This window comes from Massiliimicrobium timonense (genome assembly GCF_002160865.1).
Taxonomy (GTDB): Bacteria; Bacillota_I; Bacilli_A; order Erysipelotrichales; family Coprobacillaceae; genus Allocoprobacillus.
Genome location: NZ_NFLJ01000019.1, coordinates 1 through 54,696 on the forward strand (window position 1 = coordinate 1; position 54,696 = coordinate 54,696).

The window sequence follows — 54,696 nt, forward strand, 5'->3', positions numbered from 1 at the left end:
CAGGAGAAATGAAGAAGCGTTATGGATTTATCTATGTCGATAGAGATAATGAAGGACATGGAACGTTAGAAAGAAGCAAAAAAGATTCTTATGACTGGTATAAGAAAGTGATTGCTTCTAATGGTGAAGATTTAGATTAAAACATGAAGAAGGAATGAATTTCCTTCTTTTTTTGTTTTGATAAATTTAAAAAAATTTGAAATAAAAAAAGAAAAATGAAGTCTTTTTTGCGTATATATAAATTAGGGAGGGAAATAAAAATTTACAAATATTTACTTATAGCAAATATAATGATATAATTTTTATAGACCTTCCTAAGGGAGGAACATGAATAATGTCTGTTTTAAAGAAAGATCATGTTATGAGGGATTTTTTTGGACATCCGGGTCATTTTGCTGATTTTTTAAATGTTTTATTTTTTGATGGACAAAAGGTCGTTGATGCTTCATACCTGTTTCCATACCAAAATGATAAAACTTATGCAGATTATCATTTTTCAATCGAAAAAAGAAATGATATCACAATGAAATGGGATACAGGATTCTGGCAGATTCTTATTAACATGGAAGCACAAAGTCAATCAGATTATACAATGACTTCGAGAATTTTATTGTATGATGCTCTTAATTATGCTTTGCAGGATAAGCATCAAAAAGGTTGTCGTTTCATGCTTGTTATAAGTTTAGTGTTGTATCATGGTGAAGGAAAATGGAAAGCTTTGACATCATTAATGGATCGTATTGAAGCACCAGAATATCTTAAAAGACTTGGTAATGATTGGAAAATAAGAGTTGTTGATCTTAAAGAATTGGATTATCGTCTTTTTAGAAATCAGGAGAACAGGCAGCTGATCAAGGGATTACAATTGATCTGGAAAAAGAATGTAGCAGGGCTTCAAAACATGGTTGTTACAAAGGGAGTTGCTAAGGTATTGGCAACTTTAACGGGACAGGAAGAATTGGTTGAAATTATTGAAAAGGAAGGTGAAGAAAAAGTGGAAATGTATTCATTGTGGAAGGATGCCATTCATATAGGAATGGAAGATGGTAGAAAAAAAGGGAAAGAAGAAGGAATTAAAACAGGACGTGAAGCAGGAATTAAAGAAGGAATGAAAGAAGGAATTAAAACAGGGCGTAGAGAAGGACAACAGATGTTGATTCTTAATTTACTGCAAAATGTACTTGGACAGTTGACACCAGAAATCAAAAAACGTATTCAACAATGTGATGAACATATGTTGCAGGTTATAGGTATGCATATTCATCAAATACATAATGAACAAGATGTTTTAAAACTTTTGATGTGAGTTGTTGCATAGTGATTTTATCTGATATGGATAAAGGAAATGATGTTTAAGTATTCTTTACTTGCAAGAAGATGGGGTATTTTGGATAATGAGTTGTTAAAAGGAAGATGAAAAATGGAAATGTATTCATTATGGAAAGATGCCATTCATATAGGAATGGAAGATGGTAGAAAAAAGGGGAAAGAAGAAGGAATTAAAACAGGACGTAGAGAAGGACAACAGATGTTGATTCTTCATTTACTGCAAAATGTACTTGGACAGTTGACACCGGAAATCAAAAAACGTATTCAACAATGTGATGAACATATGTTACAGGTTATAGGTATGCATATTCATCAAATACATAATGAACAAGATGTCTTTAAGTTGCTTATAACATGCTATAAAAACAATAAAGAAAGGGTTTAAAAAATCCTTTCTTTATTGATGCTGATTCTCTAACCAATTTTCTTTTTTTATACCATAAATAATGCCAATAGCATCAGCTAAGAACCAGCCAATAGGGATGGCCCACCAAATTGCCACCGTTCCCCATAATGGTGCAAAAGCATAAGCTAAAACAACACGTGTTCCTAAAGAAGCAATTGTCAAAACAACAGAAATACCCGGTTTTCCAATACCACGATAATAACCATAAAGTAAAAATAAACATCCAATACCTAAATAACACATACCTTCAATTTGCAAATATTGTACACCTTGACGAATAATTTCTACTTCTTCTGGATGAATAAAAATAAGCATCAATGTTGGAGCGAATATATAGACAATCAATGAAATCAACAAACAAAAAATTCCTGAAATAATAACAGCGGATTTTAATCCTTTTTGAATACGTTGTTGTTGATGAGCACCTTGATTTTGAGCGATAAAAGTAGAAAAAGCATTACCAAAATCTTGTACAGGCATATATGCAAAAGAGTCAATTTTTACAGCTGCAGCAAAAGCAGACATAGTGATGACACCAAAACTATTGACTAATCCCTGAATCATTAAAATACCAAAATTCATAACAGATTGTTGAATACATGTGAGGAGAGAGTAATCTTTAATTTTCATAAAAATATCATAGTCAAAATAACAATGCTGACGTGCTGGTAAAAGATCTTTTTGTTTTATAAAAACATAAATCATAATACCAAAGCCACTGACACCTTGAGCAATAATGGTGGCTAGAGCTGCACCACCAACACCCATATGAAATGATACAATCAAATAAACATCTAAAAAGATATTAATTAAAGTTGCCACAGCAAGAAAATAAAGAGGAACTCTTGAATTACCTAAAGCTCTTAATAAAGATGCAAAATAGTTATAAAGAAAAGTAAAAAAGAAACCAATGAAAATAATAAAAAGATAATCATAGCTTTGTTGATAAATATCCTGAGGAATATTCATGAAATGAAGAATAGGGTGGATACAAAGTAGACAAAGTATTTCTAATAAAATAGAAAACACAGCAATACCAATAAAAGAAATAAAAAAAGATGTTTTCATTTTATCTATTTGTTGACCACCATAGTACATTGAAAATAAAATACCACTTCCCATACATAATCCTAAAATAATAGATGTTAAAAAAGTCATTAAAGTAAAAGAAGATCCAACTGCGGCTAAAGCATCAGAACCTAAAAATTGTCCTACAATAAATGTATCAGCAACATTATAGAACTGTTGTAATAAATTTCCTATAATCATAGGAATAGAAAATAAAATTAATGATTTTGTAATAGAACCCTGTGTTAATTGATTATTCATAAAAAAACTCCTACAAATTCTCTGTAATCAATGTAGACAATGTTTGTGCATACTCATCCATAGATTCAAAATTCCCTTTTTGCAGCCATTCCCTTAATAACATCATAAAGCCACCAATGAATATATGAAGTCTTCTTTTGGTTTCTGGAGAAAGAGAAAACTCCTGTTGTAATTCTTGAATCATTGCATCTCTCATTTCATTATAAAATTCAAATGTAAAATCCTGATTAGATAAAATACAGTATGTTTCATAGTCATTCTTTAAAATATCTAAAATTTTCATTAATAATGTATTGAGCTGTTCAACTAATGTCAGCTTATGATTTTTACGTGTAAAATATAAAATCTGTTCAATGAATTCACGTTGAAAACTCTCTAGTAAATCCTTTGTATCTAAATAATGGGCATAGAATGTCCCACGACTAATATTGGCTTCATGAACAATATCAGTGACTGTCACTTTGCTGGCAGGTTTTTCTTTTAAAAGATCAATAAAAGCTTTTTTTATTAATAATTTTGAACGTGTTGCGTTACGATATTCAGTTCTCATTCAAATCCCCTCCTTCAATATTGGACAGTTTGAACCAATGTGTCTAATATTGTATAAATCATGAATATGTGTACATTGTATACATATTTTAAATCTATTATAATATATTTAAATAAGAAAAGTATATAAGAATTTTGTAATATACGTCAAAAGGAGGAATGCTTATGATGAATTTTTATCGCTTGAACCATCGTCTACAACAGATGACTTTAAAGATTTTAAAGAATCTTTGTCATCGTCATGATATTGTGATTGAAGATGGTGATTTAAAGATTATTTTACATTTAATCAAAGATAATCCTCATACTGTCTTAAATGATGAGTATACTCCTATTTTGTTATCAGAGATTTCACAAAAAACAAGTCAAAAAACATGTTTAAGTTTTAAACCTCTGTTAGATCAAAGTTATTTACTTAAGGAGATTGAATAGCCACGTTTGGTGGCTTTTTTTGTTGTTTCATGAAAAAGAAAATGCTAAAATGTGCAATGGGTGAAGGAAATATGAAAACAATTGCAATTGTAGCAACAGGAGGAACAATTGCTGGTAGGGGACAGATAGGAAAAGCTGTTGCCTATCATGCAGGTGAAATGGATGTCAATGAAATTATTCAATCCATTCCCATGTTGAATCAAGTTGCACATATTAAAGAATATCAGTTAATGAATGTTGATAGTAATGAAATGACACCACAGCGATGGCTTGTTTTATCTCAAAAAATTAATGAACTTGTAAGACAAGATGATATTGATGGTATCGTTGTCACTCATGGAACAGATACTTTAGATGAAACAGCTTATTTTTTAACCTTAACTTTACATACATCTAAACCTGTTGTTGTTACAGGGGCGATGCGACCAGCTACAGCGACTAGTGCAGATGGACCTTATAATTTATATCAGGCTGTTTGTCTGGCTGCTCATGATGAAGCAAGAAATCAAGGTGTTATGGGACTTTTTTCAAGTACAATATTTTCTGGTAGAGATATCCAAAAGGTGAATAACTATAAAGTCGATGCTTTTGAACAAAAAGCTTTCGGATGTTTAGGCTATATGCAAGATCATGAGGTTCATTTCTTTTCTAAAACATTTAAAAAGCACACCATACATTCCTTATTCTCATCATTTGATTATCATGATTTACCAGCAGTAGGAATTGCTTACTTTTATGCTGGAGCAAGTCATGAAATTCTTTATTCTTTGGCTTTGAATCATCAGGGAATCATTTTAACGGGTTCAGGAAGTGGAAATTACAGTCAAGACTGGTTACATGCTATTGAGGACTTATCAAAGCAAGGTATTATATTTGTACGTTGTTCACGAGTTTCACAAGGAATTGTTTTTGATGATGAAGTTTTTGATCCCCATCATCTTTGTATTCCAGGTAATACATTAACACCACAAAAAGCGAGAGTCTTATTGATGTTAGCTCTCACATATACTCATGATTTAGATAAAATAAAGGAGTTATTTAATGAATACTAAACAGAAAGGAATCATTTTTACAATGATTGCGACGATTTTATTTGGTATCACACCAGCAGTTGGAAAATTAACTTATGCAATGGGTAATAATGGTGTTCAATTGGCTTTTTTAAGACATCTTTTTGTATTGCCACTCTTTTTTATTATTGTGGTTTATCAAGGGCAATCTTTTCGATTAAATAAATCACAATGGCTGGATGTTTTTAAAGTAGGTTTTTTTGGTAATACATTAACAATTGTGATGTTATATTCTTCTTATGAATATATTGGTGTAGGAAGTGCTACGGTTTTACATTTTTTATATCCACTTTTTGTTGTTTGTATGAATTTTGTTTTGTATCATCAAAAATTAAATAAACAACAATTATGTTGTCTGGTCTTAGCTATTATTGGAATCTTTTGTTTTATGGACTCATCTTCATCATCCTTGATGGGCGCTTTATTAGCAATTTTATCCGGTGTCTTTTTTGCATACTATATGGTAGGAATGGACCATTCTTCGATTCGTTATATGAGTCCGTATGTTTTTAATTTTTATCTTGTTTTGATGAATTCCATTGTTATTTTTATTTTGGCTTTCTTACTTGGACGTATAACAATATTACCCATCCAAGCGTATATTCTTTCGGGAGTTGTGGCAGTTTTAACATCTTTAGTTGGTGTTGTTTTACTTCAAAAAGGTATTTATTGTTTAGGGGCTTCTTTGACAGCTATTTTATCGACATTAGAACCTATCACAAGCATTGTTGTGGGGGTTGTCTGGTTGAATGAAAGTTTAACATTATTAAAGATTATTGGTTGTATTCTTGTTTTATTCTCTACTTTTATATTAGTTAAAGCTCAAAATCAAAAGGAGGATATTTAATGACATTAGAAGAACTTATTCATGATTTATCTCAACAATCGTCATTTCTACTAGCTATTGATGGCATGAGTGGAAGTGGGAAAACAACTTTAGCTCATCATCTGGCACAGAAATTTCATGCGCAAGTTTTTCATATGGATGATTTCTTTTTGCCATTAGAAATGCGTACACCTGAAAGATTACAGCAATCGGGCGGAAATGTTCATTATGAGCGTTTTTTAGAAACTGTTTTAAAGCCTCTTTCTTGTCAGCAGGATGTTGATTATCAGCCCTTTGATTGTCAAGCGATGACTTTGAAAAAGAGTGAACATAAATCTTATTGCCCTTTTTGTATTGTTGAGGGTAGCTATGCTTTGCATCCCAGTCTGCAGTCTTATTATACTCATGCAGTTGTGTTAAAAATATCAGCCGATACACAAAAAGAACGTTTGTTAAAGCGAAATCCAGAAAAAATAGAGATGTTTATCAATAAGTGGATACCACTTGAAAATCAATATTTTCAAGCTTTTGATCTTTTTGGTCAGTATCCTGTTTTAGATGCAACACATATTTTTTAATTCCCTGCATAGAATGTAGGGGTGATAAAGTGATTTTAAATGAAGAAGAAGTACAAACAGGGTTATCGTTTGTTTTAAAAGATGTTTTTAAAAAATATGATATTGTGATGCAGGAAATGCATATCAAATTAGCTGATGAAAAACTATTGATGAATGCTGTTTTATTGTATAATCAATATCATGTAGATGTTGTTTGTGATTTTCAAATACAATATGAAAATCAAAGTTTTATTTTTAAAAATATTCATGGCAAAATAGAATACCTGTTTTTACAATTTCCAATAATAAGTTTTTTGAAATCATTTTTGAAAGATTCACATATAATCTTTCAAGACAATCAAATTCAGTATCAAATAGCTTTACCTATTCAACAAATGCATATGGGAGAAGGATATTTATCTATTCTATTAAAAAACAATCAAAGTGTTTCACTTTGATTGTTTTTTAAAACTTCATCAATCAAACCGTATTCTAAAGCATCATAAGCATTCATGAAATAATCACGATCAGTATCTTTTTTGATACGACGTAAGGATTGAGATGTCATTTGCGATAGCAGACGGTTTAATTTGTCTTTTTGTTTTAAGATATGACGTGTAGAAATTTCTATATCACTGGCTTGACCTTGTGCACCACCTAGTGGTTGATGAATCATGATTTCACTATTTTCTAAAGCATAACGTTTTCCTTTTTTTCCAGCTGCCAATAAAAAAGCACCCATACTTGCTGCTAAACCAATACTAATTGTTGACACATCACATTTGATAAAGTTCATTGTATCAAAAATGGCTAATCCAGCCGATACACTACCACCTGGTGAATGAATATACATATCAATATCAGCCTGTTGATCAAGGGATTCTAAATATAACAGCTGACTAACAATAGAACTGGCCATTTCATCATTGATTTCACCGCAAAGCATAATAATACGATCTTCCAGCAATCTGGAAAAAATATCATAGGCATACTCCTTAGAATTCTTTTTTAATATCACTGTGGGTATAAAATGCATAAAGTTACCTCCATAATTCATTATAGAGAAATTTGTGTGGATTATTCATAGAAAATTGATTTTTTCTTGGGTTAATATTGAGTTAAGCAAAGTTAAAAAACAAGAAAAGATTTTCGCTCTTGTGAAAAAATTTATATAAAGCGCACAACTTTTATTGATTTATTTGGGTTTGTGGACTATAATATAGACATAAATTATTAGTAAGGAGGATGTCATAAAAATGGCAGTAAAAGTAGCAATTAACGGTTTTGGACGTATTGGACGTCTAGCATTCAGACAAATGTTTGGAGCTGAAGGATATGAAGTAGTTGCAATCAACGACTTAACAGATCCTAAAATGTTAGCACATTTATTAAAATATGATTCAGCTCAAGGTAAATATGCTTTAGCTGATACAGTAGAAGCTAAAGAATCTTCAATCGTAGTAGATGGAAAAGAAATCGAAATCTACAAAGAAGCAGATGCTTCTAAATTACCTTGGGGAGAATTAGGAGTAGATGTAGTATTAGAATGTACAGGTTTCTATACTTCTAAAGCTAAATCTCAAGCTCATATTGATGCAGGAGCTAAAAAAGTTGTTATTTCTGCACCAGCTGGAAATGATTTACCAACTGTTGTATTCGGAGTAAACGAAGGAACATTAACTGCTGATGATACAATCATTTCAGCTGCATCTTGTACAACTAACTGTTTAGCACCTATGGCTAACGCATTAAACAAATTAGCACCAATCAAATCTGGTATCATGTTAACAGTACATGCTTATACTGGTGACCAAATGGTATTAGATGGACCTCATAGAAAAGGTGACTTAAGAAGAGCACGTGCTGCTGCAGTTAATATCGTGCCTAACTCAACTGGAGCTGCTAAAGCTATCGGTTTAGTTATCCCTGAATTAAATGGAAAATTAATCGGTTCTGCTCAACGTGTACCTGTTCCTACAGGATCTACAACTATCTTAACTTCAGTTGTTGAAGGTGAAGTTACTGTAGAACAAGTTAACGAAGCTATGAAAGCAGCTGTAACTCCATCATTTGGATACACTGAAGAACCATTAGTATCTTCAGATATTATTGGAATGACTTATGGTTCATTATTTGATGCAACTCAAACTATGGTTAAAGCATTAGATAACGGAACTACTGAAGTTCAAACTGTTGCTTGGTATGACAACGAAAATTCTTATACTTCTAACATGGTTAGAACTATTAAATATTTCGCTGAATTAACTAAATAATTTAGAAACTTCTTGGGAGTACATTGTATTCCCAAGATTTTTTTATGTCAAAAGATGATTTGAGTCTTTTAACAAATGTATGTCAGATATTTTTTATCATATATTTTGAAAGATAAAATGATATATAGTAAGATAATGCCTAAAGAAAAGAGGTGTTAAAACATGAATACATCTGTTTTGATTGGTATTATGATACCATTTATTGGGACAACATTAGGTGCGGCCTGTGTTTTCTTTATGAAACAAAAAATGGATAATCGTGTTCAAAAAGTTCTGCTGGGATTTGCTTCTGGAGTGATGATTGCTGCTTCAGTCTGGTCACTTTTGATTCCAGCTTTAGATATGTCAGCAAGTTTAGGAAAATTATCTTTTATACCTGCGGCAGTTGGTTTTTTATTGGGAATTTTCTTTCTATTATTTTTAGATCGTACTATTCCACATATGCATTTGGATCATCAGGTAGAAGGAAAGAAATCTCACTTGCAACGTACAACAATGTTAATTTTAGCAGTCACAATGCATAATTTTCCTGAAGGGATGGCAGTTGGAGTTGTTTTTGCAGGAGCCTTGATGGGAAATAGTGATGTTTCTATTGCTGGAGCAATTGCCTTATCATTGGGTATTGCGATACAGAATTTTCCAGAAGGGGCTATTATTTCTATGCCGTTAAAAAGTGAAGGAGTGTCTAAAGGAAAAGCCTTTATGTATGGTACTTTATCAGGTATTGTTGAACCTATGGGTGCTATATTAACGATTGTCCTGTCACAGTTTTTTGTGCCGATCTTGCCTTATCTGTTATCTTTTTCCGCTGGCGCAATGGCATATGTCGTTGTAGAAGAGCTGATTCCTGAAGGTTCACAAGGTACACATTCAAATATTGCGACGATTGGCTTTGCGATTGGATTTGTTATCATGATGATATTAGATGTAGCATTAGGCTGATGAGTTGTGCTATAATGATATAAATTGATATGAGGTGACAAAAATGGACTTGCATGAATCAGGTGAAATGTATTTAGAAACGATTTTAATTTTAAAGAATCAAAATGAATATGTCCGTTCTATTGATATTGCACATACCATGGATTTTTCTAAACCAAGCGTATCACGTGCAATCAAACTTTTAAAAGAATCTCAATTGATTGTTGTAGATGATAAGGGATATATTGATTTTACTGATGAAGGACGTCGTATTGCAGAAAAAGTATATAATCGTCATCAGATTTTAACGGCTTTTTTGATTTCTATTGGTGTAAGCGATAAACAAGCTGAAGATGATGCTTGTCGTATTGAACATATTATTAGTGATGAAACACAACAATGTATTCAAAATTTTTTAAAGAAGCAGTCTTAGGATTGCTTTTCTTTGTTTCAAGAAAATAGTGGCTTGTGAGTTAAAAAAATGATGAATCTATGGTAGAATAAGAAAATGAGGTGGAAATATGGATGATTTTCAGTTTGAGTATGATCAAAAAAAGAAAACAAGATTAAAAAAAGGACCTATATGTGTTCTTATGTGTATCATATGTTTAATGATAGGTGGAGTTGCTGGCTATTTTATACATGGCTTTCAAATGAGTTATCATCACGATGAGAGTGATATTTATAATGAAATTGCTCAAATTATTGAAAGTGATTTTTTGGATACCAGTGATTCCAAAATGAGTTTGCAGGAACGTATGCTAAGTGGTATGGTTTTAGCTTTAGGAGATCCTTATTCTTCTTATTTATCATTAGAACAATCACAATCTTTAAATGCATCTATTAATGGGACATTTGAAGGTATTGGTATTACTTTTACAATGGTTGATGATGGGGCTATTGTTTTAGATGTTTATCAAGATACACCTGCTAAAAAAGCAGGAATTTTAAGTGGTGATATCATCACTCATATTGAAGGAACATCTATTGCAGGATATAGTTCTGATAAAGTCAAAGAAATGATTCAAGGGGAAAAGCAGAGTCAAGTCAAGTTACGTTTGTTGAGAGATGGAAAAGTTCATGAAGTGACAGCAGTTCGTCAAAATGTGGATACTTCTGTTACTTCTTCCATTATGACAATCAATCATCAATCAGTTGGTTATTTGCGTATTGTGACTTTTGGTGAGAATATAAGTGAAAATATAGAAAAGATTTTGCAGGAGATGAAGGCACAGAATGTTGAAAAAATCATTATTGATTTAAGAGATAATAGTGGTGGTTATTTAAATGCGGCACAAGAAATTTTAGACTTGTTTATACCTAAAGGGCAGATTCTTTTCTCTTTGGAAGATAAGGATGGAGAGAGTGAAGAATATAAAGCGACAAGTCGGGAAAAATATGTTTTTGAACAGGGTTATATATTTGTCAATGATCAAACAGCAAGTGCATCAGAAGTATTGAGTGCTGGATTAAAGGAAAATTTGGGTTATCTTTTGGTTGGGGAAACAACTTATGGAAAAGGGGTTGCGCAAACACAGGTGACTCTCTCTCAATCAGCAGTTTTAAAATATACTCATGAAAAATGGTTGACACCACATGGGACATGGATTAATGGAACAGGGTTAAAACCGGATTATGAGGTTAGTACAACAAGTATTCAAGATTTTCATTTTGGTGAAATGACAACATCTTATCAATATGATGATGTTGATGATAATATTCAATATATGCAAGAAATGTTGAAAGCATTAGGGTATCCTGTAGAACGGCAGGATGGATATTTTTCAAAACAAACAACAAAAGCCTTACAGGCATTTGAAAAAGATTATCATTTAACACAGGATGGTGTGTATTCTACCAATGACCGATTTATTTTATTGAGTGCTTTAACTTATCATTTATATCAAGAAAAAGAGGATGCTTATTTACAAAAAATGAATCAATTGATTCAATAGGAGGTGATAAGAATGGAAAAATTTAAATTGGTTTCGCAGTACTCTCCAATGGGAGATCAGCCTACAGCTATTAAGCAACTTGTCGAAGGTATACGAGCTGGTAAAAAAGAACAGGTTTTATTAGGGGGAACAGGAACGGGAAAAACTTTTACCGTTTCTAATGTGATTGCACAGGTGAATAAACCGACACTGGTTCTGGCTCATAATAAAACTTTGGCAGGGCAGCTGTATTCGGAATTGAAAGAGTTTTTTCCAGAAAATCGTGTAGAGTATTTTGTTTCTAATTTCGATTTTTATCAGCCAGAGGCTTATATTCCTAAAAGTGATACTTATATTGATAAAAATGCAAAGACAAATTATGAAATTGAAATGTTACGTTCCGCAGCAATGAATTCTTTGTTAGAAAGAAGGGATACCATTGTTGTGGCTTCAGTGGCTTCAATTTATGGATTGGGAAATCCAGAACAATATCGTGAAATGATTTTTTCTTTACGTGTAGGACAAGAGATTGATCGTCGTGAACTGTTGACTTATCTTGTTGATCGTCAATATCAAAGAAATGATATTGAACAGTCTAAAGGAACTTTCAGAGTACGTGGAGATGTTATTGAAATTGTACCCGGACATACAGAAAGCTGGTTGATTCGTATTGAACTGTTTGGGGATGAAGTAGAAGGAATCAGTGAGGTTGATCCTTTAACAGGAAAGGTTTTAGGACGTTATAAAACATATACGATTTATCCAGCATATGGTTATGTGACGAAAAAAGAACAGATGTTACGCGCCTGTGACACGATTTCAGAGGAATTAAAGGAGCGTCTACAATATTTTAAAGATGCGATGAAACCTTTGGAATATGAACGTCTTGATCAACGTACCAGACATGATATTGAGATGTTAAGAGAAGTAGGAATGTGTCCCGGTATTGAAAACTATTCTCGTCATATTGATGGACGTCTGGCAGGACAGCGACCTTATACACTGATTGATTATTTTCCAGATGATTTCTTGATGATTATTGATGAGAGTCATGTGATGTTACCACAGGTGAGAGGGATGTTTAATGGGGATCGCAGTCGAAAAGAAACGTTGGTTGAATATGGTTTTCGTTTACCAAGTGCTTTGGATAATCGACCATTGCGCTTTGAAGAATTTGAAGATATTATTCATCAAGTCATCTATGTTTCAGCAACACCGGGTGATTATGAATTAGAAAAAACTCATGGAGAATATGCTGAACAGATTATTCGACCAACAGGATTATTAGATCCAATTATTGATGTTCGTCCAACAAAAAATCAGATTGATGATTTGATTGATGAAATTCATGAACGTATTGAAAAAAATGAACGTGTGCTTATTACAACACTGACAAAACGTATGGCCGAGGATTTAAGTGCCTATTTAAAAGAAGTAGGGTTAAAGGTGGCTTATTTACATTCAGATACGAAGACTTTAGAAAGAACGGAAATTCTAAGAGATTTAAGACTTGGTAAATATGATGTTTTAGTAGGTATCAACTTATTAAGAGAAGGTTTAGATTTGCCAGAAGTTTCACTTGTCTGTATTTTGGATGCTGATAAAGAAGGGTTTTTAAGAAGTGAACGTTCTTTGATTCAGACGATTGGTCGTGCGGCTAGAAATGCGAATGGAAAGGTTATTATGTATGGAGATCATATAACAGAATCTATGCAAAAAGCAATTGATGAAACCAATCGTCGTCGTCAGATTCAAGAAGCTTATAATAAGGAACATCATATTATTCCACAAACAATTCATAAGGAAATTCATGATTTGATTCAAGGAAAGGAAACAATGGAGGAAGCTTCATCGTTGCTTCAAAAAGGTAAGAAAGCGACAAAACAGGCGAAAAAGAAATTGATTGATGATTTAGAAAAAGAAATGAAAGAAGCGGCGAAAGTTCTTGACTTTGAACGTGCAATGGAATTAAGAGATATTATTTTAGAACTTAAAGGTGAAAAATCATGAAAATAGATGTTCTCGCAAAAACTGTTTTTGATGATATTATAAGTCATGGTGGTCAAGTTTATATTGTAGGCGGATCAGTGCGTGATGATGTCCTGGGATGTCAGGATCTTCATGATATAGATGTAGAAGTTTATCATATTTCATATCAACAACTTTGTGATATTTTACAAAAATATGGGCAAGTCAATACTTTTGGTCAGTCTTTTGCGATTGTTCAATTGGATACTTTACCTCATTATGATTTTGCTTTACCACGTCAAGAAAAGAAAACAGGTGTCAAACATCAAGATTTTGAAACAATGATTGATCAAAATTTACCAATAGAAAAAGCCATTTTAAGACGTGATTTAACGATTAATGCTTTAATGTATGATTATCAACAAAAAAAGATTATTGATTTATGTCATGGTTTAGATGATATCAAACATCATATCATCCGTTGTGTTGATGCTTCACGTTTTATTGAAGATCCATTACGTGTTTTAAGAGTGGCTCGTTTTGTCGCAAAGCTACAATTTCAAGTCGATAGCCAAACTAAAGAGCTTTGTCGACAAATGGTTTCTCAACATATGTTAGATCATTTGTCTGTTGAAAGAATTTATCAAGAATATTGTCAAATCCTTATGACAGACATGCCTTCACTTGGATTTCAGTTTTTAAAAGAAATCGGTGCCTTACCACCTTATTTACAAGCCCTCACAACAACGCATCAACGCTTAGATTATCATCCTGAAGGTGATGTCTTTACGCATACCATGCTAGTCATTGATGTAGCTAGTCATGTCAAGCAAAAAACTGATCATCCTTTATGGTTTATGTGGGCATGTTTATTACATGATATTGGTAAGCCACTTGTCACAACAAGTGATGGTCATGCGCCATTACATAATGAAGCAGGTGTTCAAGTTTTTCATGGTGTGCCTTTGATTACTTCTAAAAAAGAAAGACAATATATTTCAACAATGATTATGTATCATATGCATTTAATGAATATGTCACGTCATCAAGCCAGAGATATATCTTATTTAAGGTTATTAAAGAAAATTGATGGAAAAGTTTCAATGAATGATTTGATTTATATCAGCTGTTGTGATAAGTTAGGTAGAGGAAAAGTTGCCCAAGAACAATATGATGCTTTTTGGACTTTTATTCAGGATAAACAACAGCGCTTAGGGTGCCAGGCGATGCCTGCTTTGATAGATGGTCATGATTTGATTGAATATGGTTTCCATAATCATCAATGTTTTAAAGATATGCTGGAAGAAGCTTATGATTTACAGTTACAGGGTTATAGTAAGGAAAAGATATTAAGGAGTTTGAAAAAGTATGAACAAAGATAAAATTATTATCAAAGGTGCAAGAGTAAATAATTTAAAAAATATAAATGTTGAAATTCCACGTGATCAATTGGTAATTATGACGGGATTATCAGGGAGTGGAAAAACCTCTTTAGCCTTTGATACGATTTATGCCGAAGGACAAAGACGCTATGTAGAATCTTTAAGTGCCTATGCCAGACAATTTTTAGGTGGAATTGAAAAACCGGATGTCGATAGTATTGATGGTTTATCTCCTGCCATTGCGATTGATCAGAAAACAACTTCTAACAATCCACGTTCAACAGTTGGAACAGTAACAGAGATTTTTGATTATTTAAGACTCCTTTATGCCAGAGTTGGTCATGCTTATTGTCCAACTCATCATGTTTTGATTGAATCACAGACGATTAAGCAGATGGTAGATACCATTGATCAGTATGAAGATGGTACAAAATTACAAGTTCTGGCAAGAATGTGTCGCAATCAAAAAGGAACGCATAAGGATTTATTTGAACAGCTTGTTAAAGATGGATTTTTGCGTGTCAAAGTGGATGGAGAAATGCGTCTTTTAGATGAAGATATTGTTTTGGATAAAAATAAAAAACATAATATTGATGTTGTGGTGGATCGTATTATTAAAAAAGAAGGATATCGTTCACGTTTGGCTGATTCTTTAGAAACAGGATTAAAATTAACAGGGGGAGAAGTGATTGTTGAAAACTTGAATGAAAAAACAGAAAAGCTTTTTTCTCAACATTTGGCTTGTCCTTATTGTGGATTTAGTGTTCCTAAATTAGAACCACGTTTATTTTCTTTTAATAACCCTTTAGGTGCTTGTCCAGATTGTAAAGGAATTGGTGTGAAAAATGAAGTTGATAATGATTTATTGATTCTAGACTGGTCATTAAGTATTAATCAAGGTGGTATTCGTTATTTTAAGACATCAGTAGGAACTGATCGTATTGAATGGCAGAGATTTCTGGTTTTATGTCGAGAATATCATATTGATTTAGATAAACCACTTAAAGATTTTAGTAAGAAAGAATTAGATATTATTTTATATGGTTCTGATAAACCTATTACATATACATTACAATCAAGTTCAGGTAATGTTTCTAAAACAACCAAACCTATTGAAGGTGTGAAAACATTGATTCAAAGACGTTATGAAGAAACAACATCGTCATGGTCTAAAGAATGGTATGCGTCATTTATGGCTGAACATACTTGTCCGACATGTCAAGGTAAACGTTTAAATGAACAGGTTTTAAGTGTTCAGGTAGGTGGTTTAAACATCAGTGAATTTACAGATATGTCCATTGAAAAAGCTTTGGACTTTGTACAGAACTTAAAACTGAATGAAACGGAAACAAATATTGCCAGATTAATCATCAAAGAAATCAAAGATCGCTTGACTTTCTTAAATGATGTCGGTTTAGGATATTTGACTTTATCCAGACGAGCAGGTGGTTTGTCTGGAGGAGAAGCGCAACGTATTCGTTTAGCAACACAGATTGGTTCACGTTTAACAGGTGTTCTTTATGTTTTAGATGAACCATCAATTGGTTTACATCAAAGGGATAATGAAAAGTTAATTAAAACGCTTTGCAATATGCGTGATTTAGGTAACAGTGTGATTGTTGTTGAACATGATGAAGATACGATGCGTGCTTCTGATTATATTATTGATATTGGTCCGGGAGCAGGTGTTCATGGTGGAGAAGTTGTGGCTGCTGGAACCCCAGAAGAAGTGATGAAGAATCCCAATTCTATTACTGGAAAATATCTTTCTGGTGAATATAAGATTCCAGTTCCTAAAAAACGTCGTAAAGGAAATGGCTTATTTGTAGAAGTCAAAGGGGCTAAGGAAAATAATTTGAAGAATATCAATGTGAAATTTCCATTAGGAAAATTTGTTTGTGTGACAGGTGTTTCAGGAAGTGGAAAGTCAACATTGGTTAATGAGATTTTATGTAAAGCGATGCGTGCCAAATTGTATCATTCTAAAGAAAAGCCCGGTAAACATAGAGAAATATTAGGACTGGAAAATGTTGATAAAGTGATTGAAGTGTCACAAGATCCTATTGGACGTACACCACGTTCCAATCCAGTCACTTATACAGGGGTCTTTGATGATATTCGTGAATTATTTGCGAAGACACCGGAAGCCAAAATGCGTGGATATGATAAAGGACGTTTTTCTTTCAATGTGAAAGGTGGGCGTTGTGAAGCTTGTCAAGGTGACGGGGTCAAACGTATCAGTATGCACTTTTTACCAGATGTCTATGTTCCATGTGAGGAATGTGGTGGTAAGCGTTATAATGAAGAAACTTTACAAGTGACATATAAGGATAAAACAATCTACGATGTTTTGGAAATGACGATTGAGGATTCATTGTCTTTCTTTGATAATTTACCTCGTATTCGTTCTAAATTACAAACAATCTATGATGTAGGGTTAGGTTATATTAAATTAGGACAAAGTGCAACAACATTGTCCGGTGGTGAAGCACAGCGTGTCAAACTGGCTAGTGAATTACAAAAGAAAGCTACAGGAAAAACGGTCTATATTTTAGATGAACCAACGACTGGTTTACATAGTCATGATGTGGCACGTTTAATTGAAGTTTTAAATCGTATTGTTGATCAGGGCGATACTGTGATTGTGATTGAACATAATCTGGATGTGATTAAAGTTGCTGATCATATTATTGATTTAGGATTGGAAGGTGGCGATAATGGTGGTACAATTGTTGTATCAGGTACACCAGAAAAAGTTGCTGCCTGCCAAAAAAGTCATACAGGACGTTTTTTGAAAATGGTTCTGGAATAGGAGGAAAATCATGGGAAAGTCAGTCAAAATCAAAGATCTATTAAAACCGACTTTGTTTCATCAAGTATCAGGGGATGAAACAGCGTTGGAAAGAGAGGTTTTTGTGCCAGAAATGAATCGTCCTGGTTTTGAATTAGCAGGATTTTTCAAGCACACTGATTTTAGAAGAATTATATTATTTGGTGAAAAAGAGATTTCTTTCGTGAAAGAAATGAGTAAAGAATCACAGTTAGCTTGTTTTTCTAAACTGGCTAATGATGAAACACCTTGTATCATTATTGCGAAAGGGTATGAATGTCCAGAAATATTAAAAAATATAGCCATCAAAAGAAATTTTCCAATTTTTGAAACAACACAGGCGACAGGACGTGTTTCCATTGATTTAACAGGAACATTGGATGAAGCTTTAGCTGCTGAAACATTGATGCATGGTGTTTTCTTAAATATTTATGGAAAAGGTGTTGTGATTCGTGGTGATAGTGGTATTGGGAAATCAGAGATTGCATTAGAACTAATTAAGCGTGGACATTTTCTAATTGCAGATGATGCTGTAGAACTTTATCATATTGGTCAAGGTATTGTGGGACGTGCACCAGAAGTCTTACGAAACTTATTAGAAATACGTGGGATTGGTGTCATTGATGTTTCTAAGATGTTTGGGGTGGCATCTGTTTTACCAAAGGATAATGTTGATTTGATTATTCAGTTAGAACGCTGGTTACCTTCACGTGAATATACGAGAATTGGGATGGAAGAAGATGATGTGATGGAAGAAATCTTAGGAATACAAATTCCTAAAATTGTCGTGCCAGTCACTGGTGGAAGAAGTATGTCGGCCATTATTGAAGCTGCTGTGATGAATATGCAATTAAAAGATTCTGGATTTGATTCAAGTAAAGAATTTGTGAATCGTATTCTTGATAATATCAAAAATAAATCGTCATGACATTTTTTGAAGATTTTTCAACGTTTGTATCCATTGGACCGATTCACATTCAATGGTATGCGGTATGTATTCTCACAGGAGCCTGTATTGCCTATTTTCTAGGTCAATATCGCTTTAAGCAGTTAGGCTATGCTTCATCTATTCTATCTGATTATTTCTTTGCTTTATTGTTGATTGGTATTGCTGGAGCAAGAATCTGGTACGTTATTTTTACTTTTGATGAAATGTATGCCACTTCGCCTTTAGAGATTTTTGCGATATGGCATGGTGGTTTGGCTATTCAAGGAGGTATTATTGCCGGACTGATTTATAGTTATTATTTCTTTAAAAAGCATGATATTCCCTTTTTCATTGCCGGTGATGCAATTATGCCGGGCGTATTAATTGCACAGGCCTTTGGTAGATGGGGTAATTTTTTCAACCATGAAGCCTTTGGAGGAGAAGTCAGTTTACAATTTTTACAGTCCTTACATCTTCCTCAATTTATTATTGATCAAATGTATATTCAAGGAGCTTATCATCATCCAACCTTTCTGTATGAATCGATTGGTAATTTAATGGCTTTTGTTTTGATTGTTTTTGTCATTCGTCGTTTTCAAAAGCATGTTGGTATTCAATTCTTTAGTTATTTCTTATTTTATGGATTGGTTCGTTTTCCAGTGGAAGGATTACGTACTGATAGTTTGATGTTTGGACCGATTCGTATGGCACAGCTGATTTCGGTTGTTTTTGTGGTCGTTGGTATTGGTGGTATTCTTTATCTCCATTTCAAAGGAAAACCTATCAGTTATATTGATAAAAATGTGGAGTGATTCACATTTTTTTCTTTTTTCTATTGTTCATGAATATTTCATATAAAGAGCGTATAATCAAAATATGAGGTGATTTTATGCATAACTCTGCAAAGAAGATTATTAAACAATATCATGATAATCAGGAGGTTTATCGTTCTTTAAAACATGATATAGAAGATATTTTTACACGTATTATTGAAACGCATCATTTTCGTATTTCTAATATGGCTATTAGAATTAAAAGTGAAGATGCTTTGATGAAAAAGATTACTTACAAGAATAAATATCAGGATATTTCACAGATTACTGATGTTGTTGCATGTCGAATCATTACTTTGTTTGAAAATGATGTTGATCGTATTTATGAATGTGTTAAGGATAATTTTGATATTGTTGAATATAATGATAAAAGAAAAAAGAATTATGATGATCGTATTGATTTTGGATACAATTCTTTACATTTATTGATTAAATTTAATGATGAAAGATGTCAGCTCATAGAGTATTCAGCTTATCAGGATATTGTCTTTGAATTACAAATTCGTACAACATTACAACATTCATGGGCTGAAATTGAACATGGTTTAGGATATAAATCACAATATGAGATTCCTAAAGATATTCGTAGACGATTAACACGTCTTTCAGCATCATTAGAATTGTTAGATGAAGAATTTGTACAGATTGCAAAAGAAGTGGATGAATATAATAAAGGAATTGTACATATTGAAAAAGTTTTAAAGACGGATATTAATGCTAATTCTTTAGCTCAATATGTCAATACATCACCACGTATTAATAATATTTTAGAAAAATTGCATACAGAATTTCAATTTCAGTTTGAACGTGATTCTGAATTGATTTCACAATCTCGTATTGTTCAAAGATTTCATTATATGGGATATACCTATATTAATGAACTAGATGATTTTGTGGAAAATCATCTTAAAGAGATTGAATGGCTTTCTCGTGAACGAATTGAAAATTATAAAGAGCATCAAAAAATTAATATCTACAATGTTTTGATTTGGATTTCGTTGGTGATGTTGGCAAATGAGGGATCAGCTGATCCAGAGAACATTTTTACTCAGGAAAGTATTGAACGTTTACAAGTTTTAAAAGAATTGATTGAAGAAAAACAGATGAGTGTGTCATAAAATAAGTGAAAACATGTGAAAAAACGTTGACATGAATCATAAAACGGTATAGGATAAAAAAGAAAATAAAAGAATTAGAGGCAGCAATGCATCAGAGTACCATTGGGAGTTGGCAGACTGTGAACAATGGGAAAGGTAATCATTGCCGAAAGGTAGTTATTGGCAAATAATTATCTTGGGGTTATAGGAAAGACTTATAACACTCCTTCATCGAGGTGGAGAGGCGCTATTAATATGATCAATAGTCGTGTTAATAGCACGACTTTTATTTTTAAATAGAATAGAGGAGAGATAAAAATGAAAAAGATTGGAAAAACTTTAATAGCTATGGCGATGGTTTCATTGTTGTTTGGATGTGGTGGTCAACAACAGGAAACAGCTGAGAGTGAACAATTTGTGGTAGGAATGGAATGTTCCTATGCACCATTTAACTGGCAGACAAGTCAAGAAAGTGAAACAACTGTATCATTGGGGAATGCTGGTTATGCTGATGGTTATGATGTACAGATTGCTAAAAGAATTGCTGATGATTTAGGAAAAGAATTGGTGATTAAGAAAATTTCATGGGATGGATTATCAGTGGCTTTGGAATCTGGAGAAATTGATGCCATTATTGCAGGAATGACAGCGAATGAAACAAGAGAAGAAGGTATTGATTTTACAACACCATATTATGATAGTGAAGGTATGATTATGATTGTACGTAAAGATGGTGAAGAAGCTAAGTTTACTGATATTCAACAGTTTAGTGGTAAAAATGTTGTTGGACAAAAAGGAACAAATTATGATGATGTCATTGATCAGATCAAAGGTGTTCATCATGCTACAGCAAAAGCCACTTATCCTGAAATGGTTGTTGCTTTACAACAGGGAGATGTTGATGGAATCACTGCAGAAATGGCTGTTGCTGAAGGTGTTGTTTCAGCCAATAAAGATTTAACAATTGTACATTTTGATGAAGGAAAAGGTTTTGAATGTGATACAACAGTATCTATTGGTTTAAAAGAAGGAACAAGAGATAGTGAATTCTTTAAACAGGTACAGGCATCTTTAGATAAAATTACTCCAGAAGAAAGAAAACAATTAATGACTGAAGCTGTGAATAGACAGCCAGCAGGAGAATAATTTATGAGTATTGATTTTGTAAAAGCATGGGAAATATTTATTGAAAATATTCCTTTGTTTACTTATGGTATTCAAATTACTTTATTATATGCCATTGTAGGAACTGTTTGTGGTTTTCTTATAGGGTTAGTTGTAGGTGGTATTAGAGCTATTGAAATCAATGACTATGATTCTCCATTCAGTCAATTACTTAAACGTTTTGGGAAACTGATTACAGGTTTTTATATCTGGGTTTTTAGAGGAACACCAATGATGGTTCAAGCCATGTTCTTATATTATTTATTAAAACCTGCTTTCAATTGGACTCCTTTAGTTGCTGGATTATTCATTATCTCTATTAATACAGGAGCATATATGGCTGAAATCATTCGTGCCGGTATTCAATCTGTTGATGCAGGACAGAGTGAAGCTGCAAAGAGTTTAGGAATGACAACAAGTCAAACACTTATATCAGTGATTTTCCCACAAGCCATTAAAAATACATTTCCATCAATTGGGAATCAGTTAATTGTCAATATTAAAGACAGTTCTATGTTGAATGTTATTTCAGTAACAGAATTATATTTTCAAACAACATCTGTGGCAGGATCAAATATGAAATATATTGAATGTTTCTTGGTTGCTGCAATCATTTATTTATTTTTAACAACGATCAGCACCTTTATTTTAAATTATATCGAAAAAAGATTAAATTCTAAAAAACAAAGCAAGGACTTTTGCAGTTAGGAGATATTATGGATGCAATTATTCAAGTACAACATTTAAAGAAAAGATTTAAACAATTAGAAGTTTTGCATGATATCAATTTTGATATACATAAAGGTGAAGTTGTGACAATTATTGGTTCAAGTGGAAGTGGAAAATCAACATTATTACGTTGTATTAACTTATTAGAACGATTAGATGATGGACATATTTTATATCATGGACAAGATATTTTAGGTCATCATTTTGATGTCAATGCCTATCGTTCTAAAGTTGGCATGGTGTTTCAGGGATTTAATTTATTCAACAATTTAACAGTATTAGAAAACTGTATGATTGGACAAATCAAGGTTTTAAAAAGAAATAAAGAAGAAGCGAAACAAATGGCTTTCAAATATTTAGAAAAAGTGGGTATGAGTGCTTTTGCAAATAAAAGCAGTGTACAATTATCAGGTGGGCAAAAACAAAGGGTTGCTATCGCAAGAGCGTTATGTATGAGTCCTGAAGTTTTGCTTTTTGATGAACCAACAAGTGCATTAGACCCAGAAATGGTTGGCGATATCTTGAACATTATGAAAGAACTCGCTGATGAAGGTTTGACAATGATTGTTGTTACTCATGAAATGGAATTTGCAAAAGATGTATCAACACGTGTTGTTTTCATGGATCAGGGTGTGATTGCAGAAGAAGGAACACCTGAACAAATCTTCGAACATCCTCAAGAAGAACGTACACGAACATTTTTAAAACGTTATTTAAAAGCAAATGGATAAAGTATCAGAAATGATACTTTTTTTGTTGACATTGACCTAAGGGGATAGTTTATGATAAAACTAGGAGATGAAATGAGATATGAAAATACAGGAAGTTTGCAGTCAATGTCATGTGACAAAAAAAGCCATTTATTATTATGAAAAACAACAGTTACTTCATGTTTATAAAAATCAAAATGGATATCGTGAATTCAATGACGAAGATATTCAAAGATTAAAGGAAATTGTAATGTATCGTAGCTGGTCTATCTCTATTGCAGATATCCGTTATTTACTAGATTTAGATATTGATAAGAAAAAAGAATATCTTCAACAGATTTATAAACAAAGACAAAAAGAACTTTCTTATCAACAAGAAAGTTTAAAACAATTACGTTATTTTATTGAAAGGGATCATATTGAAGATACTTTTTCAATAGATGATATATATCAGATCATGTCCGATAATATTCCTCAACCATTCTTTGATATGTTTTATGAGCATTTTTCACCTTATCTTCATATTCGTATTCATACGCAAAAACAGCAGAAAGCTTATGATTGTATGATTGATTTTTGGGATCATTTCCATATCAAAATACCTTTCTCCTATCGTTTGTTGATGTTGATGTCTAGAATGAATCGTAAACAGTTGAAACAAGTATGGCATGATGTCAATGTATATAAAAATCAATTGTTAGACTCAGAAGATGCCTATGAATCCATTAAGCAAATGGTTATCAAAAACTATGAGTTACAACAAAAATGGTGGTATCGTATATTGAGCTATCCAAATCGTCAGATGAAGATCAGATTAAGAGATAGTGGCTATTATGATATTTTGATACCTGCCATGTGTGAATTATCTGATGAATATGATCAATACTATCATCGCCTTATGGAACTCAATCAAAGAGTTTGTCAAGAATTGCATCTTTATTATGATTCAAAGTTTCGGCTTATAAAAAAATAAAGCCGAAGCTTTATTTTTTCATTAAACCATCAGCAAATGATAGCGGAAGTCCAAAAACAATACCAGTATTTGGATTGTCAATTCCTCCTACCGAATCATCCACAGTTTTACGGACAAGATCAACTTGACTATCATCAACAATAAAGAAGATGGTTTTGCTTTCTGGACGTGGATTTTCAAGGAATAGACGCAATGAGCCTAAAAGATAACTTTCATCAGAATCATCAATCGTTTTAATCATACCGGTTGATTCAATAATGGTTCCTCCACGTACACCTGCTCTTTTTAAGTTCGCAAGTAAATCATCTAAGCGATCAAGTTTATTTAAAACAACAACAATAACCTGCATATTTATCACCACCTAAGTCTATTATATCTCTTGTTTTGATAAATATCTAGTTATTATCATGAATTTGGTTTATAATAAAACATATGGTAAGGGGGTTTTAATCATGAAATATCAATTTGCTCATCGTATGTTAAATGTTAAAGCATCAGCAATTAGAGAAATATTAAAAGCAACAGCGAATCCGGATGTGATAAGTTTTGCAGGTGGAAATCCTTCGACAGAAGCCTTTCCTGTAAAAGAAATTGAAAAAATATCTGGTGACTTATTAGCTCATCAGCCTATCAGTGTTTTACAGTATGGAATTACTGAAGGAGATCAGGAATTAATTAAACAGGCCACAGCATTTTTTAATCGTCATGAACAAGTGACGAAAGATGGAGATCAGATGTTGATTACTTCAGGGTCACAACAAATCATGGAGTTTGCAGCAAAGATTTTATGCAATGAAGGAGATGTTGTTGTTTGTGAAAATCCTAGTTTTTTAGGTGCTTTAAATGCTTTTAAATCACTAGGAGCTATGTTGAGAGGGATTACATATCATAATGGACAGTTAGATTTAGAAAAACTTGAAGCAGCTTTATCAATGGAGCCTAGACCTAAATTTATGTACTTAATCCCTAATTTTCAAAATCCAACAGGTATGACTATGTCATTGGATGTCAGACGAGCAGTTTTAAAACTGGCCAAAAAATATGGTGTATTGATTTTAGAGGATAATCCTTATGGTGATTTAAGATTTGGAGGAGAAGCTGTTCCTTCTATGAAATCTTTAGATGAAGATGGTTTGGTGATTTATGCTGCCAGTCTTTCTAAGATTATTGCACCAGGTATGCGTGTAGCATGTTGTATTGCACCTCGTGATATCATTCAAAAAATGGTTGTCGCTAAACAGGCAAGTGATGTTCATTCTAATTTATGGGCACAAAAAGTTATGGCCCGTTATCTTCGTGATTATGATATGAATGAACATATTGATCGTATTTCAAAAATTTATAAAAAGAAATGTCATTTGATGCTGGATGAAATGAAAAAGCATTTTCATCCTGATGTTCAATATACAATACCAACAGGTGGAATGTTTATATGGGCGACATTGCCTGATCATGTTGATATGTTATCGTTTGTTCAAAAGGCATTAGAAAAAAATGTGGCTGTTGTACCGGGAAATGCTTTTTTAGATGATGATACAAAAGAATGCCATAGTTTTAGAATGAACTACTCTACACCAACTGATGAAAAAATTATTGAGGGAGTCAAAATATTAGGTCAAATAACATATGAAATGTTATAAAGTTCGTCATTATTTTTGAATGTTATCATATATAATTGATAAATGGGAGGGAAATTGTATGCCATTTATAACTTTTACAACAACAAAAACATTAACTTTAAATCAAGAAAAAGCACTCAAAGAAAGTGCAGGTCAACTTATTTCTATTTTACCTCATAAAAAAGAAGAAAACTTAATGATTCATATAGAAGATAACCAAGTGATGTATTTTAGAGGACAAGAAATGGAATGTATGAAAATATCTTGTCAATTGTTTCATACAACAGAATATGCACACAAAAAAGAATTTGCTGAAAAACTGTTGAAAGAAGTTGAACGTATTACCAAAATACCTGTAGAACAACAATATCTTTCTATTGAAGAATTTGAAAATTGGGGTAAAAATGGTGAATACTTATAGAAGTCATTTTGACTTCTATATTTTTTTATTGTATTTTGAAAAAAAGACTTGCATTCGATATATGGATATGCTATTATGTTTAAGCAACAAGAAATGCTTGAATAGCTCAGTTGGTAGAGCAATCGGCTGTTAACCGATCGGTCGTAGGTTCGAGTCCTACTTCAAGCGCCATTTTTGTGGCCTGTTGGAGAAACGGTTAACTCACATGCCTTTCACGCATGCATTCACGGGTTCGAATCCCGTACAGGTCACCATATGGAGGTTTAGCTCAGTTGGGAGAGCATCTGCCTTACAAGCAGAGGGTCAGCGGTTCGAGCCCGTTAACCTCCACCATTTTTTTATGCCGGCTTAGCTCAATTGGTAGAGCAACTGACTTGTAATCAGTAGGTTGAGGGTTCAAGTCCTTTAGCCGGCACCATGTTTTTGACCCGCTAGCTCAGTAGGTAGAGCATCTGACTTTTAATCAGAGGGTCAGGCGTTCGAGTCGCCTGCGGGTCACCATTTATATGCGGATGTGGTGAAACTGGCAGACACGCTAGACTTAGGATCTAGTGCTTCGGCGTGCAGGTTCAAGTCCTGTCATCCGCACCAGACAAGCGGGTGTAGTTCAATGGTAGAACTTCAGCCTTCCAAGCTGACTACGTGGGTTCGATTCCCATCACCCGCTCCAAATTTAAAACGACTTACAGGCTTTAATGTTTGTAAGTTTTTTTTGTTTATAGAAATCTTTTTTATTGTATTGAAAGAAAAATAAATAAAATATGTCAATCACTGTTGACAAAGAATATGAATAGGTATATAGTAAATATATGAAGAAGTGTTCATATGTTCATTGAAAGGATGATGTTATGGGAATGAATCAAGAAAATATAGAAGTTCATGAAGATATTGTCAAGCGTGTTCAGGATAAACAACCGGATGATGAATATTTATATGAATTAGCTGATTTATTTAAAGTTTTTGGAGATACAACACGTATTAAGATTCTCTATGCGTTGTTTGAAAGTGAATTATGTGTAGGGGATATTGCTTTAGTTTTAGGAATGAGTCAGTCAGCAGTGAGTCATCAGCTGAGAGTACTTAAAGATAGTAAATTGATTAAATTCAGACGTGAAGGAAAGGTTATTTTTTATTCATTAGATGATGATCATGTCAGAACAATTATGTCTATGGGTATGGAACATGTAGAAGAATAAGAAAGGGGAAAAGGAAGATGAAAAAGACTTATAAAGTGGATGTGGATTGTGCAAACTGTGCAGCTAAAATGGAAGAAGCTGTTAAAAAAACAGAAGGTGTCAAAGATGCAACTTTAAGCTTTATGACTTTAAAGTTAAAAGTTGAATTTGAAGATGGAGTCAATGTTGATGAAGTGATGCAAAAAGCTTATAAGAATTGTAAAGTTGTTGAAGATGACTGTGAAATTTATTTATAAAATAAATTCCCTTTAAAAGGGATATTTATTTGATTTATATATGAATGAATGAACATATATTAAAATGAATAGGAGCGTTTTTATGAATAAAAAACAAAAGAAAGTTCTTTATAGAATTCTGTTGTCTTTAGGATTTATGATTGGAATCATCATTGTCACTTCATATGTTTCTTTAAATTTATATGTTGAAGTGATTCTTTATTTGATACCTTATGTCATTATTGGGTATGATATTTTAAAAAAAGCGATAAAAGGTATATTAAAAAGACAGGTTTTTGATGAAAACTTTTTAATGGCAGTAGCCACTGTAGGAGCCATGTGTTTGGGTGAATTTAGAGAAGGTGTGGCTGTTATGTTGTTTTATCAGATTGGAGAATTGTTTCAAAGTGTTGCAGTCGGTAAAAGCCGTCGTAATATTGCAGCATTAATGGATATTCGTCCTGATTATGCAAATATGGTCATAGATGGTGAAATTCAAAAAGTGGATCCAGATGATGTAGAGATTGGTAGTGAAATCATTGTGAATCCTGGAGAAAAAGTACCTATTGATGGGATTATTGTGGAAGGGAATACAACATTTAATACAAGTGCTTTGACAGGAGAAAGTGTACCAAGAGATGCACATTGCGGTGATGAAGTCATCAGTGGTTTTATTAATATGACTGGTGAAATTAAAGTGAAAACGACAAAAGAATTTGGTGAATCAACAGTATCTAAAATTCTTGATCTGGTAGAAAATTCAAGTATGAAGAAATCACGTTCAGAAAACTTTATTACTAAGTTTGCCAGATACTATACACCAGCCGTTTGTTATAGTGCGTTGGCATTAGCAATTATTCCACCCATTGTTTTGATGCTGATGGGTCAAGATGCCTCATGGGGTGATTGGATTATTCGAGCTTTAACATTCCTCGTTATCAGTTGTCCATGTGCTTTGGTTATCTCTATACCTCTCAGTTTCTTTGGTGGTATTGGCTGTGCTTCAACAAAAGGAATTTTGGTGAAGGGATCTAATTATCTTGAAGCACTTGCCAGTGCGAAATATATTGTTTTTGATAAAACAGGAACATTGACAAAAGGTGTTTTTGAAGTGACACATATTGATCCCGTTGGCAATTATGATTCACAACAGTTATTGTATTATGCAGCCCATGTGGAAATGGCTTCTAGTCATCCTATCAGTTTAAGTTTACAAAAAGCTTATGGACAAACACTAAATCGAGATGTTGTGCATAATATTGAAGAAATAGCAGGACATGGTATTCGTGGAACTGTTCAAGGACATGAAGTTTATGCGGGTAATGAAAAATTGATGCATAAGATAGGTATAGAAATCAATGGTCATCATCCTGAAGGAACAGTTGTGTATATGGCAATAGATCATCAATATGCTGGATGTATTGTGATTTCTGATGTTGTGAAGGCAACTTCTCAAGTGGCTATAAAATCATTGAAAGATCAAGGTATCAAAGAAACAATCATGTTGACAGGAGATTCAAATCAAGTGGCCCAAAAGGTTGCGAAAGAGATTGGTATTGATCGTGTTTATAGTGAACTTTTACCAGCGGATAAAGTTGAAAAAGTAGAAGATATATTACAAAACAAGGGTGAAAAAGAAAAAGTTGCTTTTGTAGGAGATGGGATTAATGATGCACCGGTTTTATCACGTGTAGATATTGGTATTGCGATGGGTGCTTTAGGTTCAGATGCAGCCATTGAAGCAGCGGATATTGTTTTAATGGATGATGATCCAGCCAAGATTTCATTAGCAATGAAAATCTCTTTAAAAACTTTAAGAATTGTAAAAGAAAATATTGTATTTGCTTTAGCTGTGAAGTTTATCTGTTTATTCTTAGGAGCAATTGGTATTGCGAATATGTGGTTAGCCATCTTTGCAGATGTAGGTGTTATGGTTATTGCAGTTATTAATGCAACACGTGCTTTAAAAATAAGGTAACAAAACTGTTACCTTTTCTTTTGATTTTTAACGTGATATAATAGGCTTCTGGATAGGAAGGTGTGTTTGATATGAGTCATCGAATGATTAAAAACATAGCAGGAGTTTTCATTGGAAATACACTTTATGCTTTAGCTGTATTATTGTTTATTGTTCCTAATGGATTGATTACAGGGGGATCAACTGGTTTATCTATAGGTGCTTTTCATCTTTTCGGTATACCGATGACATTATTTTTATCAGTTTTTAATATTATAATGTTTTGTTTAGGTTTCTTTGTTTTAGGAAAAACCTTTGCATTCACAACATTAATCAGTACTTTTTATTATCCATTGATTTTAAATGTTTTTGAAAATACCATTGGTTATACTCAAATGACAACAGATCCTTTATTAGCTGCATTGCTTGGTGGGGTTATGATAGGAAGTGCTATAGGTCTTGTGATTAAGTGTAATGCTTCTACGGGAGGAATGGATATTCCACCATTAATCATTAATAAAAAGACAGGTATTCCTGTCTCTGTTTCAATGTATGCTTTTGATTTTTTAATTTTATTAGTTCAGATTTTTTATACAAATAGAGAAATGGTTTTGTATGGAATTGTTTTAGTAGCTACTTATACAATTATTTTGGATAAGGTTTTGGTTGTGGGGAAAGCACAAACAGAAGTTATGATTGTTTCCAAAGAATATGAACGTATCAATGAAATGATTATCCATGAATTAGATCGTGGAACAACAATGTTGAAATCTATTTCAGGTTATATGAAAAATGAATATCCAGTGATTTTAACAGTTATTTCTCATCGTGAATTGCCACGATTAAATCAACGGGTTTTAAATATTGATGAACATGCTTTTATGATTGTCAGTAAAGTCAATGAAGTTAAAGGAAGAGGTTTTACATTTAAAAAAGAATATATTGAATCATAATGATAAAAGATATAATGAAAGAATGGAGGGAAATTATGAGTCAAGATTGTAATCATGATTGTCAATCATGTCAGGAAGATTGTCAAGAAAGAAGTTTTTTAGCACCAATGAATAAAGATTCACATATTAAAAAAGTGATAGGTGTTGTAAGTGGTAAGGGTGGTGTAGGAAAATCATCTATAACATCTTTATTGGCCGTTTTAAAACAAAGACAAGGATATCAATGTGCCATTTTAGATGGAGATATTACAGGTCCTTCTATTGCAAAAACATTTGGTGTTGAAGGAACACAGATTTATTCTAATGGAGAGTCCATTATTCCAGCGAAGTCTTTAGAAGGTATTCGTATTATGTCAACAAACCTTTTATTAAACGATAGTGAAGAACCTGTTGTCTGGCGTGGCCCTATTTTAGCGGGAATGATTAAACAGTTCTGGAGTGATGTGCAATGGGGAGATGTCGATTATATGTTTGTAGATATGCCTCCAGGTACTGGAGATGTGCCATTAACGATTTTTCAATCATTACCATTAGATGGTATTGTTATTGTGACAAGTCCTCAGGAACTTGTCAGTATGATTGTTTCTAAAGCTGTTAATATGGCTAGAACAATGAATATTCCTATTCTTGGTATTGTAGAAAATATGAGTTATGTTCAATGTCCTGATTGTGAAAAGAAGATTTTTGTATTTGGGAAAAGTCATTTACAGGATGTTGCGAAAAAGTATGACTTACATATTTTAGGTCAATTACCTTTGGATAGCGAATTAACTCAGCTTTCTGATATGGGAATGATAGAAAACTACTCATCTAAGTGGTTGGATGCCTTTGAAAAGGAAATTGAATTTTTTTAATTTGATAGTATTTTAAAAAATCATGGCGATGTCGTTATGATTTTTTATATTCCTTTTTTGTTGATTTGATTATAAAATAGATAATAATGTATTTAATTTGTTCTTATAAATATTTGATATATCTTTATTGTTATGATATTCTTTTCTATAGGTGGTGAAAACATTATGGCAAAATATAAAAATGTTGCAAGTGATATAATTGAGAGAATAAAAAAACATGAATTTAAAGATATTGGAAAATTACCAACTGAGGATGAGATGATAGAATATTATAATGTATCAAGAAATACAATTCGTTCTGCTTTGAAAACACTGACAAGTCAGGGAGTTATTTATTCAAGACAAGGAAGTGGCTTTTATATACGTCAACGAAGTAATGATAATTGTATACCTATTACGGGAACGAATGGATTAACATATGATTTTCCGCATAATACTTTTACAAATGTTGTGCTTTCGATAGAATTATTAAAAGCTGATGAAATACTAGCAAAGAAAATGTTTTGTGAAGTAGGTGATTCAATTTATTTTTGTAAACGATTGAGAATTCTTGATGATAAGAAATTTGCATTGGAATTTAGTTATTATAATCAAAAGATTGTTCCTTATTTAGGAAAAGAAATAGCTGAAAAATCAATTTATAATTATTTGCAAGATAATTTAAAATTGAAGTTCGGATTTGCTGATAAACACATTTCTGCGATTAAATTAAATAAAGAACAAGCAGAACTTCTTGAATTAGAGACTGGAGATCCAGGATTGGTTATTGCAGATACAGTTTATTTGGATAATGGAATGATGTTTAATACTTCACAAGTTATCTATAATTATAAATATGCAAATTTTTATGCGATGGCAGTTAGGTAAGAAGAGATGAAATTTATAATTGTATAATTCAGTTATGGGAAGAAATTTTAATAAAAAAATTTCTTTTTTTATTAAAATATATTTAAAGACTAGATTGTTATTGAAAATTAAATTTATACCAACAAATTTTTTGAAAGGGCTTTACATTTTTAAGATAATGGGATATAATGCATAATGTAAATATTGGTACCAATAAATAAAAAAAATTCTAACAAATCGGAGGGAACAAATGAAAGGTAAAACGATATGCAAATTATTAAAAATTGTCATGTTATTGATTTTTGTTTTAGGTAGTACACCCGTAGAGATTTATGCTTTAGAAAATGAAGCAAAGGCGCCTTTAATGTTTGAAGATTTTGAAGGAACAGAAGAGGGGATTATAGCAACGAACGATGCTGAATTTAGTCTTGTTGAAGGTAGTGCAACAGGTCAAGGAAATAAGGTTGCTCAATTAAAGGTTACATCTAGTGATTGGCCTAGTATTACTCATCGAAGTTTAAAGATTGAAAAAGATGAGTCTGTAGATGTATCTCATTATAAATATATAACTTTTTGGATTAAAGACACTACGGGGCAATCAAATAGTGTGAGATTATCTTTGATTGATAAGAATGGAAAATTTGTAGAAGGTGAATGGAGCGAAAATGCAGCCATTGGAAAATGGTGTCAATTATCGATTGATCTAGATAAATTTTCTAGTCTTGATTTAACATCAATTACTGGTTTATATATTGGAGAATGGAATGAAGGTACATATCTTATAGATGATATACAGTTTAGTGATGTTTTAGCAAAAGATTTAAGTGTAAGTGCTAGTATACCATCAGGGACTTATTTTGACTCATTTTCTGTTGATTTAAGTAGTAAAGATGGTCAGAATATTTATTATACAACTGATGGAAGTCAACCAACCACATCTAGCAAAAAATATCAAGATTCTATAGATGTTCACGATGATATGGATATTAAAGCTATTGTAGAAGTCAATGGAAATATCAGTGAAGTTTATGAATTTCATTATACAATTGACCATAATCTAAAGACATACTATACACCAGTTGTTGTTCAAACGTTTGAAGAAAGAATAAGTGCAACAGCAAGTGCAAATGCTAAAGTCGAATTAACAAGTGATGAAAAACATAAAGGTCAACAAAGTTTAAAGTATGAAAGAACAGCTAGCGGTGGGACTAGTGCATCTGATGGAAGTATAAAAGTTGATTTTAATCATCCTGTTAATGGAACAGATTTGAAATATTTAATTTTTTATATTAAAGATACGCAAGGAAGTAACACAATGCAGATTTCTTTGATTGATGAAGATGGCAAAGAATCAAGCTATGATTGGCAAACTCCTTCAACACTAAAAAATAGCTGGAGCCAATATTTTATTGAACTTGATGATATTCAGGGAATTGATAAGACAAAAATTTCAGGAATGAGATTAGGTCAATGGAATGCAGGAACATATTATATTGATGATATTTATTTAGATAATTATTTATCAACAGGAATTCCAGAATTAAAACCATCAGCTGTGGAAATGAGTATTGATGATGGGTATCGTTTTAAAGATACATTATCTTTATCATTGAGTAATGATCAAAATGCACCCATATATTATACAGTTGATGGAACTCAACCAACAAAGGATAGCCAATTATATAGTAATAGGATTACGCTTAATGGGACAACAACGATTAAAGCAGTGACTTATGATAATGGTGTATATGGCGATGTTGTCACAAGAACGTATACAAAAGATGAAAATGTCTTAACTGATGTTACAAGTGATAAAGAAACTGGTAAATATGTGAAACCGATGGAAGTAACTTTACAAACAGTTGATTCTCTTGATATTTACTATACAACTGATGGAAGTACACCAACTGTTAATAGTACAAAATATAAAACTCCAATATCAGTTGATCATACAACAGTTATTAAAGCTGTATCTAGTAAAGATAATCAATTAGGAAATGTTATGACGTTTGAATATCAATACCCAAGTGTACCTGCAAAAGTTACAGCAAGTAAGGATCAATTGTTATTCAATAGTGCGACTACAGTAGAATTTATCAGTGATCCAGATGCAACTATATATTATACAACAGATGGTAGTCAGCCTGATACAAACAGTCAAGTTGCTGAAGGATATGTAAATATTGATAAAACAATGACAGTTAAAGCGATGGCTTATCGTGATGGAATGGCTAGTGGTGTGTCTACTTTTGAATATGTTATTGTACCAAAAGCAGTTGTTGCAGATAAAAAAGCAGGAACATATCAAGGGTCAGTTGTTGTTGAGATGAGAGTACCAGATACAGATCAAGTAGAAATTTATTATACAACTGATGGTAGTGATGTTACTGTTGAAAATGCTATACATTATACACAACCAATTCTGGTAAGTGAGAATACAACTTTTCGTGTTGCAGCTACTTATAAAAATAGCTCAAGTTTAGGTGAACAAAGCACACATCAATATATTATTAAACCAATTGAAAAAGTTGTGAAACCTGTTATTACACCAGCTAGTGGATGTTATGGACAAAGACAACTTGTTTCTATGCATACTGATACAAATCAAGGAAAGATTTATTATACATTAGATGGTTCAACTCCTAATTTAAATAGTCAATTATTTGAAAAAGATTTTTATGTTGATCAAACCACAACTGTTAAAGCTGTAACGGTTAAAGGAAATCAAATGAGTGATATTGTGACAAACACTATTGAAGTTACTGAGCAATCAAGTCCTTTCTTAAAAACTGATGGTAAAGTTATTCGTAATAATTATGGTGGTGGAGAAGTTGTCCAATTAAAAGGAACAAATATTGGAGGCTGGCTTGTGATGGAAAATTGGCAGTGTCCAGTGAATTCACCAGATCAGAAAACGACGTTAAAAGTACTGACTGAACGTTTTGGAGAAGAAAAGGCGTGGCAACTTATTAATACTTATCAAGATAATTGGTTTACTGAAAAAGATTTTGATGTATTAAAGGACGAAGGTGTTAATTGTTTAAGATTACCAGTAACATATTTTGAAATGGCTAATGAAGATGGAACACTTAAGTCAAGTGCTTTTGAAAGAATTGATTGGGTGATTGAAAATGCTTCAAAACATGATATGTATGTATTGATTGATATGCATGGAGCTTTCGGGTCACAGAATGGTAAAGATCATTCTGGAGATGTGACTTATCCTGATGTGGGTAATTTCTTTGGAAATGAGCAAAATATTCAAAAAACAATTCAATTATGGAAAGCTATTGCTAATAGATATAAAGATAATGCATGGGTAGCAGGTTATGATTTATTGAATGAACCAGGTGGTGCAGTTGGTACAGAACAATTTGAGATATATGATCGTCTTTACGATGCGATTAGATCTATTGATCAAAATCATATTATTCAAATGCAGGCAATTTGGGAACCAACACACTTGCCAAATCCTGAATTATATGGATGGGAAAATGTTGTTTATCAGTATCATTTCTATGGATGGGATGTAGAAAAAGATGCAGAGGGACAAAAAGCTTTTATTGAAAGTAAGGTTCAGTATCTTGAAGATACAAATTATAATGTACCTGTATTTGTTGGTGAATTTACTTTCTTTTCTAATGAGAAAAGTTGGGATTATGGTTTAGAAATATTTAATGAACAAGGATGGTCATATACAAGTTGGACATATAAAGTATCAGGAGATAACAGTAGTTGGGGTATGTATACAATGCCAGATAATGAAAATACAAAAGTTGATATTTATAATGATACTTTTGAAATGATAATGCAAAAATGGTCTCATTTTGAATTTACACGTAATGATGTGTTTGCTGATAAATTATCAAAATATTTCAAAGAAGCATTTGTGGATACGACAGCTCCAATTATTGAAGGAAATGATGCTAAAGTTTCTTTAAATGATGAAAGAGACGTTTCAAAGATTATTAATTTATATGTTAAAGATCAATACGATGGAGTCATTAAGGGAGATAAATTAAAAATAACTACAGATTATTCTTCTCAAAATGCTGGACAATATAATGTTCATGTTATTGCAAGTGATAATGCTGGAAATACAAGTGAAGCAAATTTCGTGATTACGGTTTCTAATGCAGACATTAACGATAATGATGACAATATAGACCAGGGTATTGATAAACCATCACACAATCAAAATGAGGGTATGAATTCTGATACAGATAATAACGTAACAGATACTACAAATACAGAGAATCATTCAAATATAACTTCAACGACTAATATTAATAAAGTGGCACAGACTGGTGATGATACAAATGTGATTTTATTAGTCATCATCATGTCAATATCTTTAGTAGGGATACTCTATTGTATCAGTAAATATTATCTTCAATCTGAAAAATAATAGAAATTAAAAAAAGAAGGTTTTAAATTTATGACCTTCTTTTTCGGTTTTGTTTCACTCTTCTTTTATGGATTTAGTCATTTTAAATGGTTATAAATATATAGAATATCTTTGAATAAGTTCTATAGACATAATATAATACTTTTCATTATTAATGGATTTTTATTCTTTTATAAAAGCATGTGATTTTGTTGTCTTTAGAAACGAGAATATGATTTTCTGTTAGAGTCACAACAACTCCATAACACGTTAATTGTTTGTTGAAAATAAATCATCTAAGAGAATGTTAGATTGAATAAAAATTTTTACTTATACATCTGACACCATCTTAACTAGAAGAAATGTCTAATAAGATTTGTAATTATTTATAGATTGTTAATTTATAGTCTTTTAGAACTTATCGATAACCTTCAAGATGATTTTAATTTACAGATAATGGTTTTATGTAAAACAACTGCAATTGAGATACCATCAATTTTAGCGATTTCTTTAAATGAATAAATTTTCCTAGAAAAATCACATCATGTCATAGAATATTCTTTAGTCATAAAATATGCCAGAAATTGATATAGAATCTATCCAAAAAACGAGTATAATATAAATGAATGGAGGTTTCTACAATGATTCAATGGGGAATTTTAGGTATTGGAAATATTGCTGGACGTTTTATCAAAAGTTTAGAAAATAGTCAGCAAGGTGTTTTATATGCAGCAGCATCTTATACACCGTCAAAATGTGAATCATTTTCAAAAAAATACGAGAATGTGAAAGTTTATCATGATTATGAGGAGTTATTAAATGATGAACATGTTGATGCTGTTTATCTGGCTATGCGACATAGTGATCATTATCGTTGGGCTAAAAAAGCATTACAGCATCATAAAGCCGTTTTATGTGAAAAACCGGCAACTCTTTATAAGTGGCAGATGGAAGATCTAAAACAGGAAGCTATCAACAATCAGACGTTTTTTATGGAAGCTATGAAAACACGTTTTATTCCTTTGATAGAAGATATCAAAACATGTTTAGATGAAAAAGAGATTGGTGATATTTTGAGTGTTGAAACAAGATTTTGTTATTACAGGGATTATCAGGAAGGGCATTATTTATTTGATGAGCAACAGGGTGGTATTTTAAATGATGTAGGAAGTTATAATATTGCCAGTACATTAGATTATATTCATTCACCTCTTGTTTCTGTTGATTCAAAAGTCAGATATCGTTATGGTGTTGATAGTTATGAAAAAGTGACTCTTGTTTTTGAAAATGGGCAAAAGGCATTTTTGGAAATGGCAATGGATGAAAAGAAGGAACCTATTTTAGAAATGATAGGAACAAAAGGAAAGATACAGGCGAATCCTTTTTATCGTCCAACACAGGCAACGATTATTTATCAAAATGGAGAAAAACGTTTATTAGAAAAACCTTATGTTTATGATGATTTCTTTGGTGAAATCGAAGAAGTTCATCGCTGTTTAAGTAAACATTTGATAGAAAGTCCACGTATGAGTTTACAGGATTCTATTGATTGTGTTGACTTGATAGAAAAAATACGACAAAGTTTTTAAAATGATGATCAAAAGGTGCGTTGTTTTGATAATAATAAATAAAAGAATCTAAAAGAATGATATTTATTCTTTTAGATTCTTTGTGTGTTTAAAGATAATGATATTCATGTTCCCAGTGACTTTGAATAAAGAAAGAAGCAGATTGTTTTGCTTTGTCTAAATCCATATAAGTATAATTACCACATTCTTCTTTTTTTGCACCAGGAATGTCTTGATTCCAATTTGCAATTGTTTCAAATGTGTCTTTAACAAGAGATTTTATAGTATCAAAACTTAAATCTTTTGTAATCAGATAAAATCCTGTCATACAACCCATTGGACCAAAATAAATAATATGTTTTTTATATTTTCCATTTCTTAATAGTGTTGCACCAATATGTTCAATCGTATGAGCAGCTTTAGGATCTAAAGGTTTATCAATATTTGGTTCACACATTCTAATATCATATGTTGTTAGATGATCATCAATACGTGAAATATAAACTCCCTTTTTCAGTTGAGTATGATCAACACTAAAACTTGTAATTCTTTCCAATTTTATGCACCTCTCTTTGTCTTTCTTATTGTATAAATAGCTCTCTCTTTTTTCAAGAGGGGATGATTCATTTTGTTTGTTTTTTTCAGTTCTATTGACTATAATAAAAGAAAAGAAGGTGGCAAAGATGAAAGATATTTTTGATAATGTAGAAGTTGAAGTATTGAATGGTGAAATGTGTGAAGAAGAAATGAAAGAATACATTCAATATGTCAAACAAAAATTTCCTCAGGATACTTTAACAGCTTTAACATTAACAATTGATGGTGATTTTGTAGATATGCATTATCATTTACAGCCTCAACCTATGCAAAGAATTCGTCGTATTACAGGATATCTGGTGGGAACGTTGGATCGTTTTAATGATGCGAAAAGGGCAGAGGAACATGATCGAGTGAAACATCAACTTTAAAATGGAAAATATTGTATAGAAAAGTTGCATAAATAAGATTGAATATGCAACTTTTCTTTTGTATAATAGCCATGTAAGGGTGGTGAGAATATGAATAAAGCATATTTATGCATTGATTTTAAGAGCTTTTATGCTTCTGTTGAATGTGTAGAAAGAGGGTTGGATCCATATCAGGTTAATTTGGTTGTTGCTGATAGTTCACGAGGAAAAAGTACAATCTGTCTGGCTGTTTCACCACATTTGAAACAACTGGGTGTAAAAAACAGATGTCGTTTATTTGAAATTCCAAGACATCTTCATTATATTGTGGCTAAACCAAGAATGAAACTTTATATGGAATATTCTGCGAATATTTATGGTTTGTATTTAAAATATATAAGTGCTGATGATATTTATGTTTATTCGATAGATGAAGCTTTTTTTGATGTGACGCAATATTTACGTTTTTATAATAAGAATGCAAAAGAACTGGCACAAATGCTTATTGATGAGGTTTATCAAAAAACAGGTATTCCGGCAACAGCAGGAGTAGGAACAAATCTTTATCTTGCGAAAGTGGCTTTGGATATTACAGCCAAACACAATCAAAGTCATATTGCTTATCTGGATGAAGAATTATATCAGAAGACTTTATGGAATCATACCCAGCTTACTGATTTCTGGCAAATTGGACAAGGGATAGAAAAAAGACTTCATAAACATGGACTGATGACGATGCAGGATGTTGCCATGTGTCCACAAGATATCTTGTATAAGGAGTTTGGAGTGAATGCTCGTTTTTTAATTCAACATGCATGGGGCAAAGAACCTGCAACGCTCCAACAAATTAAAAGTTATCAACCACGCCATCGTTCTATTTCCAATGGTCAAGTTTTATTTGGTGATTATGATTTTCATGATGGATTGCTTGTTTTAAAAGAAATGGTGGAAGATAACGCTTTAGAACTGGTAGAACAAAGATTAGTCACAAATCATATTTCTTTACATGTCAGATATGTAGATGCTTCACTGCCTTCTACAGGTGGAAGTCGTACAATGGGTGTTGTGACAAACTCTTGTCGTTTACTTGTGAAAGAGTTTATTGAACTGTTTCAATCTACAACATTTAGAAATCAACTGATTAGAAAGATTTCAATCGCTTTTGGAGATGTTAAAGATGAAAGATATGAAGCATATGATTTATTTACAGACTATGAAGATATTCAAAAAGAAAGGCAATTACAGCAAGCTATTGTTCATATTAAGAATCAATATGGAAAGGATGCAGTCTTAAAAGCAATGAATATGTTGGATAAAGCAACTGCGAGAAAGCGTCATCAATTAATAGGAGGACATAATGCACAATAATCATGATCAATCCACTCAGTTTCAACCCTTTGATTCATTAAAGGGATTTAGAGAATATCTTCGTGAAAAAGAAAAAAAGCCTGTACAAAGAAAAGAATTGCTGGAAGATGAATGTGAAAGACTGAATTGTTTATTTCAACAGCTTCAAAAAGGTATGGTTGTGAATATTGTTTATTATCACCATCAACAATATCAAACAATTCAAGGAATGATTACTCAAATAGATATAGATTATCGTAAAGTTTTATTTATAGATAATCAAAGAATAGAATTTTATGATATCAGAGATATCGAGATTATGAAATAAAACAAGGAAGACAAATTGATCTTCCTTGTTTTATTTCAGGGTGCCAACAAAGTGAATTTCATGTGTCTGATCTTGTGAAGAAGTTATGTCTATACCATATGTTAGATCATGTGATTCATTATTGGACATTTTTTCTAATTGTGATTCGAAATCTTTTAATTTGTTTTTATCTTGAATGAGAGTTTTATCAAGAGAATAATCAATATCTAAAGTTGAATGAATATCCCATTCTATAGGATCGAAAGACATATAAAGATTATCAGAAGTGTTTTTAAATAATTTAACAGTAACGGTATAATGTTGGAGATATTGTGAATTATCAACAACATAAAGACTTTCGGGAGAAATGGATAAAGATGTTATCAGATGATTGGAAGAATACTGAACAGGCTCTAATATGATATCTTTTTCGTTAATGAGTTGTTTTGTTTTTTCTATAGGTTTGGTTGTTTCTTTGGAATCATAATGAATAAGCCAGTAAATCCCCCCACACAAATGATAAATCCTAATATAAATAATAATTTCTTTTTCATGATCATCACCTTCTTTGTATTTATTATAACAAAAAGAAGTGTATGTTTTGTGAATTTCTTTGTATTTATATTATTTTATGTCCACAGTAAGAACAAAAAATACTATCATTTAAAAATGGTAGAAATCTTGCTCTATGATGACAATAAGGACATCTCCATAAAATAAAATGACAAATCCATGATATAATACATATAATACTTATCATAGCTACGAGTACAGTTATAGGTAAGTTATAAAAATCCTGATCAATGGTATACATAGCACAGAGCATGATCATGAGGATAGATATGACTATAATCAAAATTTCAATAATCTTTTTATAAGTCGTTAATTTCATAAGTAATCACTGTTCCTTATTTAATATAACAAATTATTGAAGATGAAACGTGATTATCATGTAAATTTTATGTAAAGAGAGGATGAAATGATATTTGAAAATATTTTTTTCTAAAAAATGAAAAAACATCTTTACAAATGATTAAAAATCTTATATACTTGTACTTGCCTAATTGAGATAAGTCAATATGGCGGACGTGGCGAAGTGGTTAACGCACCGGATTGTGGCTCCGGCATTTCGTGGGTTCGATTCCCATCGTCCGCCCCAGAGTATGCGGGTGTAGTTCAATGGTAGAACTTCAGCCTTCCAAGCTGACTACGTGGGTTCGATTCCCATCACCCGCTCCATTGAAACAATAAAGTCCTTATTTTAAGGGCTTTTTTTTGTTTTCAAACACAAAATTCAAATAAATATTTTTTGTTTGATGAGTCTATTTGGTTCAAAATTTATTTCTATACTCTCTTTAAAAGGATGGATTTTTTATATAGAATCTCTTTTTTTGCACCAAATTTGCACCAAATTCTTTTATTTTACCAATCTTCCTAGTTCTAAACCTAGTTTTATACCATCTTCAAAAGCATTAAGTATAACAAAGTTATCTACATCTATCCAAGAATTAATGACTTCATCAATTAATTTTTCAGAATTTTGAATTTGTTTTTCTTTCATGATTTGTAATACCTGATTAATTGTATCTTCATTGTGCTTTAATGCTGTTTGATATTCCTTTGTATAAGGCATTTCTTTTTCGCTAGGTATAAATCTTCCAAAATATAAATCTTTTATAAAATCATTCATTATATATTTCCTCCCATCATGACATCAACCTCTATTTTATAGAGGTTGATTGATTTTCAATAACCCGATCAAACTCCTGAATAAGAGCCTGTTCAGTTTCTGTAAATAAATGAGAGTATGTGTTCAGCATTGTTTCGACACTGTGTCCAAAGTGATAAGCCATAGCCACTAAAGATTGTTGTGTTTTTGCATTATTGACCATTAAAGATACGCAACTATGTCTTAAATCATGTATACGTAAGTAGGGTAATGCAATTTCTACAACATAATTCAATCCATACGGATTGTCAATAATGTCTTTGATTTTCACATGTATCTTCCATTCTTTATATCCACCTTTTTTCTCCTCATTGTAATAAACTTTTCCATCTAACATCACGGTTGCACCAATTTTTATTTTTCCACTTAAACAAGAGGCATACGTATATCCATAACCTTTAGAACCGATTCTTAAATGCTTTCTAAATTGATTATGAACTGTATTTCTTGCAAGGGGATAGATAAAACCAAAAACATAAGCCTCTTGATTAAAATTGATTTTTTGACTTTCTATTTGATACCATTTCTCTAATATATTGATAAGAATTTGAGGTATACAAATTAGTCGTGTTGAATTTTTTGTCTTAGGTGGTGTTAAGACTTCTTCTTTGACAGAATGAATATTGGATAGAGTCTGTTGAATATTAATAGTTCCCTTTTTCAAATCAATATGTTTCCACTGTAATGATAAAGCTTCACCACGTCGCATACCTGTATAATAAAGTAATGAGAATAACGTATAATATAGGGGTTCTTTCACATTATAGATGAACTCTTGGAATTCTGAAGGCTTCCATACATTATAATTGGTTTGATTGAGTTCATCAGGTTTTTTAATTCTTCGTACTTTTCTTAAAGGATTTGTTTGAATATATTCGTTTTCTAAAGCATATTTAAAGACAAGATTAAGTTTGTAATAGATTTTATCAATGGTAGCGATACTTAGATTTTTCTTTTCTAATGAAAGAATAATCTGTCTTAAATCTTGTGAAGTGATACTTACAATTGGTTTATCAAATAAATTTTTAGCATGTTGTAATGCCTGTTTGGTTGTTTTGATAGAAGTTTCTTTCATATAATACTGACAATCTAAAATAACTTCATCAATAACTTCTTTGAGTGTTTTTTGATTGTTTTCTTCTTGAGTCTTTAACAATTTTCTTTCTATATCATATTTAACTTTTGATTCTTTTTCTAACGCTTCTTTTTTTGTTTCAAAACCACTTTTTCCTGTATAAACTTGTTTTTGTCGCCATTTATTATCATTATCTTTGTATTTAAATCTTATCGACCATAAACCATATTTGTTTTTATATACTGCCATTTTAAAGCTCCATATCACGATATTGTCGATCGTTTTTTGACTGTATTGTTATTTCTAATGATTCATGTGGATGTTTTTCTTCAAAATAATGTATTTTTTCCTTTAAAGAAGATATGACTCTTGTTATGGCATTTTGAGCTTTATGATACAATTCTTTTAAATCATAGGCATTGATAGTATTAGGTTCTTTTTGAAACATTTGCTTGAAACGTTTAAATATTTTATCCAATCCTAACAAAGAAATAAATTGTTTATATAGATTTACATTTTCTTTAAGACAATCGTTTTTCTTTTCTAGTTCGTCATAATTTTCTCTCAATCTTTGAAATTGATTTTCTTCATAAGATATTCTCTGTTCGAGATGGTCAATTGATGAATATAAATGATGAATAACTTCTTCCTTTTGCTTAAGTTGTTTCGCTAAAGGCATGGATCTATACATGTCTAGTTCTTCTTTTTGAATCGTGACAAGATGTGTTAGACCTATTACTTCTTTTTGGTATTGATTTAGGCTATATTTAAGCCCATCAATAATCTGATTGCATTTTTTAAGTGTTCTTGTCTTTTCCAACAGACCGGATGGATTGTAATCAATATGATTAGCTTCATCAATAATGTTTTGAGTTGCTTCTTTATGCTTATAAATGTTTTCTAAGCTCTTTTTAAAACTTAAATCTTCTTGTTGTTTCAACTCTTTTATTGTGCGATTTCCGTTGATTGTAGCGTTGTTTTGAATGGAAGGCATATAACCTAAGGCTTGTTCAAGAAACGCCCCTAAATCTGGATGAAATCGCTTGAGTTCTTTCTTTGTGAGAATATCCTTGCATTTCAATCTTTCAATCCCATCTATTTCAACAACTGGTATAAATGAAAAGTGTATATGTGGTGTTGCTTCATCATTGTGTACCCAAGCACTGACAACATTCTTTTGATTATATTTTTGGGTAAGAAATTGGAATGTCGATTCAAAAAATTTCTCTTGATCTTCTTGAGGTACATCTTTAGGAAGTGTCACAATCCAATCCACCATATAAATAATATCATCTCTCTTGATGTGTTTGACTTCACTTATTCTTTTCTTTAAAAACTGTTCAGGTTTCATTGGTTGAATATCACATGCCAGATTGTAATTAAGATGAGTTCTACTTTTATCTATATCCTGATTAGACAGTTCACAGCCCTCTCGTCTTTCACAATGGATAACCAATCCAATGACACCTTGCTTTTTTATTTTTTGGGCATGAGCCATATGATTTCATCCTTTCCAAAAGCCCCCGGCAGGGCAAGTTTCCAAAAGGCTTTAGCATTTTGGTATAACTTGCTAGACCAATGTTTTGGTCTTTCTTTTTAAAGATTGCCGATAGGCTTCATATTTTATTTTCAATGTTCTTGTTTTGTGACAGAATGACACTTTATTGTACGCACTATAAAGTGTCATAAGTGTCATTTTTCAGGGGAAAATTCTAATTTTATTAATCTTTCATGTCCATTTCTTTCTTTTGAAAAATAGATATGATTTTCATCAAGTATTGTCTTATTTTTTACAAGAAATCTATAAAGACCTTTAGGATTAATAGTTAAATTCATTTTAGCAGTGAGTGTTTGACAGTTATCTTTCATGCAATGAGATTCATTGATAGCTAACGCTTTAATTATCAACAATACGTTTGGATCAATAAACTCATCACCATCATCGCTATCGTTAAAAACCCAATTAATATTATGATCATCTTTTTTGATAGGAATTTTTTCTTTGCGTGAACGTAAAATAAAATTTAATGTACCTGTCGTACTGAATTCATTTTCCGTTTCAATGATGATAGTTCCTGTGGTTGCTGAAGTTAGCGATTTTGAACCTAAAACACTATCTTGCAATTTGGCTTTTCCCTTTTTTGTGTGGTGAGTTAAAACACAACATAAATTCTTGTTAACAATAAAATCTCTAAATTCTTTAATCATTGCATAATTCTCACTAAAATTATCAACATCACTAAATTCGTAAAGATTAGCTAAGCAATCTATAATAATCAAACTCACTTCATTGATTCTTGAAAAACCCATGATAAATTCTTTGATGTCATATAAACTACTGGAATCATCAAAATTATAGAGGACATTGTCATTTTCTTGAAATTGTTGTGCTTTAATCCTTGATTTTGCTTCAAAATCATAATTATCATTATCAAAATATAAAACAAGTCCTTTCTTGGTTTTCTTGCTTAAAAATGGTTCACCATTGGCAACAGCATTAGCTAAGCTCGTTGTTAGTAGAGATTTCCCAATTTTACTCGTACCGGCAAATATATACAATCCTACTTTAAGCAATCCTTCCAGAATATCGTCTTGTTTATTTTCAAAATGAGTATTTAATAATTCGCTTTGTGAGTAAAGTTTATGATTCATATTTTGACTTTATTCCTTTCAAATTTGTTTGAAAAGAAACATATTCTTTGATATACTTTAAGAGAAAAGAGCATATAAAAATATGTTTCTTTACTTGGAATCATTCATATTCTTACTTGGCGGTTGGAATGAATGATTCTTTTCTTTTCTCAATAGGATGAGTTACATCAAAGTATTGTTCACATGCTTCAATAGGAAGTAATCCAGCTTTAGGAAGTCTATTTTTATCAATGCCAAACAATTCAATGATGCGTTTTGCATGAACTTTAGCAATCTGTTGATAACTACACCCAACGGCATCTGCGAGTTCCTGATACGTACAAAATTTTTGTCTAATTTCCATATGTTTTCACCTGCCTTTCGTTGTTGGTACATAAAATATATATTTTTCATAACATCAAATACATATAATACTTACCACGACTTTATTATACCATTATATATGATTATTGCAATATATATTTATATAAATTTTAGTATATTATGAATTTCGCAATACTTATTTATAAAAATAATGTATAATGTTTATGAGGTGAACATTCATGTCAATAACAACATATATACATAAATTAAGAGAAGAAAAGGATATATCTTTTCGTCAGTTATCCATAGATTCAAAAATCAGTTATGGTAATATTATGGATATTAAAAATGGGCGAATAGCTTATCCAACTGATTCTATTCTAAGCAAATTATCAAAATATCTTAATCAACCAAAAGAAGATATTCTTTTTGATATTTTGAAAGATGATGTTGATGAAGATTATTCTTTGACATCACTTCGTTACTTATGTTATTTAAACACACATAATTATACGATTGCGATTAAACCAAATGTTCCAAATCATTTGAGAACGGGAGTTATGATTTTTGATGGATATGCATATAAAAAACGTTCTGGAAATACTTTTACAATTGTAGATTCATGGTCACGTATAAAAAAAGAGCATTGGTCAATGCTCAGGGTTCATTTTCGTACAAAATTGGATAGAGATTCATGGACTGAAGTATTTATTAATGAAGATATGTACATAACTAATGTTTTGTATTTTGAAATATTCAGAATAGAAACCAGTGGATTTGAAAACGTTAAAGAAGTTGTCATTACATATGATGAAAAAGATCACGATGTTAAATATGTTGAAAAGTTTGTTCCTAAAAAAATGACCTATAAAATAAAATTTGTATCTTTATAAATATTGAAAGCCAATTTAAGGTGATGCTTAAATTGGCTTTTTATCATATATCAATATATATCAATTTAAAATGAATTTTTTAATTAAAGATTAAAGTTTACAGTAAAAGATTTATTTCCTGCAACTCCTGTGACACTGACTATTTTTCCGTATGCTGTAACAGAGTATGTACTATTAGAATTTTTAAATTTTCCAGTATGTGAATCCATATCAAAGAATATAGATGTTGTGATTCTGTTGACCGTTACTGTAGGTTTATAAGAAGTATCAAATTTACTTCCACTATATTTATAACGCAATGTCATGCTGTTATGTCCTGAGAAAAATAAGACAGTCTTACTACCAAGTGAAGATTTTGTGTTTGGGCTAAGCGTGGCATTAATTGTTTCATCTTTGCTATCATTTGCTAAGTTTATTAATTCTTCCTTGAATGTTGAAAGATTTGTATTTTGAATATCAAGTAAATATTCGTCGTAATTTTTATTAAGCAGTTGGTCTAAATGAGAATCATAGAAATCAGATTGAGTCATTAAATAGAAAGATGTATCATACATCTTATTGACTTCCTCAATGATTTCTTTATGTTCTCTTAATTCATCATCATAAGCTCTTACGTTACTAAATGGAAAAATTATTAATAACAGGCTGATCATCAATAGTATTTTCTTTTTCATTTTCAGTTTCCTCCTTTTCAATCACCGCTTTTAGCATTTTAACGTATTTTATGAATTCATTTCTTCCATAATCTGTTAAATGATATGTTGTTAATGGTTTATCTTTGTAAATTCTTTTATGTTTTAAAATGAATTGGCTTTGAATAAGCTTATTTAGATGTGTTGCCATATTACCATCACTACAATTACATATCTCTTTTAACTGTCGATATGAAAGATCGCTTTTATATAAACTTGCAATAATTTGTAAACGTATATTTGATTCAAATGCTTTAGATTGTTCGTATATTTTGTTCATCTTTCTCACCTCCTATACATAGCACAACAAATAAGTTTGATAAAATGCAAGTTATAAGATATGTTTTAACAATGTCTATTAATGAGAATAATGTCTTTGAGAGTAAAGAAACATCAGTTAGTGTAGGAAAATATATCGAGTATAGAAAGCTGAATATTAAATAAGCAATATTTATTCCTGCAATCCATAGAATATATTTCTGCCTTATATAGTAATGAATATAAAATAGCATGATGATGTTAATAATTATAGACATGGGAAAAGTTAAATAAAAGGTTAAAAGGAAATCAGCGTTTATATAAGTCATTGTACAACTCATAATTTGTTCTAAAGAAATAAGTACAGGAAATATGAACCAAGTTTTTAAAAATCTTCTTTCTTGTAATGAGGTTACTTTGTTGATTGATTTCCATAATAGAATTAAAAGAATACAGTTAAATCCAATTTGACATAAATTTTTTATTGGGTAATAAAAAGGAAAATTGTATAGTTGATAATATATATTAATATTATCAATTGCAAAACAAAATATTGAGTATAGAGATAATCCTACTATCCAAAAAGTGAGGATTTTTTGAATATAATGACATGATGTTTTTTTATTTAAGAGATAATCTACATCGTCTTGTGTCTGTGATATTAATGATAATTTTTCAGATGCTTTCATAAAAATAATTCTCCTTTATTTATTTAAAATCTTAAGGCATTTTTAAGATTTTTTTATGAAACATTCATTATAATAATTATAGCATAAATTTGTAAAAAAAAGAACCTATTAAAAAAATATAATTATTTATCAAAAGAACTTTTAAAATGAAAGTATATATGATAAACTAAATGTAGGAAGTAAAATATTTTATCATTAACTGTTTTCTTAATAAAAATTTAATGGTTTATACGTATACATAATAATAAATATTAATACATATTATTTTAGATTATCATGATAGATAACCTATTTATGGTTAATTTTCATTAATAGTTATATTCAAAAAAAGAGGGTGATTCCAATGTGCTTTTTAAAGAGTATTATATATTTGTAAGATATTTACATATCTGTATTCTCATTCATTTACACATATAATATTAATTAATTGTCCTTGAATATAATATGATTTCTACTACTATAAAAATGTTTTCTTTTTATGGATATATTAAATCTTTGACATTTATGTTGTGAAATAATTTATATATTTGTAATGAAATTAACAATGAAAGAAGGGAAATACGATGAAGAAAATAATATTGATTATTTCGTTGATTTTGTCATTTGGAATTGGATTTGTAAATGATGCTTATGCAATGGAATCATCACCTTACAAAGAAATTGAATCGTTTATTGAATTGAAAAAGGGACCAGTATATGTGATTAATGGTCAAGAAAATGAAACTTTTTGGGAATTTAAAGATGAAGAAGAAGCATTTGATGCTATAAAAGAACATTCTTCAAATTTCATTGAAGATTTGAAACAGAATTATGGGTTAGATGAACTTTCTGTATCAACATGGAAAGATTATAGAGATGCTTTAGAACAATATTATTCAGTCAATGCAATTTCAGATGTTGAATATAATCAATCAGTTTTGAGAATTTTCTTTGAAGTTTGTGACAACATGGAAAGAAATCAACAAATTAAAGAATTATATGGCCATAATGATTTTGGAGAAGAAATGGCTATGCTTTTACCATATTTCACACCATTTTCTCAAGATTATCAAGAAAATCATAAATCAGTACAGACTAGAGCAGGTTTAAATGTTACTGCGATGGTACAATACGCTATAAAGTGGTGGTATTACTATAATCCTGGATATGTAAAACAATCTTCAGATTGTACTAATTTTGCTTCTCAGATTTTAGATGCAGGAGGTAAATCTCCTGATAATTATAAAAAATCTCCTGACAGTGTTTCATCTTGGTGGTATGTAATTGGAAAGAATCCTAGTTGGTCTGTTTCGTGGGTAAGAGCAGACTATTTTGTAAGACATTTTGGTGTTGCTTATTCTTATACAGACTTTAATAGTTTCACTCAAAAAGCAAATAAAGGAAGTTTTATTGCGTATGATTCAGAAGCAGATGGAAAATGGAATCACGTTGCATTTGTGACAGAAGTTGGATCAACAGGAACATATGGTGGAAAAAGATATAGAAATTTAAGGATTGCTCAACATACTACTAATTATCATGAATGGGTCTCTAGTGATAAGAATGGCTGGGAAAATGTTGGAGGCATTAAAGCTGTATTAAACATTTCATGATTTATCAATATCATAATATTTTATAATTTCACTGCTCATAGTGATATTTCATATATTGACTACTGAGCAGTGAATTATCTACTTACAATTATATGAAAAGGAAACAATACTATGAAAAAAAGTAAAAAAGTCACAATCATATCAATCGTTGCTATTATAATGATTATGGGGATATTACAAATCTATCATTATTCTATGAATTTATCTGTCGAATTGCCTAAAGAAATGGATTCTGCTGTTAAAGAAGGACTTGAAACAATGATTAATCCTAATAAGTACTTTCCAGGTAAATATAAAAATGTAGATTTTATCTTTTCTGTTTCAGCTTATCATACTTTTGACTATACTGTTAATGGTGCATCTATTAAAGTATATGGGTTATTTGATTTGATGAAATTAGATGAAGAATGTATTAATGACTATAGAGAAAATGATAATTTTACTTGTAGGTTTGGATCAGGAGGATATTTTGTTGCCTATTTAAAAAAAGATGAACAAGGAAAAATAGTCCCAGAAAGGATTTGGACGCAATATTCAATAAACGATTCTACACTAGATATTTTGAAGAAATTTCCCATAAAGACATGGCTTTTTATACTTATAGGTAATTCTCATAAATACGATGAAATACATGTCAAAGAAATGGAATGGCAATTACATGATTATGTATATAGTGGCACTGAGAAAACCGAATAACTATAATTCATATTTCAATAGAAAACAATGATTTTATTTTAAGATGATTCAGACAATAAAGGAATGGTAAGATGAAAAAAGTAAGAAAGTCACAATCATATCAATTGTTGTTATTGCATTTGTGATGGGGCTATTACAAATCTATCATTATTGTTTGAATTTATCAGTGGAATTGCCTCAAGAAGTTGACCAGGCTGTGACAGAATGTCTTGAAACAATGATAGAACCGGATGAATATTTAGCAACATTTATGCCTTTGCATTATGATTTTGCTACATCAGCATATCATGCTTTTGGATATACAGAAGATGATACATATATCAAAGTTTATGGATATTGTGTATTATTCGAATGTAATAATGAAACTCTCAAAGAAAACAAAGAGAGAAAAGAAAAACATATTGATATGTATTCTGCTGATTTTTGGGAAGCTAATTATTTTATTGCATACTTAAAAAAAGATGGACAAAGCAAGGTCACACCAGAGAAAATATGGATTGCACAATACCCACAAACCCTAACAGATATACTAAAGAAAATGCCTATAAGAACATGGCTTTATATATTTCTAGATGATCCTAAAGGATATATGGAAAAGCTATCTACAAAATGTGCAAAACAAATGTATGAATATATTGATAGTCATGATATTCCAGAAAGCAATGAAGAAAAGTGAGATGATAGTATTTGGAGGACAAAATAATGAGCAGAAAGAAAAAGATAGTTTTGATTATTTTAGGAATTATAGCCTCTTTAGGAGTATTATTGTTTTATTGGGATCATCAGGTTGTAACACCAACACAAGAACTTGATGAAAGTTTAAGGTATGAATTGGCGCATATGGACGATGAATATATTGAATATGATTTTGCAACAGTATCATATAGATTGTTTAAAATTAATGAATCAAAAGATAAAGCCATTGTCTATGGGATGTTTTATATAGAACAATATAAAAAAGACAGTGAATTTTCAGAAAGTGGTTATTTTGATTATATGAAAGTGACATTAAAGAAAGAAAATGAAAAATATATATTAGATGAGGTTTGGGTTCCAGAAGATGGTGACCAGTATCAAATATCTTTATTAAAGAATTTTCCTATTAGTACATGGAGTCGTATTTTGTTGACAGGAGATAGATATAGACTAGAATTGATAGAGGAAAATGAACAACAATACAACAAATATATCACAAAAAATGACTAAGAATAGGGATTATAAATTGTAAAAGTAAAGGAGTAAATATATATGAAAATTAAGAAATTATTGAGCTTATTTTTTGTTTTCTTGTCAATATTTTGTTTTATAATGAAACCAAAAGATGTATATGCAGCTGATATTCAACAAAGAGTTTATTCTACGGATATGGTAGTTCCTACTTATGGAACTATATCAATGGCATTTATATATGATTATAATGCAGATACAAAGAAGAAAACATTTGTAAAATGGACTACCTATAAAGTTAAACCTGTAAATGGAAGTACTTGTTGGTATATTTCTCGTGATGTTAAACAGAATGGTAATGGGTTGATAATGACTGTTACAGCACAAGGATATAACTATAATACTAGAGTAACAAGCCCAGTATATAAGTTTGTTAGAAATGTATGATAATAACTCTATTATGCTTTAATGGAGGCAATTATGCTCTCACCAAAATTACACCAAAAATAATAAAAAAGTATATCTTAGTATATAAATTATACTTTGATATACTTTTAAAATAGCTTAAATACAGTGTTTTTTATCATCTTTTATGCGTTGACATGCTCCCATCGTCCGCCCCAGAGTATGCGGGTGTAGTTCAATGGTAGAACTTCAGCCTTCCAAGCTGACTACGTGGGTTCGATTCCCATCACCCGCTCCATTGAAACGCTAAAGTCCTTATTTTAAGGGCTTTTTTTGTGTTTTCAAACACAAAATTCAAATAAATATTTTTTGTTTGATGAGTCTATTTGGTTTAAAATTTGTTTCTATACTCTCTTTAAAAGTATATATTTTTTATATAGAATTTCTTTTTTTGCACCAAAAAACCACCAGATTATTTGATCAATCTTACCAGTTATCAAAATATCTTAATCAAAAAAATATTCTTTTTGATATTTTGAAAGATGATATTAATGAAGATTATTTGACACCACTTTGTTACTTATGTTATTTAAATGCACATAATTATGCATGAGCAATGAAATCTAATGTATCTAATCATTTAAAAACGTTAAAGAAGTTGCCATTACATACGACGAAAAAGATCTAAGAAAATTATTTAGCAATAAACGTATTATCAATCTTATATATTACATTTTATATTTAGCATTATAGCAATAAAAGATATGCTTCTAATATATTTTTAATGATACAAAAAAGTGAATCGATTTCGATCCACTTTCTTTTTACAAGCATTACAAACCAGTAAATAACGAATGAAATTATAATGACTAATTATGTATATGTACCAATCAGTGTAGAATTATCCAATTACCAAGTCAACCAGTTGCGTGCAAAACTTTCATTTTGATGAATCTGATCATTAATGATTGGTCAACTTCAGCAGAATAATCACTTTTTCTATCATAAAATACTGTTCTTCTATATTTTGGTACAAATATAACATGATATTTACAATTTCACTTTGTGTGTGTAAGTCATTTGATTATCCTGGTATATAAATCATACTTCGATATACTTTTAATACAGTGTTTTTATTGTTTACTTTTATGACTTTTTTATGGAAATTGTTGTGTTTTTTTTGAAATTTATAGATTTTTAGTATTATTATCGTGCTTTAAAATAATACCATACCACAGCGTAATAAATAATCATACATAATAAAATGTATTTTATAAATAATTGATACATCATATAAACCATGTTTATATGATTCGTATACTCATAATAAGAGCCAATACTAAAATAAATAGCTAAAAACAACCACATAATCCCTAAACAAATATTATACTTTTTGACATTTTTTATTCTATGAGATGAAATTTTATGACCAGCCCAGAAGTTCATAGGTTTTGAAGTAATGAAAGTATATATAGCAAGTCCATAAAAAGCGATGGCTACAATCCATACTCCCGAAAGATGTGATTCCATAAATGATATTCTCCTTTTGATTGTATATTTTTACAACTTTATTATACAACGCTTTGCTGATAGTTACGAGAATAAAATGATGTTTTAAAAATAAACCTTTTTTATAAAGATACAAGATGATTTTGTGTTATGATAAAAGAAGAAAGCGAGGAATATCT

Annotated in this window: 55 protein-coding genes, 10 tRNA genes, 1 pseudogene and 1 riboswitch; of the genes and pseudogenes, 51 read left to right on the forward strand and 15 right to left on the reverse strand. The window is 31.2% G+C overall.

Annotated features, from left to right (window positions below):
* The 3 genes from B5E75_RS14420 to B5E75_RS07420 all read left to right on the forward strand — a co-directional run.
* Positions 1-140, forward strand: a 140-nt coding sequence (locus B5E75_RS14420; protein ID WP_143746947.1) for a family 1 glycosylhydrolase, incomplete at its 5' end; no start/stop codon positions are given.
* A gap of 194 nt (positions 141-334) precedes the next feature.
* Positions 335-1,306, forward strand: a complete 972-nt coding sequence (locus B5E75_RS07415) for an Rpn family recombination-promoting nuclease/putative transposase (protein WP_087358122.1) — start codon at positions 335-337, stop codon at positions 1,304-1,306.
* 114 nt (positions 1,307-1,420) lie between these two features.
* Positions 1,421-1,714, forward strand: coding sequence for a DUF4351 domain-containing protein (locus B5E75_RS07420; RefSeq protein WP_087358123.1), 294 nt, complete (start codon positions 1,421-1,423; stop codon positions 1,712-1,714).
* 12 nt (positions 1,715-1,726) lie between these two features.
* Here B5E75_RS07420 and B5E75_RS07425 read toward each other — a convergent pair whose 3' ends face one another.
* Both B5E75_RS07425 and B5E75_RS07430 read right to left on the reverse strand, forming a co-directional pair.
* A complete protein-coding gene (locus tag B5E75_RS07425) occupies positions 1,727-3,064 on the reverse strand; it encodes an MATE family efflux transporter (RefSeq protein ID WP_087358124.1) in 1,338 nt (445 codons plus the stop codon).
* A gap of 10 nt (positions 3,065-3,074) precedes the next feature.
* Positions 3,075-3,614, reverse strand: a complete 540-nt coding sequence (locus B5E75_RS07430) for a TetR/AcrR family transcriptional regulator (RefSeq protein WP_087358125.1) — start codon at positions 3,612-3,614, stop codon at positions 3,075-3,077.
* 164 nt (positions 3,615-3,778) lie between these two features.
* On the opposite strand from B5E75_RS07430, the gene B5E75_RS07435 reads away from it, so the two are divergent.
* From B5E75_RS07435 to B5E75_RS07455, 5 genes are all read left to right on the forward strand, one after another.
* A complete protein-coding gene (locus B5E75_RS07435; RefSeq protein ID WP_087358126.1) occupies positions 3,779-4,045 on the forward strand; it encodes a DUF2624 family protein in 267 nt (88 codons plus the stop codon).
* Between the two features lie 71 nt (positions 4,046-4,116).
* Entirely contained in the window at positions 4,117-5,097 is a 981-nt protein-coding gene (locus tag B5E75_RS07440; RefSeq protein WP_087358175.1) for an asparaginase, read from the forward strand.
* Complete coding sequence (locus B5E75_RS07445) at positions 5,087-5,962, forward strand: DMT family transporter (RefSeq protein WP_087358127.1); 876 nt, start codon at positions 5,087-5,089, stop codon at positions 5,960-5,962. Before B5E75_RS07440 ends, B5E75_RS07445 begins: the two co-directional genes overlap by 11 nt.
* Positions 5,962-6,519: a uridine kinase family protein gene (locus B5E75_RS07450; RefSeq protein ID WP_087358128.1), complete on the forward strand. Its 558-nt coding sequence runs from the start codon at positions 5,962-5,964 to the stop codon at positions 6,517-6,519. The genes B5E75_RS07445 and B5E75_RS07450 overlap by 1 nt, the downstream gene beginning before the upstream one ends.
* 29 nt (positions 6,520-6,548) lie before the next feature.
* Positions 6,549-6,956, forward strand: coding sequence for a hypothetical protein (locus B5E75_RS07455; RefSeq protein ID WP_087358129.1), 408 nt, complete (start codon positions 6,549-6,551; stop codon positions 6,954-6,956).
* Here the strand turns inward: B5E75_RS07455 and B5E75_RS07460 are convergent.
* Entirely contained in the window at positions 6,938-7,534 is a 597-nt protein-coding gene (locus B5E75_RS07460) for an ATP-dependent Clp protease proteolytic subunit (RefSeq protein ID WP_087358130.1), read from the reverse strand. The two genes, B5E75_RS07455 and B5E75_RS07460, sit on opposite strands and share 19 nt — an antisense overlap.
* 220 nt (positions 7,535-7,754) lie before the next feature.
* Here B5E75_RS07460 and gap point away from each other — a divergent pair, with 220 nt between their 5' ends.
* From gap to B5E75_RS07530, 14 genes are all read left to right on the forward strand, one after another.
* Entirely contained in the window at positions 7,755-8,771 is a 1,017-nt protein-coding gene (gene gap, locus B5E75_RS07465; RefSeq protein ID WP_087358131.1) for a type I glyceraldehyde-3-phosphate dehydrogenase, read from the forward strand.
* Between the two features lie 162 nt (positions 8,772-8,933).
* Positions 8,934-9,713, forward strand: a complete 780-nt coding sequence (locus tag B5E75_RS07470; protein ID WP_087358132.1) for a ZIP family metal transporter — start codon at positions 8,934-8,936, stop codon at positions 9,711-9,713.
* Between the two features lie 43 nt (positions 9,714-9,756).
* Complete coding sequence (locus tag B5E75_RS07475; protein WP_087358133.1) at positions 9,757-10,125, forward strand: metal-dependent transcriptional regulator; 369 nt, start codon at positions 9,757-9,759, stop codon at positions 10,123-10,125.
* An 88-nt stretch (positions 10,126-10,213) separates the two neighbouring features.
* The gene (locus B5E75_RS07480) at positions 10,214-11,647 is read left to right on the forward strand and encodes a S41 family peptidase (RefSeq protein WP_087358134.1); all 1,434 of its coding nucleotides are present in this window, start codon (positions 10,214-10,216) and stop codon (positions 11,645-11,647) included.
* 12 nt (positions 11,648-11,659) lie between these two features.
* Positions 11,660-13,636: an excinuclease ABC subunit UvrB gene (uvrB, locus tag B5E75_RS07485; RefSeq protein WP_087358135.1), complete on the forward strand. Its 1,977-nt coding sequence runs from the start codon at positions 11,660-11,662 to the stop codon at positions 13,634-13,636.
* Positions 13,633-14,976 (forward strand): CCA tRNA nucleotidyltransferase, encoded by a 1,344-nt coding sequence (locus B5E75_RS07490; protein ID WP_087358136.1) that lies wholly within the window; start codon positions 13,633-13,635, stop codon positions 14,974-14,976. The genes uvrB and B5E75_RS07490 overlap by 4 nt, the downstream gene beginning before the upstream one ends.
* A complete protein-coding gene (gene uvrA / locus B5E75_RS07495; protein WP_087358137.1) occupies positions 14,963-17,788 on the forward strand; it encodes an excinuclease ABC subunit UvrA in 2,826 nt (941 codons plus the stop codon). Before B5E75_RS07490 ends, uvrA begins: the two co-directional genes overlap by 14 nt.
* A gap of 10 nt (positions 17,789-17,798) precedes the next feature.
* On the forward strand, positions 17,799-18,734 hold the full coding sequence (gene hprK, locus B5E75_RS07500; RefSeq protein WP_087358138.1) for an HPr(Ser) kinase/phosphatase: 936 nt from the start codon (positions 17,799-17,801) through the stop codon (positions 18,732-18,734).
* Positions 18,731-19,546 carry a prolipoprotein diacylglyceryl transferase gene (gene lgt / locus B5E75_RS07505; RefSeq protein WP_087358139.1) on the forward strand — a complete coding sequence of 272 codons (816 nt, stop codon included), beginning with the start codon at positions 18,731-18,733 and terminating at the stop codon, positions 19,544-19,546. Before hprK ends, lgt begins: the two co-directional genes overlap by 4 nt.
* Positions 19,547-19,623: 77 nt before the next feature.
* Positions 19,624-20,685, forward strand: coding sequence for a GTP pyrophosphokinase (locus tag B5E75_RS07510; protein ID WP_087358140.1), 1,062 nt, complete (start codon positions 19,624-19,626; stop codon positions 20,683-20,685).
* 67 nt (positions 20,686-20,752) lie between these two features.
* A riboswitch (Lysine riboswitch) is annotated at positions 20,753-20,922 on the forward strand.
* Between the two features lie 60 nt (positions 20,923-20,982).
* The gene (locus tag B5E75_RS07515) at positions 20,983-21,810 is read left to right on the forward strand and encodes a transporter substrate-binding domain-containing protein (RefSeq protein WP_087358141.1); all 828 of its coding nucleotides are present in this window, start codon (positions 20,983-20,985) and stop codon (positions 21,808-21,810) included.
* A gap of 3 nt (positions 21,811-21,813) precedes the next feature.
* Positions 21,814-22,536 carry an amino acid ABC transporter permease gene (locus B5E75_RS07520; protein WP_087358142.1) on the forward strand — a complete coding sequence of 241 codons (723 nt, stop codon included), beginning with the start codon at positions 21,814-21,816 and terminating at the stop codon, positions 22,534-22,536.
* 8 nt (positions 22,537-22,544) lie between these two features.
* Positions 22,545-23,288 (forward strand): amino acid ABC transporter ATP-binding protein, encoded by a 744-nt coding sequence (locus B5E75_RS07525; protein ID WP_087358143.1) that lies wholly within the window; start codon positions 22,545-22,547, stop codon positions 23,286-23,288.
* A 79-nt stretch (positions 23,289-23,367) separates the two neighbouring features.
* Entirely contained in the window at positions 23,368-24,240 is an 873-nt protein-coding gene (locus tag B5E75_RS07530) for a MerR family transcriptional regulator (RefSeq protein ID WP_087358144.1), read from the forward strand.
* A gap of 10 nt (positions 24,241-24,250) precedes the next feature.
* Here B5E75_RS07530 and B5E75_RS07535 read toward each other — a convergent pair whose 3' ends face one another.
* The gene (locus B5E75_RS07535; protein WP_087358145.1) at positions 24,251-24,589 is read right to left on the reverse strand and encodes a hypothetical protein; all 339 of its coding nucleotides are present in this window, start codon (positions 24,587-24,589) and stop codon (positions 24,251-24,253) included.
* A 103-nt stretch (positions 24,590-24,692) separates the two neighbouring features.
* Between B5E75_RS07535 and B5E75_RS07540 the strand changes: the two genes are divergently transcribed.
* The 17 genes from B5E75_RS07540 (at position 24,693) to B5E75_RS07620 (ending at position 38,277) form a co-directional block, all read left to right on the forward strand.
* Entirely contained in the window at positions 24,693-25,880 is a 1,188-nt protein-coding gene (locus B5E75_RS07540) for an aminotransferase-like domain-containing protein (RefSeq protein WP_087358146.1), read from the forward strand.
* A gap of 58 nt (positions 25,881-25,938) precedes the next feature.
* On the forward strand, positions 25,939-26,280 hold the full coding sequence (locus B5E75_RS07545) for a hypothetical protein (protein ID WP_087358147.1): 342 nt from the start codon (positions 25,939-25,941) through the stop codon (positions 26,278-26,280).
* Between the two features lie 95 nt (positions 26,281-26,375).
* A tRNA-Asn gene (locus tag B5E75_RS07550) sits at positions 26,376-26,451 on the forward strand.
* A 7-nt stretch (positions 26,452-26,458) separates the two neighbouring features.
* Positions 26,459-26,534: transfer RNA gene (locus B5E75_RS07555), tRNA-Glu, on the forward strand.
* Positions 26,535-26,537: 3 nt separating this feature from the next.
* Positions 26,538-26,613, forward strand: a tRNA-Val gene (locus tag B5E75_RS07560).
* A gap of 9 nt (positions 26,614-26,622) precedes the next feature.
* Positions 26,623-26,698, forward strand: a tRNA-Thr gene (locus tag B5E75_RS07565).
* A 7-nt stretch (positions 26,699-26,705) separates the two neighbouring features.
* A tRNA-Lys gene (locus B5E75_RS07570) sits at positions 26,706-26,781 on the forward strand.
* A 7-nt stretch (positions 26,782-26,788) separates the two neighbouring features.
* Positions 26,789-26,871 (forward strand) — tRNA-Leu (locus tag B5E75_RS07575).
* Between the two features lie 5 nt (positions 26,872-26,876).
* Positions 26,877-26,950, forward strand: a tRNA-Gly gene (locus tag B5E75_RS07580).
* 178 nt (positions 26,951-27,128) lie between these two features.
* Complete coding sequence (locus B5E75_RS07585) at positions 27,129-27,476, forward strand: ArsR/SmtB family transcription factor (RefSeq protein ID WP_087358148.1); 348 nt, start codon at positions 27,129-27,131, stop codon at positions 27,474-27,476.
* A 17-nt stretch (positions 27,477-27,493) separates the two neighbouring features.
* Positions 27,494-27,712: a cation transporter gene (locus B5E75_RS07590; protein WP_087358149.1), complete on the forward strand. Its 219-nt coding sequence runs from the start codon at positions 27,494-27,496 to the stop codon at positions 27,710-27,712.
* Positions 27,713-27,794: 82 nt separating this feature from the next.
* Entirely contained in the window at positions 27,795-29,669 is a 1,875-nt protein-coding gene (locus B5E75_RS07595; RefSeq protein ID WP_087358150.1) for a heavy metal translocating P-type ATPase, read from the forward strand.
* A gap of 71 nt (positions 29,670-29,740) precedes the next feature.
* Complete coding sequence (locus tag B5E75_RS07600) at positions 29,741-30,601, forward strand: YitT family protein (RefSeq protein WP_087358151.1); 861 nt, start codon at positions 29,741-29,743, stop codon at positions 30,599-30,601.
* Positions 30,602-30,636: 35 nt separating this feature from the next.
* Entirely contained in the window at positions 30,637-31,455 is an 819-nt protein-coding gene (locus B5E75_RS07605) for an Mrp/NBP35 family ATP-binding protein (protein WP_087358152.1), read from the forward strand.
* A gap of 165 nt (positions 31,456-31,620) precedes the next feature.
* Complete coding sequence (locus B5E75_RS07610; protein WP_087358153.1) at positions 31,621-32,322, forward strand: GntR family transcriptional regulator; 702 nt, start codon at positions 31,621-31,623, stop codon at positions 32,320-32,322.
* 229 nt (positions 32,323-32,551) lie between these two features.
* A complete protein-coding gene (locus B5E75_RS07615; RefSeq protein WP_087358154.1) occupies positions 32,552-36,709 on the forward strand; it encodes a chitobiase/beta-hexosaminidase C-terminal domain-containing protein in 4,158 nt (1,385 codons plus the stop codon).
* 620 nt (positions 36,710-37,329) lie between these two features.
* Positions 37,330-38,277 carry a Gfo/Idh/MocA family protein gene (locus B5E75_RS07620; RefSeq protein ID WP_087358155.1) on the forward strand — a complete coding sequence of 316 codons (948 nt, stop codon included), beginning with the start codon at positions 37,330-37,332 and terminating at the stop codon, positions 38,275-38,277.
* Positions 38,278-38,365: 88 nt separating this feature from the next.
* On the opposite strand, the gene B5E75_RS07625 is transcribed toward B5E75_RS07620, so the two are convergent.
* Complete coding sequence (locus B5E75_RS07625; RefSeq protein WP_087358156.1) at positions 38,366-38,812, reverse strand: S-ribosylhomocysteine lyase; 447 nt, start codon at positions 38,810-38,812, stop codon at positions 38,366-38,368.
* A 127-nt stretch (positions 38,813-38,939) separates the two neighbouring features.
* Between B5E75_RS07625 and nrdD the strand changes: the two genes are divergently transcribed.
* The 3 genes from nrdD to B5E75_RS07640 all read left to right on the forward strand — a co-directional run bounded on the left by nrdD (position 38,940) and on the right by B5E75_RS07640 (position 40,878).
* Positions 38,940-39,224: an anaerobic ribonucleoside-triphosphate reductase gene (nrdD, locus tag B5E75_RS15135; protein WP_087358157.1), complete on the forward strand. Its 285-nt coding sequence runs from the start codon at positions 38,940-38,942 to the stop codon at positions 39,222-39,224.
* 90 nt (positions 39,225-39,314) lie between these two features.
* Entirely contained in the window at positions 39,315-40,571 is a 1,257-nt protein-coding gene (locus B5E75_RS07635; protein ID WP_087358158.1) for a Y-family DNA polymerase, read from the forward strand.
* Complete coding sequence (locus tag B5E75_RS07640) at positions 40,561-40,878, forward strand: YolD-like family protein (RefSeq protein WP_087358159.1); 318 nt, start codon at positions 40,561-40,563, stop codon at positions 40,876-40,878. The genes B5E75_RS07635 and B5E75_RS07640 overlap by 11 nt, the downstream gene beginning before the upstream one ends.
* Positions 40,879-40,908: 30 nt before the next feature.
* Here B5E75_RS07640 and B5E75_RS07645 read toward each other — a convergent pair whose 3' ends face one another.
* Positions 40,909-41,373 (reverse strand): hypothetical protein, encoded by a 465-nt coding sequence (locus B5E75_RS07645; RefSeq protein ID WP_087358160.1) that lies wholly within the window; start codon positions 41,371-41,373, stop codon positions 40,909-40,911.
* A 566-nt stretch (positions 41,374-41,939) separates the two neighbouring features.
* Here B5E75_RS07645 and B5E75_RS07650 point away from each other — a divergent pair.
* Positions 41,940-42,016 (forward strand) — tRNA-His (locus B5E75_RS07650).
* A gap of 6 nt (positions 42,017-42,022) precedes the next feature.
* Positions 42,023-42,096: transfer RNA gene (locus tag B5E75_RS07655), tRNA-Gly, on the forward strand.
* 178 nt (positions 42,097-42,274) lie between these two features.
* Here the strand turns inward: B5E75_RS07655 and B5E75_RS07660 are convergent.
* From B5E75_RS07660 to B5E75_RS07680, 5 genes are all read right to left on the reverse strand, one after another.
* A complete protein-coding gene (locus B5E75_RS07660) occupies positions 42,275-42,547 on the reverse strand; it encodes a DUF6809 family protein (RefSeq protein ID WP_087358161.1) in 273 nt (90 codons plus the stop codon).
* Positions 42,548-42,578: 31 nt separating this feature from the next.
* On the reverse strand, positions 42,579-43,910 hold the full coding sequence (locus B5E75_RS07665) for a tyrosine-type recombinase/integrase (protein WP_087358162.1): 1,332 nt from the start codon (positions 43,908-43,910) through the stop codon (positions 42,579-42,581).
* A gap of 1 nt (position 43,911) precedes the next feature.
* Positions 43,912-45,159, reverse strand: coding sequence for a MobV family relaxase (gene mobV, locus B5E75_RS07670; protein WP_087358163.1), 1,248 nt, complete (start codon positions 45,157-45,159; stop codon positions 43,912-43,914).
* Positions 45,160-45,353: 194 nt separating this feature from the next.
* A complete protein-coding gene (locus B5E75_RS07675) occupies positions 45,354-46,313 on the reverse strand; it encodes an AAA family ATPase (protein ID WP_087358164.1) in 960 nt (319 codons plus the stop codon).
* Positions 46,314-46,425: 112 nt separating this feature from the next.
* A complete protein-coding gene (locus B5E75_RS07680; protein WP_087358165.1) occupies positions 46,426-46,656 on the reverse strand; it encodes a hypothetical protein in 231 nt (76 codons plus the stop codon).
* 199 nt (positions 46,657-46,855) lie between these two features.
* Here B5E75_RS07680 and B5E75_RS07685 point away from each other — a divergent pair, with 199 nt between their 5' ends.
* Positions 46,856-47,509: a helix-turn-helix domain-containing protein gene (locus B5E75_RS07685; RefSeq protein WP_087358166.1), complete on the forward strand. Its 654-nt coding sequence runs from the start codon at positions 46,856-46,858 to the stop codon at positions 47,507-47,509.
* 83 nt (positions 47,510-47,592) lie between these two features.
* On the opposite strand, the gene B5E75_RS07690 is transcribed toward B5E75_RS07685, so the two are convergent.
* The gene (locus B5E75_RS07690; RefSeq protein WP_087358167.1) at positions 47,593-48,183 is read right to left on the reverse strand and encodes a hypothetical protein; all 591 of its coding nucleotides are present in this window, start codon (positions 48,181-48,183) and stop codon (positions 47,593-47,595) included.
* Complete coding sequence (locus tag B5E75_RS07695) at positions 48,128-48,481, reverse strand: transcriptional regulator (protein ID WP_087358168.1); 354 nt, start codon at positions 48,479-48,481, stop codon at positions 48,128-48,130. The genes B5E75_RS07690 and B5E75_RS07695 overlap by 56 nt, the downstream gene beginning before the upstream one ends.
* Positions 48,482-49,711: 1,230 nt before the next feature.
* Between B5E75_RS07695 and B5E75_RS14830 the strand changes: the two genes are divergently transcribed.
* The 6 genes from B5E75_RS14830 (at position 49,712) to B5E75_RS07730 (ending at position 53,306) form a co-directional block, all read left to right on the forward strand.
* Positions 49,712-50,740, forward strand: coding sequence for an amidase domain-containing protein (locus B5E75_RS14830; protein WP_241146642.1), 1,029 nt, complete (start codon positions 49,712-49,714; stop codon positions 50,738-50,740).
* A 111-nt stretch (positions 50,741-50,851) separates the two neighbouring features.
* Positions 50,852-51,436 carry a hypothetical protein gene (locus B5E75_RS07710; RefSeq protein WP_087358170.1) on the forward strand — a complete coding sequence of 195 codons (585 nt, stop codon included), beginning with the start codon at positions 50,852-50,854 and terminating at the stop codon, positions 51,434-51,436.
* 124 nt (positions 51,437-51,560) lie between these two features.
* Complete coding sequence (locus tag B5E75_RS07715) at positions 51,561-52,112, forward strand: hypothetical protein (protein WP_143746948.1); 552 nt, start codon at positions 51,561-51,563, stop codon at positions 52,110-52,112.
* 26 nt (positions 52,113-52,138) lie between these two features.
* Positions 52,139-52,642, forward strand: a complete 504-nt coding sequence (locus B5E75_RS07720; protein ID WP_087358172.1) for a hypothetical protein — start codon at positions 52,139-52,141, stop codon at positions 52,640-52,642.
* A 42-nt stretch (positions 52,643-52,684) separates the two neighbouring features.
* A complete protein-coding gene (locus tag B5E75_RS07725; protein WP_087358173.1) occupies positions 52,685-53,050 on the forward strand; it encodes a hypothetical protein in 366 nt (121 codons plus the stop codon).
* Positions 53,051-53,232: 182 nt separating this feature from the next.
* Positions 53,233-53,306, forward strand: a tRNA-Gly gene (locus B5E75_RS07730).
* A 619-nt stretch (positions 53,307-53,925) separates the two neighbouring features.
* Here the strand turns inward: B5E75_RS07730 and B5E75_RS15065 are convergent.
* Both B5E75_RS15065 and B5E75_RS07735 read right to left on the reverse strand, forming a co-directional pair.
* A pseudogene (locus tag B5E75_RS15065) lies at positions 53,926-54,054 on the reverse strand (hypothetical protein); the annotation flags it as partial.
* A gap of 160 nt (positions 54,055-54,214) precedes the next feature.
* A complete protein-coding gene (locus B5E75_RS07735; protein ID WP_087358174.1) occupies positions 54,215-54,538 on the reverse strand; it encodes a hypothetical protein in 324 nt (107 codons plus the stop codon).
* Positions 54,539-54,696: the final 158 nt, after the last annotated feature.

Bases quoted from the DNA above. Each gene is read 5' to 3' on its own strand.
- B5E75_RS07515 (WP_087358141.1), top strand. From the start codon at position 20,983: ATGAAAAAGATTGGAAAAACTTTAATAGCTATGGCGATGGTTTCATTG.
- B5E75_RS07435 (WP_087358126.1), top strand. From the start codon at position 3,779: ATGATGAATTTTTATCGCTTGAACCATCGTCTACAACAGATGACTTTA.
- B5E75_RS07660 (WP_087358161.1), bottom strand. From the start codon at position 42,547: ATGAATGATTTTATAAAAGATTTATATTTTGGAAGATTTATACCTAGC.
- lgt (WP_087358139.1), top strand. From the start codon at position 18,731: ATGACATTTTTTGAAGATTTTTCAACGTTTGTATCCATTGGACCGATT.
- B5E75_RS07470 (WP_087358132.1), top strand. From the start codon at position 8,934: ATGAATACATCTGTTTTGATTGGTATTATGATACCATTTATTGGGACA.
- B5E75_RS07640 (WP_087358159.1), top strand. From the start codon at position 40,561: ATGCACAATAATCATGATCAATCCACTCAGTTTCAACCCTTTGATTCA.
- B5E75_RS07445 (WP_087358127.1), top strand. From the start codon at position 5,087: ATGAATACTAAACAGAAAGGAATCATTTTTACAATGATTGCGACGATT.
- gap (WP_087358131.1), top strand. From the start codon at position 7,755: ATGGCAGTAAAAGTAGCAATTAACGGTTTTGGACGTATTGGACGTCTA.
- B5E75_RS07615 (WP_087358154.1), top strand. From the start codon at position 32,552: ATGAAAGGTAAAACGATATGCAAATTATTAAAAATTGTCATGTTATTG.
- uvrB (WP_087358135.1), top strand. From the start codon at position 11,660: ATGGAAAAATTTAAATTGGTTTCGCAGTACTCTCCAATGGGAGATCAG.
- B5E75_RS07425 (WP_087358124.1), bottom strand. From the start codon at position 3,064: ATGAATAATCAATTAACACAGGGTTCTATTACAAAATCATTAATTTTA.
- B5E75_RS07440 (WP_087358175.1), top strand. From the start codon at position 4,117: ATGAAAACAATTGCAATTGTAGCAACAGGAGGAACAATTGCTGGTAGG.
- B5E75_RS07695 (WP_087358168.1), bottom strand. From the start codon at position 48,481: ATGAACAAAATATACGAACAATCTAAAGCATTTGAATCAAATATACGT.
- B5E75_RS07520 (WP_087358142.1), top strand. From the start codon at position 21,814: ATGAGTATTGATTTTGTAAAAGCATGGGAAATATTTATTGAAAATATT.
- B5E75_RS07540 (WP_087358146.1), top strand. From the start codon at position 24,693: ATGAAATATCAATTTGCTCATCGTATGTTAAATGTTAAAGCATCAGCA.
- B5E75_RS07510 (WP_087358140.1), top strand. From the start codon at position 19,624: ATGCATAACTCTGCAAAGAAGATTATTAAACAATATCATGATAATCAG.
- B5E75_RS07675 (WP_087358164.1), bottom strand. From the start codon at position 46,313: ATGAATCATAAACTTTACTCACAAAGCGAATTATTAAATACTCATTTT.
- B5E75_RS07720 (WP_087358172.1), top strand. From the start codon at position 52,139: ATGAGCAGAAAGAAAAAGATAGTTTTGATTATTTTAGGAATTATAGCC.
- uvrA (WP_087358137.1), top strand. From the start codon at position 14,963: ATGAACAAAGATAAAATTATTATCAAAGGTGCAAGAGTAAATAATTTA.
- B5E75_RS07430 (WP_087358125.1), bottom strand. From the start codon at position 3,614: ATGAGAACTGAATATCGTAACGCAACACGTTCAAAATTATTAATAAAA.
- B5E75_RS07680 (WP_087358165.1), bottom strand. From the start codon at position 46,656: ATGGAAATTAGACAAAAATTTTGTACGTATCAGGAACTCGCAGATGCC.
- B5E75_RS07610 (WP_087358153.1), top strand. From the start codon at position 31,621: ATGGCAAAATATAAAAATGTTGCAAGTGATATAATTGAGAGAATAAAA.
- B5E75_RS07450 (WP_087358128.1), top strand. From the start codon at position 5,962: ATGACATTAGAAGAACTTATTCATGATTTATCTCAACAATCGTCATTT.
- B5E75_RS07665 (WP_087358162.1), bottom strand. From the start codon at position 43,910: ATGGCAGTATATAAAAACAAATATGGTTTATGGTCGATAAGATTTAAA.
- B5E75_RS14830 (WP_241146642.1), top strand. From the start codon at position 49,712: ATGAAGAAAATAATATTGATTATTTCGTTGATTTTGTCATTTGGAATT.
- B5E75_RS07525 (WP_087358143.1), top strand. From the start codon at position 22,545: ATGGATGCAATTATTCAAGTACAACATTTAAAGAAAAGATTTAAACAA.
- B5E75_RS07545 (WP_087358147.1), top strand. From the start codon at position 25,939: ATGCCATTTATAACTTTTACAACAACAAAAACATTAACTTTAAATCAA.
- B5E75_RS07635 (WP_087358158.1), top strand. From the start codon at position 39,315: ATGAATAAAGCATATTTATGCATTGATTTTAAGAGCTTTTATGCTTCT.
- B5E75_RS07590 (WP_087358149.1), top strand. From the start codon at position 27,494: ATGAAAAAGACTTATAAAGTGGATGTGGATTGTGCAAACTGTGCAGCT.
- B5E75_RS07420 (WP_087358123.1), top strand. From the start codon at position 1,421: ATGGAAATGTATTCATTATGGAAAGATGCCATTCATATAGGAATGGAA.
- B5E75_RS07735 (WP_087358174.1), bottom strand. From the start codon at position 54,538: ATGGAATCACATCTTTCGGGAGTATGGATTGTAGCCATCGCTTTTTAT.
- B5E75_RS07710 (WP_087358170.1), top strand. From the start codon at position 50,852: ATGAAAAAAAGTAAAAAAGTCACAATCATATCAATCGTTGCTATTATA.
- B5E75_RS07475 (WP_087358133.1), top strand. From the start codon at position 9,757: ATGGACTTGCATGAATCAGGTGAAATGTATTTAGAAACGATTTTAATT.
- B5E75_RS07490 (WP_087358136.1), top strand. From the start codon at position 13,633: ATGAAAATAGATGTTCTCGCAAAAACTGTTTTTGATGATATTATAAGT.
- B5E75_RS07415 (WP_087358122.1), top strand. From the start codon at position 335: ATGTCTGTTTTAAAGAAAGATCATGTTATGAGGGATTTTTTTGGACAT.
- B5E75_RS07605 (WP_087358152.1), top strand. From the start codon at position 30,637: ATGAGTCAAGATTGTAATCATGATTGTCAATCATGTCAGGAAGATTGT.
- B5E75_RS07535 (WP_087358145.1), bottom strand. From the start codon at position 24,589: ATGCAGGTTATTGTTGTTGTTTTAAATAAACTTGATCGCTTAGATGAT.
- B5E75_RS07460 (WP_087358130.1), bottom strand. From the start codon at position 7,534: ATGCATTTTATACCCACAGTGATATTAAAAAAGAATTCTAAGGAGTAT.
- B5E75_RS07725 (WP_087358173.1), top strand. From the start codon at position 52,685: ATGAAAATTAAGAAATTATTGAGCTTATTTTTTGTTTTCTTGTCAATA.
- B5E75_RS07685 (WP_087358166.1), top strand. From the start codon at position 46,856: ATGTCAATAACAACATATATACATAAATTAAGAGAAGAAAAGGATATA.
- B5E75_RS07480 (WP_087358134.1), top strand. From the start codon at position 10,214: ATGGATGATTTTCAGTTTGAGTATGATCAAAAAAAGAAAACAAGATTA.
- B5E75_RS07585 (WP_087358148.1), top strand. From the start codon at position 27,129: ATGGGAATGAATCAAGAAAATATAGAAGTTCATGAAGATATTGTCAAG.
- B5E75_RS07600 (WP_087358151.1), top strand. From the start codon at position 29,741: ATGAGTCATCGAATGATTAAAAACATAGCAGGAGTTTTCATTGGAAAT.
- B5E75_RS07715 (WP_143746948.1), top strand. From the start codon at position 51,561: ATGGGGCTATTACAAATCTATCATTATTGTTTGAATTTATCAGTGGAA.
- hprK (WP_087358138.1), top strand. From the start codon at position 17,799: ATGGGAAAGTCAGTCAAAATCAAAGATCTATTAAAACCGACTTTGTTT.
- mobV (WP_087358163.1), bottom strand. From the start codon at position 45,159: ATGGCTCATGCCCAAAAAATAAAAAAGCAAGGTGTCATTGGATTGGTT.
- B5E75_RS07595 (WP_087358150.1), top strand. From the start codon at position 27,795: ATGAATAAAAAACAAAAGAAAGTTCTTTATAGAATTCTGTTGTCTTTA.
- B5E75_RS07620 (WP_087358155.1), top strand. From the start codon at position 37,330: ATGATTCAATGGGGAATTTTAGGTATTGGAAATATTGCTGGACGTTTT.
- B5E75_RS07530 (WP_087358144.1), top strand. From the start codon at position 23,368: ATGAAAATACAGGAAGTTTGCAGTCAATGTCATGTGACAAAAAAAGCC.
- B5E75_RS07690 (WP_087358167.1), bottom strand. From the start codon at position 48,183: ATGAAAAAGAAAATACTATTGATGATCAGCCTGTTATTAATAATTTTT.
- nrdD (WP_087358157.1), top strand. From the start codon at position 38,940: ATGAAAGATATTTTTGATAATGTAGAAGTTGAAGTATTGAATGGTGAA.